Raw genomic sequence first — 55,084 nt, 5'->3', positions numbered from 1 at the left:
TGCGCCAGATCCTCGATGGAATAGATGTCGTGGTGCGGCGGCGGGCTGATCAGCGTCACGCCCGGCGTCGAGTGCCGCAGCTTGGCGATCTCCACCGTCACCTTGAAGCCGGGCAACTGGCCGCCTTCGCCGGGCTTGGCACCCTGGGCGACCTTGATCTCGATCTCGCGGCACTGGTTGAGGTACTCGGCGGTCACGCCGAAACGGCCCGAGGCCACCTGCTTGATGGCCGAGTTCATGTTGTCGCCGTTGGGGCGCGGCTTGTAGCGCACGGGGTCCTCACCGCCCTCGCCGCTGTCGGACTTGGCACCGATGCGGTTCATGGCGATGTTGAGCGTGCCGTGCGCCTCCGGCGACAGGGCGCCGAGCGACATGGCCGGGGTGACGAAGCGCCGGCGGATGGAGTTGATGCTCTCCACCTCATCCATATTGACCGGGCTGCTGACCTGCTTGAAGTCGAGCAGGTCGCGGATGTTGACCGGTGCCATCCGGTACAGGCCCTTGGTGTAGCGCCGATAGGTCTGGTAGCTGTCGGTGCCCACCGCCTCCTGCAGCATGTGGATCAGGCGGCCGTCGTACTGGTGCGCCTCGCCGCCGCGCCGGTAGCGGTAGAACCCGCCCACCGGCAGTGTCACCACGGCCGGATCAAACGCCCGGGCGTGCTGCTCCAGCACCTTCTTCTGGATGCCCGGCAGGCCGATGCCGGAGATGCGCGACGTCATGCTGGTGAAGAACTCGGCCACCAGCGAACGCGACAGGCCGATGGCCTCGAAGCAGTGACCGCCCCGATAGCTGCTGAGCACCGAGATGCCCATCTTGGACATGATCTTCAGCAGGCCGTCGTTGACCGCCTTCTTGTAGCGGGCCATGGCCTGATCCAGCGTCAAGTCGCCCAGCAGGCCGCGCCGGTGCCGGTCGGCGATGCTTTCCTGCGCCAGCCACGGGTTGACGGTGGTGGCACCAACGCCGATCAGCACGGCGAAGTAATGGGTGTCCAGACACTCGGCCGAACGCACGTTGACCGACGTGAACGTGCGCAGACGCTGGCGCACCAAGTGTGTGTGCACCGCGCCGGCGGCCAGAATCATCGGCAGCGCCGCCCGGTCCGGCCCCATGGCCTGGTCGGACAGGATCACGTGGGTGCGCCCACCGCGCACGGCGTCCTCGGCTTCCTGGCGGATGCGGTGCAGGGCCTGACGCAGGGCGTGCTCGCCGCCGCGCGGGTCGAACGTGCAGTCGATCTCCGCCGCCGTCTCACCCATGTAGCGGCGCATGGCCTCGAACTCGGCGGTGGTCAGCACCGGGCTCTCAAGTTGCAAGACCTCGCACTGCTCGGGCGACTCGTCGAGGATGTTGCCCAGGTTGCCCAGGCGCGTGCGCAGGCTCATCACCCGCGTCTCGCGCAGGGGGTCGATGGGCGGGTTGGTGACCTGGCTGAAATTCTGGCGGAAGAACTGGTGCAGGCCCCGGTAGTGATCCGACAGCACGGCCAGCGGCGTGTCGTCGCCCATGGAGCCGGTGGCTTCCTTGGCGTCCGTGACCATGGGCTGGAGCAGGAGTTCCATGTCCTCCATGCTCTGGCCGAAGGCGACCTGGGCACGGCGCAGGGCCTCCGGCGCCAAGCCCGAGGGTTCGTCCTGGTCGCCGGTGATCAGGCTGTCCAGCTTGGTGATGCGCTTGACCCAGTCCCCGAACGCCTGGCGGGCGGCCAGCCGGTCCTTGATCTCCCGATCCTCGTAGAAGACGCCCTCGCGTAGGTCGACGGCAATCATGCCACCGGGTCCGACCCGGCCCTTGCGCACGATGTCGGACTCGGGCACGCGCACCATGCCGGTTTCCGAGCCGACCACCAGCAGCCCATCACGGGTGACGCTGTAGCGCATCGGTCGCAGGCCATTACGGTCCATGCCGGCGACCACCCAGCGGCCGTCGGTGGCGCAGATGGCGGCCGGGCCGTCCCACGGTTCGATGACGCAGTTGCAATAGGAAACCAGATCGCCGTGCGGCTCCGGCAGCGTGCTGTCCTGGGTCAGGCTTTGCGGGATCATCATGGCCTTGACCATGGGGGCCTCGCGGCCGGCCCGGCACAGCAGCTCGAACACGGCGTCAAGCCCGGCGCTGTCGGAGCTGCCCACGCGCACCAGCGGCTTCAGGTCCTCGATGGCCGCGCCCAGCAGCGGCGATGACATGCGCGTTTCGTGCGCCTTCATCCAGTTGACGTTGCCGGTCAGGGTGTTGATCTCGCCGTTGTGGGCGAGCATCCGGAACGGCTGCGCCAGCCACCAGGTGGGGAAGGTGTTGGTGGAGTAGCGCTGGTGATAGATGGCGAAGCTGGACTCGAACCGGTCGTCCAGCAGGTCGGGATAGAAACTGGTGAGCTGTTCGGCCAGGAACAGGCCCTTGTAGATGATCGAGCGGCAGGACAGCGAGCAGATGTAGAAATCCTGGATGCCGGCCGCGTGGATCTTCTTCTCGATGCGCCGGCGCACCACGTACAGGTCGATCTCGAACCGCTCGTCGTCGACGCCCTTGGGGTTGCAGATCATGATCTGCTCGATCTCGGGCCGGGTGGCGTTGGCCTTCTCGCCGATGACCGAGACGTCAACGGGCACCTGACGCCAGCCATAGATCGTGTAGCCGGCGGCGAGGATTTCCGTCTCGACGATGCAGCGGCATTCCTCCTGCGCCACCAGGTCCGCCTTGGGCAGGAAGACCATGCCGACGGCGAGGCGGCCCTCGCTCGGGACGTGACCGGTGGCGGCGATGTGCTCCTTGAAGAACGCCTGCGGGATCTCGACGTGGATGCCGGCGCCGTCGCCGGTCTTGCCGTCGGCGTCCACGGCGCCCCGGTGGAACAGCACCTTCAGGGCCTCGATGCCGGCCACGACCACGTCGCGGCGCGGCGTGCCGTTGATGGAGGCGACCAAGCCGACGCCGCAGGCGTCATGCTCGTCGGCCGGGCTGTAGGCCCCGGCCTGTTCCAGGCGCGCAGCGTTGGCGCGCCAGTCGGCCACGAAGCGGGCACCGGAGTCGGCGCCAGGGGTGTTGAACGTCTCGGTCATGGCCGGACTCCTTCTGGGGTCGGGGCCGCGCGGTCTTCGGGCGGCCGTCATTGCGAGGCGCGACACGCCCCCAAAAACCCACTGGGACTGGGGCAATCCAGAGCAGAAAGACGTTTCATCCGCTCTGGATTGCGTCGCCGCCATCGTGTGATGGCGGCTCGCAATGACATGTGTCTTCCAATTCGTGGTGTTAGGTCCTGCGGCGCCGGCCTTACGAGGCCAGGGCCATGTCCTGCGGCGGCTCGCCACCGGCGGCCAGCTTCGCCTGGATGTAGTCGTGGATGCCGGCGGCGGCGTCGCGGCCATCGCGCACCGCCCACACCACCAGCGAGGCACCGCGCACGATGTCGCCGGCGGCGAACACGCCGTCCATCTCACTCATCAGGCTGTGCGGGTCCACCTTGACGGTGCCCCACTTGGTCACCGGCAACCCGGGCTCGCCGAACAGGGTCGGCAGGTCCTCCGGCTCGAAGCCAAGGGCGGAGATGACCATGTCGGCCGGCTCGTCGAACTGGCTGCCCTCGATCGGCACCGGGCTCTGGCGGCCGGTGGCGTCGGGCACACCCAGGTACATGCGCACCGTGCGCACGGCACTGACATGGCCGTCCTGGTCGAGGATGGCCTCGGGCGCGGTCAGCCAGACGAACTCCACGCCTTCCTCGATGGCGTTGGCCACCTCGCGCTGCGAGCCCGGCATGTTGGCGCGGTCGCGGCGGTAGAGGCACTTGACGGACTCGGCGCCCTGGCGGATGGCCGTGCGCACGCAATCCATGGCGGTGTCGCCGCCGCCGATGACCACCACCTTCTTGCCGGCGGCGTTCAGCAGGCCGCTGTCGTAGTCGGCCACGGCGTCGCCCAGGCTGCGCCGGTTGGACGCCGTCAGGTAGGTCAGAGCCGGCAGCACCTCCGGCAGGCCGGCGCCCGGCACGGTCAGCGCGCGGGCCTTGTAGACGCCCGTGGCGACCAGAACGGCGTCGTGGCGCTGGCGCAGATCGGCCAGCGTCATGTCGCGGCCGATCTCGACGTTCACCTTGATCTCGACGCCGGAGTCGATCAGCCACTGGCTGCGCCGCTCGACGATGTGCTTTTCCAGCTTGAAGCCGGGAATGCCGTAGATCAGCAGCCCGCCGGCGCGGTCGTGGCGGTCGTACAGCGTGACCTGATAGCCCAGTTTGCGCAGTTGCTCGGCCGCGCCCATGCCGGCCGGCCCGGCGCCGATGATGCCCACCGACTGCGCGCGTTCCTGCGTCGGCCGCACAGGCTGGACCCAGCCCTTGTCCCAGGCCGTATCGGTGATGTATTTTTCGACTGCGCCGATCGTCACGGTACCGTGACGCGACTGTTCCAGGACGCACGAGCCCTCGCACAGGCGGTCCTGCGGGCAGATGCGGCCGCAGATCTCGGGCAGCGTGTTGGTCGCCGAGGACACGGCGTACGCTTCCTCCAGGCGGCCCTGGGCAGTCAGCAACAGCCAGTCGGGAATATTGTTCTGAAGCGGGCAGTGCACCTGGCAGAACGGAATGCCGCACTGCTCGCAGCGTGAGGCTTGGTCAGACGCCCCGTCGGGCGCATAGCCGGTATAGATTTCCTCGAAGTCGCCACGCCGTGCCTCGGCGTCGCGCTTCACCGGCATCCGCCCCTCAAGGCGGGTGAACTGCATCATCTTCCGCGTCATCGCGGCCCTCCTGTACGGACGTCTTATCCCGGATGGCCCGTCCGTGTTCCGAGGCAAACCGGGGCTTTGAGATACGCCTGCCGGGACGGGATCACAAGAGAAAAACGTCATATATAGCAGCATTGTTGACCTATTATCGGGGCAACAAGCCATTCGCCAGCCGCGACCCTCTGAAAAATCCGGACATTTCCGGGAATTTTGGTCAGGACATAAGACCTATATGCCCTCGCGGTTGTGCCGGGGATCCACGTCGCCGCAACATTTTGTGTCTGGGCCAGGAATAGGGTGATCTGCTATAAGGGATCCACACCATCTTGTGGATCATCCCCTTGTGGATCAGGCCGTGGACCCTCTCCAGCTCGTCGTTCTGGCCCTGGTGCAGGGCCTCACGGAATTCCTGCCCGTCAGTTCCTCGGGGCATCTGGCGCTGGTGCCGCTGTTGTCGGACTGGCCGGACCAGGGCCTGAAGATCGACGTGGCCGTTCATGTCGGGACGCTGCTCGCCGTCCTGGTGTACTTCTGGCGCGATGTGGGCGTGATGTTGGCCGGCGCGGGGCGCCTGCTGACGGGGCGCGGCGGCCCCGGTGCCCGCATGGTGGTCCACCTGATCATCGCCACCATTCCCGTCGTGATCGCCGGCCTTCTGCTCAAGGACCTGATCGAGTCCGGACTGCGCAACCTGGAGGTCATCGCCTGGGCCACGCTGGGCTTCGGCCTGCTGCTGGGGCTGGCCGACCGCGTCGGCATGACCGTGCGCCGGGTCGAACACATGACCTGGGGCGATGCCCTGATCCTCGGCCTGGCGCAGGCCTTGGCGCTGATCCCCGGCACCAGCCGCTCCGGCATCACCATGACGGCGGCCCGGTTCCTTGGCTACGAGCGGCCGGAGGCGGCGCGGTTCTCGCTGCTGATGTCGATCCCCACCATCACCGCCGCCGGCCTGCTGGTGGGCCTGGACCTGTACGAGATGGGTGACTGGGCCATCACGCGCGAGGCCCTGATCGCCGCCGGTCTGGCCATGGTCTCGGCCTTGGCGGCCGTGGCCCTGATGATGGCCTGGCTGCGCCACGCCGGGTTCCTGCCGTTCGTGATCTATCGCGTGCTTCTCGGACTGGGGCTGCTGGCGATCGCGTATGGGGTGGTCGAGATTTGACGCCATCCTCGCTTGGGCGCGCCCCGCCAAGAACACGCTTAAAAAAACGGTTCTCAAAAAAAAACACTCGGCAAGATTGCGCATCCTTGTTGGCTCTGCCCTAATTTTCGTCAAATCCACCAAAAGGTGGAGCCCCCCATTTGGTGGATTGACAGCCGAGGCCCCGAACCGCACCGTCGAGCGGGATACAACTAATGTGATATTGCGAGACCAAGTGCAGCGGACCGCGCCTCAGAAGATGGGCAGCTTGCCAGAATGGACCGCGTCGTTGCCGCGCTACGCGCGACCATGCCCGCCGACCCTCGCCATGCCACGCATGACTGAGCAACCAATGCCCAAAGGAGAGACGTCATGAGCAAGCAGTTACAGCCCCCCCGTTTGGTCGCCGGCGCCGTCACGGCGGCGGCCATCGCTCTCTGGGCGACCACAGCGCCGGCCGCCGTTAGCTACACTGTGGCCGACGGCCCGTTCGAATGGAGCGGCCTGACCTGGGATTTTAACCTATCGAGCAGCAAAGCAACCGTCACGATTAACGATGACGGAAGCCTGACGATGACCGGAAAACAAGGCGAGATGTCTCGGACCCAGGGCAGCATCACAAACCCGGACGAGTGGGTGCTGAAGGCACGCCTGCCTGATTACATCCGGTCGTCTGACAGGCAAAACATCCAGTTCCGTTTTCTTGACAACACTGATAACTCGTATGTTCCGCGCGTCTTCGTCGACCGAAACGAGTCTGATGCTGAATTAATGGCTCAATCGGGGGGATATGCTGGATTTGCAAACTATTACTACGGCGGCTGGACATACGACAAATCCGACGCGAGTTGGGATGGCGACTTTACTGAGCTTGCTGCTAGAAGTACAGGCGAACACACCGCTGACTTCAAACTGGATCCGACTGGGTCTCTGTACTTCGCTTTTGACGGCGTAGAGCCAGACAGCTACTACGATGCCGGGTTTGCAGACTTCAAGGACCTCTTTATCGGCTTCAACGCGTACAGCGGCGGTGAGGACATTTCCGTTACGTTTACGGGCGTCTCCGCAACCACGCCCCTCCCCGCCGCCGCGTGGTTCCTGCTGACCGCCCTGGGCGGGCTGTTCGGCGCCCGGTGGGCAAAGAGGCGCGCGTCCGAAAAGGCGGCGTGATCGGACCACTCAACCGCGTGGCCCGGCATTGCCCCCGGGCGCGCGGTTGCGTCACATGGGGCGGAGTCGAACACTGACTTCGCCCCATGAGGTTTGGTTCAGGCCTCCCTCGCGCCCGCTATGCCGTCAGGCGTCCGCCTCCGCCGGATATCCGGCCATCCACTCCCTGCGGCGGCGCCAGACTTCTTGCCACTTGTCCCGCAACGGTCCGAAGCGGCGCGGCATCGCGGTGGCCAGGAGCGATGCCGCCACCACCCGATTCACGATCCACGCCCAGAGCATGGCGCGCCCCCAGGGGAGCCAGACCCTAGGCCAATGCGTGTAGACCAGGGACGCCCGCCCGGTATGCAGCATGATGGTGCGGCGCGCCGTGCTCTGGCTGCTGGCGCCGACAATGTGCATCAGGCGGGCCTCGGGCGTGATCATCGGCCGGCAACCCAAGCGCGCCGCCCGCAAGCAGAGATCCGCATCCTCGCCGTACATCCAAAATCGCGTGTCGAAGCCGCCGAGCCGGACCCACAGGTCCCGGCCGATGAGCAGAAAACACCCGGTGATGATGTCCACGTGGCGGACGCTGTCGCGTGGCCATCCGCCTAGTGTTTCGGGGTTGAAGAGCGAAGACTTGGGCATCAGGGCCGTCAGCCCGAACGCCGAACAGAACAGGCTCCAAGGCGTGATCCGACCCCAGCACGAGGCAATGTTGAGCGACCCATCCGGAAAGAACGTACGGCCGCCGTAGACACCGCCATCGGGGTTCGCCTCGGCGAACGACACGATCGCGTCCAAGGCGCCCGGATAGACCTCGGTATCGGGATTGAGCAACAACAGCCACCGTCCGGTCGCTTGCTCGGCGGCGACGTTGTTGCCCTTGGCGAAGCCCAGGTTCTCCTCGGAGCGAATCAGACGCACCTCTGGGAAGTGCTCGGCCACGGCATCGGCGGACCCGTCGTGCGAGGCATTGTCAAGCACGATTACCTCGTAAGGACGAGAACACCCGACGTCGCGCACGGCCTTCAGCGCGTTCAGCAGAAGGTCGCGCGTGTTGTAGCTGATGATCAGGATGCTGAGGTCGGTCATGATCGGATCGCGCTTCCCTTTCTGGATCGTGGCAGGCCGATAACCACGCACCGCACCGTCAGCCACCACCAGCGACTGGATCGTGGGCCCCAAGCACGGACTGCATGGCCGAACAATACGCGTCCCGGATCGCCGCCCGTGTCAGCCGGGTCAACGCACCGGATTCCTGCATGTCGCGCAGGGTCGCCTTGATCTCGTCCTGACGACGGACGCCATCGACCAGCGCGGCGGCCAGGGCGTTTGTGTCATCGGGGTCCACGGCCACCACGGCCTCGCTGCCCTCGAAGTAGCCGGCGATCCCGTTTCCCGCCGCGTGGATGACGGGCGCACCGGACAGCAGGGCCTCTGTATAGACCATGCCGAAACTCTCGCGGAACGGCACCATGGCGAACCCACACGCGGCGTTCATCTCGTCCTGGATCCGCTCGCGCGGAACCGGCCCGATCAGGCGGCAATGGTCCGGTGCGCGGCGCGCGATCAGGCCCCGCACCGCCGCGAACCCGGCCGGATCGCCGCCACCGAGAATGTCCAGCCGGATATCGGGGACGTCCCGCGCGGCCGTAGCCACGGCCTGGATCAGCCCGGCCACGTTTTTCCGGCGGTATTGGCTCAGGTGGAAACACGTCTTGAAGACCGGCGCGGTCCGGCGCGGAGAGATGATGCCGTCCCGATCGTTCGGGCATGGCAGGATTGTGACCGGCCCCTCGCGAGAGCCAAGCATATGATCGAGCGCCGTCTTCGTCCATGGCGCGAACGGAAACACCATCGCCGCGCCGCGCCAGATGTCCCGCCACACACGGCGCAGGTCGCGCCGGACCGTGAGGATCTTGACGTCGGAAATCCCCTGGGACGAGATGACAAGGGGGCGGCCAAGCGCCTTGGCAACAGCGGCGCCGGCAAGTCCGTCGGTGGACAGCTTGTGGGCGTGCACCACATCGACGGACAGGCCTCTCTCTCGCACGTCCCGCACGATCCACGCGGCCAGCCGGTCCAGGTAGGTTTTCAGGAACAGGCCACGCGGAGGCCCGGGATAGGCCACGGCGCGCCAGTCCGGGCCGAACGGCAGGGCGGCGAGGTCCAGGCGGTGGTCCACCCTGTTGATGGAATAGACGTGGTGGTCGAAGACGTCGCTGGTCAGGTCGATCAGATTGGCGATCGCCTTCGTCTTGCCCGGCTGCAACGGATCAGGAAAGTCCGCAGATATATGGAGAATACGCGCGCCGCCCGCCTGGGTCGTGGCCCCCGCGTCGCGGGTCTCGTTCGACGGGTGCACGACGAATCCCCCTCAAGCACGAACCAGGCAAACGTCCGGCGACGTCACACGCGGCCAGCCCCCCTCGCCCCAAGGGTCGCAGTGGCCCGGACCGGCCGCAGTATCCGGACTCGGCCGGTGCCACGCAAGCGGCATGACGATGACGTCGACCGGGACGGCGCCCCGCCACCGGATCACCCGCGCGCCAGCCACACGACCAGCACACCCAGGGCAATCGTGATCACGCCGCTGATGCGCAACTGGGTCTCGGGCATCTCCAACGCCGCGCGGATCATGGCCCGCATGGGTCCCGCCAGCACGGCGTACAACAAGCCCTCGATCACCAGCACAAGGCCAAGGGCCGTCACAATATCTTGCAGCATGGGGTCTCGCTCTCGGTGGTGTCGCCCGTCCGAGCCCCGCTTTGTATAGAGAACCGGCCCAAAAGGAAACACGAAGCGGCGCATGGTTTTGCCGGTCGTCTCAATTGGGTTGCCGGCCATGGTTGGGCCGCGCCCAGCCGCCGCTGATCGGCCACTCACGGTCCCGAGCGCTCCGCGTCGTCCACCGACACGCCAGGGCCGCCCGCCGGTGTCGGGCAATAGAGCGCGGCCAGCGTTTCGATCAGCGCCAGAACCTCGGTACTGGCCAAGCGGTAGTGGATGTGTTGCGCGGCCCGACGCGTCTCGACCAACCCGTCGTGTCGCAGGCGCGCCAAGTGCTGCGACAGGGCGGACTGGCCGAGCCCCACCGTGGCCTCCAACTCGCCCACCGTCTTCTCGCCCTCGATCAGGGAACACAGGATCAGCAGCCGCCGGTCATTGGCCAGCGCCTTCAGCAGCCTCGCGGCCCGCGCCGCGTGCTCGTGCAGATGGTCGACATTCATGTTGCAAGATTAGCAGTCTCTAATATATTTTCAATCCGAAAGGGAGGGTCTTGTGCCCTTCCCCCCCCCTGCCGCGTTCCGTGTTCCGGGAGATCCGACATGTCGTTGCCGCGCCGATCCGGTCTCGCCCTGATCGCCAGTCTGATCCTGCTCGCGCTGATCGTCCCGACGGACGCGCGGGCCGAGCCCCTGACCGTGCGGCCCCAGCGCATCGCCGATGACAAGGCCGTGTTCGCCACCGTCGAGAGCGTGGACGTGCTGGCCGCCCGCGCCCGCCTCGGCGGCACCGTGGACCAACTGACGGTGGACGAGGGCGACGCGGTGACCAACGGCCAAAAGGTCGCCGTGGTGGTGGACGACAAGCTGGCCCCGCGAATGCAGGCGCTGGAGTCCCAGCTTGAGGGCCAGCGCGCCACCATGGAACAAGCCCGCACCGATTTCGAACGCGCCCAGCAACTGCGCGCCCAGGGCGCGGCACCGCAAAGCCGCCTGGACGCCGCCCGCACAAGCCTGGAGGTGGCGGAACGCCAGCTCGACTCGCTGCAATCCGAAATGGAGGTGCTGCGCCAGCAGGTCTCGGAGGGCGACGTGCTGGCCCCGGCCGCCGGCCGGGTGCTCGACGTCATGGTGTCCGAGGGCAGCGTCGTCATGCCCGGCGAGCCGCTCGCCCGCGTGGCCACGGAACGCTATGTCCTGCGCCTGCGCCTGCCGGAGCGGCACGCCCGATTCATCGCGGTGGGTGACAGCGTGCGCGTCGGGCCGCGCGGCCTGGACCCGGACGCCGCCCATCCCACGAAGGGGGCCGGCGACGCGGACTGGCGCGAGGGGCGTGTGGCGAAGGTCTATCCGGAACTGGAGAACGGCCGCGTCATCGCCGACGTCGAGGTCGACGGCCTGGGCGGCTACTTCGTCGGCGAACGCGCGCTGATCGAGGTCGTCACCGGCCACCGCACCGCCTACGTGGTGCCGCCGGACTACCTCAGCACCCGCTTCGGCGTGACCAGTGCCTGCCTGGAGGGCGGCCGCGTGGTCATCGTGCAGACCGGCGCCCACGTCCCCGGCGGCGTTGAAGTGTTGTCCGGCCTGCGCCCCGGCGATGTCCTGATCCCGGTCCAGTGCGGCGCGATGGATACCGCCCGCCGCGACGGCGCGGAGGGCGGGCACTGATGAAACTCGGCGTTTCCGGCCATCTCACCAAGGCCTTCATCCGCTCTCCGCTGACACCCCTGCTGCTGCTGGCCGCCATCGTCGTGGGCGTGCTGGCGCTGGTCATGGTGCCGCGCGAGGAGGAGCCCCAGATCTCCGTGCCCATGGTCGACATCATGGTCCAGGCCGATGGTCTGAAGGCCGTGGACGCCGCCGAACTGGTGACCAAGCCACTGGAGGACATCGTCAAGGGCATCGACGCCGTCGACCATGTCTACAGTCAGACCGTGGATGACGGCGTGACCGTCACGGCGCGGTTCGAGGTCGGCACCGACGAGGACGTGGCCATGCTGCGCGTCCACGAGACCATCCGCGCCAACCTGAACCGCATTCCGCTGGGCATTCCGGAACCGCTGATCGTCGGCCGGGGCATCAACGACGTGCCCATCGTCGTCCTCACCCTCTCGCCCGCGCCCGAGGTCGCCGAGCGCTGGACCGACGCCGGGCTGCACGCGGTGGCCGAGGAACTGCTGATCGAGCTGATCAAGGTCGAGGACGTCGGCCTGACCTTCATCGTCGGCGGCCGGCCCGACCAGATCCGTGTGGAGCCCGACCCCGAGCGTCTGTCGATGTACGGCATCACGCTCAATCGTCTGGTGGAGAAGCTGGAGAACGCGAACCGGTCCTTCCGCCTCGGCCGCCTGCGTGAGGCCGGCGACAGCGTGCCGGTGGTGGCCGGCCAGACGCTGCAGGGCGTGGCCGACATCGGCGACGTGTTGCTGACCACCCACGACGGCCGCCCGGTCTACGTCAAGGACGTCGCCAGCATCGTCGTCGGCACCGAACCGCTGGACCACCGCGTCTGGCAGATCGAGCCCCGCCCCGACGCCGCGCCGGACCAGGACAGCATCACAGCCCGTCCGGCGGTGTCCATCGCCCTGGCCAAGCGCCAGGGGGCCAACGCGGTGGTCGTCTCCGAGACCATCCTGGAGCGGCTGGAGGGCCTGAAGGGTCGCCTGGTGCCGGAGGGGATCGAGGTCGCCGTGACCCGCAACTACGGCGAAACGGCGCTGGAAAAGTCGAACGAGTTGCTGTCCCACCTGGGCATGGCGACGGTGACCATCGTCCTGCTGATTACCGTGGCCATCGGCTGGCGCGCCGGCATGGTGGTGGCGGTGGTGATCCCCACCACCATCCTGCTCACGCTCTTTTCCGCCTGGATGATGGGCTACACCATCAACCGGGTGAGCCTGTTCGCGCTCATTTTCTCCATCGGCATCCTGGTCGACGACGCCATCGTCATCGTCGAGAACATGGCGCGGCACTGGGCCATGAAGGACGGCCGCTCGATCGTGCGCAAGGCGATCGAGGGCGTGGCCGAGGTCGGCAACCCGACCATCATCGCCACCCTGACCATCATCGCCGCCCTGCTGCCGATGATGTTCGTGTCCGGCCTGATGGGGCCATACATGAGCCCGATCCCGGCGAATGCGTCGGCGGCCATGGCGTTCTCGTTCTTTGTCGCCGTCATGCTGACGCCGTGGCTGCTGATCAAGATCGCCGGGCGCGGCGCCGCGCGGCGCATGGGCGTGCCCTACGCCGTTCCGGGCGATCCGGGCGAGGACGAAGCGCCCACCGGCGCCGAGGATGGCGGCGGAGCGGCGTCGCGGGACCCCACCGAGGGCGAGGCCGAAGGCCGGCTGGGCGGCCTGTACCGCCGTGTGGCCGCGCCGGTGCTGAAGAGCCGCTGGCGCGCCTGGGCCTTCCTGATCCTGGTGGGCATCGCCACCATCGTCGCCTGCCTGCCGTTCTACACCGCCGACGTCACCGTCAAGCTGCTGCCGTTCGACAACAAGTCGGAACTGCAGGTGGTGCTCACCCTGCCCGACGACGCGCCGCTGGAAGAGACCGAGCGCGTGCTGATGGACGCCGCGCGGCGGCTGGCCGACCTGCCGGAGCTGACCAGCATTCAGCTTCATGCCGGCACGGCCGCGCCGTTCAACTTCAACGGCCTGGTGCGGCACTCCTACCTGCGCGACGCGCCCAACATGGGCGACCTGCAGATCAACCTCACGGCCAAGCACCACCGCGAGCGCGCCAGCCACGCCATCGCCCTGGAGGTGCGCGAGCGCCTGCGCGACCTGCCGTTGCCCGAGGGCGCGGCGCTGTCGGTGGTCGAGGTGCCGCCGGGGCCGCCGGTGCTGGCCACCCTGCTGGCCGAGATCTACGGCCCCGATACCGAGACCCGGCGCGCCGTGGCACGCGAGGTCAAGGGCATATTCGAGGCGGTCGATTTCATCGTCGACGTACACGACTCCTGGGGCGACCCGGCCGAACGCCTGCGCCTGGCCATCGACCAGCAGGCGCTGGAATACCACGGCGTCGAGGAGGAGGCGGTTTACGACACCCTGGCCGCCCTGCTGGGCGGGGTCAGCGTCGGCTATTCGCACCGGGGCCACGGCGTCGATCCGGTGGAGATCGCCGTGCGCCTGCCCAAGGCCGACCTGACCCCGGGCGAGCGGCTGCTCAGCACGCCGGTGCCCGGCGCCGCCGGCATCGTCGAACTGGGCGACGTGGTCACCACCTCGCGTGAAATGGCCTCGCACACCCTGTTCCGCCGCGACGGCCATTTCGCCGAGATGGTGCAGGCGGAACTGGCCGGCCGGTTCGAGGCGCCGATCTACGGAATGCTGGAAGTCCAGGACCGCATCGACGCCCACGACTGGGACGCGCTCGGCCTGCCGAAGCCGGCCATCCGCCTGTACGGGCAGCCCGAGAGCAGCGCCGAGCCGACCCTGCTGTGGGACGGCGAGTGGGAAATCACCTACGTTACCTTCCGCGACATGGGGGCGGCGTTCGGTGTCGCCATCCTGGGCATCTATCTGCTGGTGGTGGCCCAGTTCGGCTCGTTCAAGGCGCCGCTGGTGATCCTGACACCGGTGCCGCTGACCCTGATCGGCATCGTGCTGGGGCACTGGCTGTTCAGCGCGCCGTTCACCGCCACGTCGATGATCGGGTTCATCGCCCTGGCCGGCATCATCGTGCGCAATTCCATTCTGCTGGTGGACTTCATCAAGCACCGCCAGCCGACCGCCTCGTGCCTGCGCGAGGCCCTGCTGGACGCCGGCGCCATCCGCTTCACGCCCATCCTGTTGACGGCGGTGTCGGCCATCATCGGCGCGGCGTTCATCCTGACGGACCCGATCTTTCAGGGGCTGGCGCTGTCGCTGTGCTTCGGCCTGGCGTCGTCGACGGCGCTCACCCTGCTGGTGATCCCGGCGATCTATGTGGCGCTACGGGATGACGGGGTGGCGTTTCCGATGCGGGGTTGAGGACGGCCGTTGGACACAACGGTCAGTCAGAGCACCCGGTTTCGGTTCGCTCTCGGGAAACAGCCCGGCGCAATGCGTCGTTCAGCCGGGTCTGCCAACCAGGACCGCCGCCCTTGAAGTGGTCGATCACGTCCTGGTCAAGGCGCAGGGAGACCTGCTTCTTCGGCCGCGCAACGGGCGGTCGGCCGGGACCGCGCCGGGCGCTTTCCGCAAGGTCCGGAAACGCTCGGTCGAACGGAACGGCACGGGCGAAATCGTCCTCCGTCCATTCTGGGTTCTCGGGATCATCGACCGGTTGCTTGGTCATAGAGTGTGCGCTCCGTCTTGCTGGCGGGCCGTAGCGAGATCACGGAAACACCTTCAGCGCCCCTGCGGGCAAAGACGACGGCGACGATGCCATCACCGAGGCGGCCCATTGCCTTGAACCGGTCCTCACGCGCGGGACCTACCAGGGCATCGAGGAAGAACTCAGATGTCAGCGCAGCGAAATCCAAGCCGTGCTTGGCGAGGTTCTGGCGCCGCTTCGGCTCGTCCCACACGATGATCATAGCATAAATGTAGCGAACTTAAGCCTGTGCGCCAGTATTTTATGTAGATGCGGAAAACCGGCTTCACGTCCCGCCTTAGTGGAGAGCGTTGGCAAGCTTTTGCGAAGCGGAGCACCCGTTCAAAGGACCCGCCGGGCACGCTCCCGCCCAACGACAAAGCGTTCCCGGCGCGATGACCCCACACCAAAACCCGGCCCGCGACGGAAACGGGGGCCGGGTCAAAACCGGGTCGGTGTGCAGCAAGCCGCCGCGTCAGGCGGCGGCCTTGGTCCACAGGGAATCGAACGGCAGCGGGTCGTATAGGCGGCCCAGCGCGTCGGCCAGGGCATCGCGGCGCACACCCAGGGCCATCGCCCAGCGGCCCATCTGCTCGGCGGGCAGGCGCACGTGGCCGGCCTCGACATCCGCGACGAAGGCTTCCGTCACGGTCAGCACCTGCTCGGCCAGTTCGGAGCGGGTGATCTCACGGCTTTCCCGGAGATGGCGGACGTGGCAGCCCCCCGCGCGCAGACGGCTGTGCGCCTCCGGTTTCAACAGCACCTCCTCATCGGTCATGCCCACGGCATCCTCCTCGAACGACAACGCGAATGTATGAAGACTTTTACAGTCAGGCACGGCAACACTACGGGCTCAGTCCGTCCGTTGCCACGCCCAGCGAGGGCATACCTGTCATGCAGCGGAAACATTCCTCGCGCCGTCCTCGCCCCGGGCGCCGTGTCACGGCGGCCCCACGCATAAAAACTTACAATAATATGACGGATTTGCAACCGGTTTCGGGTCTACGGCAGGGGCACCGGCTCATGTCGACGACGCGCCGTCCGGTTTTGTCAACGTCCGGTTCAAAGCCTCCTCAACAATGCCAGCACCCCAGACCCGTCAAAACCGCGAGTCTGGGGTGAGGAACGACACATGTGATCGGAATGCTTTTTTCCCCCGAAGACCCCGCTCGGCCGTTTGGCCGAGCGGGCCTGTCTTGATTTGGCGAGTCGAAACACCGCCGTGGGGGCATCGCTCGTAGAAAACGACTCGGCGGGATCACCGCACTACGATCTTAAGGTTCGGCTCAGGCCGCCGTCGCCCGCAGCATCCAGGCGGTTTTCTCATGCACGGTCAGGCGGTCGGTCAGCAGCCCGGCGGTCACCTCGTCGGAGACCTCGCCAGCCTCACCGATCAGCGGCCGCAGACGCCGCGCCAGGGCGTCGTGATCCTTGGCCAGGGCGACGACCATGGCCTCGGCGGCCGGCGGCGTGTCGGGGGCATCCTCCACCAGGCTAAGGTCGGCGTAGCGGCCCAGCCCGCCGGGCGCGATGCAGCCCAGCGCGCGCACGCGCTCGGCGATGTCGTCAACGGCGGCGTACATGTCGGTGTACTGTTCCTCGAACATGTTGTGCAGGCCCTGGAATCGTGGGCCGACCACGTTCCAGTGAAAATTGTGGGTCTTCAAAGCCAGGGCAAAAGTACTGGCCAGAACGGCATTCAAACCCTCGGCGATGCTCTTGCGGGCGTTTTCTTCCAGACCGGTGTCGACGGATTGCTCACCCATGGTCTTTCGTGCTCCTCTTTTGGGTTGTTGAGTAGTCGGCCGGAGAGTTTTGGCGCCCCCCGGCCCCGCGTTTCAATGCATATGTGGCGCAAAGCCGCCTTTAAATCCATCAAACAAATCAGGAAATTTTGAGTGAGAGACCCGATCGAAGGATGACGGTACCGCCGGACCGCGCCATCCAGACCGGGCGGGAGACGCCCGCCCACCCGGCCCAAAGCCCCCTGCGTCGTGGCGGTCATCAAGCGAGATCGGGGCTGGCCGCTTGCGGTCTGTTGGGCGTCCGCTCCAGCGACAGTCGCGGAAAGCCCGAGAACGCAGCAAGGGCACTTCGCGACTCGGCTATTCCGTCGGCACGCGAGGGCCTGCGCCAGACGAAGGACCTCGCCCACCGCCACACGGTTTTTTGGGGCGCACTGCCTTCGACTGTGTTTCGGGCAATATTCTAAGATAGCCTACACGAACGTTGAGTGAACTTAATCAATGCCATGGAACCATCTCCACCAAACGGTGGAGGAAGCGCCGATCGGCTGATCCACCAGATGGGGGAGACGGAAAAAAACGGTTCCCTTTACGAAAAAATTACGCAAACGTTTCTTCGAATTCCCCACCACTGAACTCGGGCTTCGGCCTGTTGGGGGGCTTCGCTCAGGAGGAGCACACAATCCCGAAACGCATGGGGGCACGGGCCGAACAGCACGTTTGGCCGACCCCTATAAGGTGCGAGGCGCTCCGAGCGTCGCCAGGGAGGTATTCACCGCACCGGCAGACCGCGAACAGGCGCACCGGTGCTGAGAGAAGGAGATGGGGACATGATTGTGAACAAGATAAAGGCAACGACCCTTGGGGCCATTGTGGGTGGCGCCGTGTGCGTCGGCGCGGTTGCACCGGCGGCAGCGGCGACATACGACCTCAAGATCAGCACGATTACAGCAGTTTTCCAGAACTCGGTCCCGACAAACGGGGTCACGCTCTCTGGGCCTGGATCGACGGCCACAGCCTACTGGGGAACGCCCGCTACAGGCAGCCCGGGACAGAGTGGGTACGAGTTCGAGGCCGAGGCCACGCCCATCGAAGTGAATGCTGATGGCTCGGAATTTGACCTAGGGATTTTCAGACACATCAACAACCCAATCTATGCTCCGTCGCTTGAAAGCATCGACCTGAAGCTGACGTTCAACACCGTTCAATTTGGTGACTTCGATACGGTGTACTCCTTCTCTCACAACGAAACGCCGAACCAAAAACCCTGCCCGGGAAACAATGTGTCGATTTGCGATGATATTGTTACCGTGACCACGAACCCGGCGTTCTCGGACCAAGTAACGATAGGCAACGAAACCTTCTACCTCGCGATCACCGGCTTCCAGGTGGGCAACAACACGTTCACCGACTGGCTGACACGGGAAGAGGCAACCAACGAGGCGACACTGCGAGCCACCCTGACCAGCGAGCTCAATACGGTGCCCCTGCCGGCCGCCGCCTGGTTCATGCTGACCGCCATCGGTGGCCTGTTCGGCAGCCGTTGGCTGAAGAAGGGCCAGAGCGCCTAAGGTCCGCACAAACCAGCGGTCGTGGACGAGGCCGCCCTTGGCAGCAGCCAGGGGCGGCTTCCGTTGTGGGCTCCAGGGGCGAACAGCGGCCTTCCGAATCAAGAACGCTCTTCGCCATGATGAAACAACCCGACAAGATCTCGCCCAGCGACATTGGCAGGCTCCCTGGCGTCTTCAGACCGGGCGGGAGGTTCACTCCCGCCCGGACCCGGCGTCTAGGCGATTCAGCGAGACATCGCCGGACCGCGCGGCCCGAACATCCGCGCCGCCGCCGCCTCTTGCGTCTCGACCGAGCCGTCGCCGTCGACATCCAGGCTGTCGAAGCGGGCCGCGTTGGCCGCCGAGAATTCGTCAGCGGTCACGACGCCGTCCGCGTTGGCGTCCCAGACATCGAACCGCTGGCCCAGCCGGTCGGCCCGGACCTCGGCCCGCCAGTCACTGTTGGGACCCTGCCTCATGCCGCCACGGCCGGCCATGGTCCCCTGACGGCCCTCGATGAAGTCGGCGCGGGCCACCTGGCCGTCGCCGTCCGCATCCATGGCCGCGAAGCCCAGCTCGTGGAAGCGGTCGAACTCTGCGCGGGTGACGGTGCCGTCCTCGTCGGCGTCCATCACCAGCAGCAGTCCACCCGGACCACCCGAGCCGCCCCGCATCCCGCCGGGGCCATGCATCATGCGACCGCCGCAGGGGCCGCCGCCCATGCCCTGTCCGTAGCCCGGGCCGTCGCCCCATCCCCGGGCCTGCGCCCCCGCGTTCAGGGTCGCGGCGCCCAGGCCGGCGACCACGGCAACGGCGGCGGTGGTCATCACAACGCGTTTCAGTGCGGTGTTCATCACATCTCTCCCATGTTTCTGGGACGCCCGACGGGGGGTGTCCCGAGCCTCGGATGGTGGCGGACCCGAAACCCCGTGGTCCGATCCGCCGATGAGCCCATTGAACACCCGGCCCTTGACCCGGGTTTGACGGGAGGACACACGCGCGGTGACAAAGTGTGACGATGTGTGTGGGATTGCGGCGGGACACGCGCTGGACGTTCGGGCGGAGTCACCCGTCGTTGAACACGTCGATCAGGGCGGCGATGTGCCCCGCGTCGGGTTGGCCCAGGATCCGGTGGGCGTGCTCCCGCGCGGTATGGGACGAAATGCGCCGCACTCGCTGCTTGACCGCCGGAATGGCGAACGCGGCCATGGACAGCTCGCGCACCCCGAGCCCGAACAGCAGCGCCGTCAGGCGCGGATCGCCGGCCATCTCGCCACACACCGAAACGGGAATCCCGGCCGCCTGCGCCGCCCCGGTGGCGAAATGGATCAGCCGCAGCACGGCCGGATGCAGCGGATCGTACAGGTGCGCCACCGCCTCGTCCGTGCGGTCGATGGCCAGCGCGTACTGAGTCAGGTCATTGGTGCCGATGGCGAAGAAGTCCGCCTCGCGCGCCAGAGCATCGGCCGACAGCGCGGCGGCCGGCACCTCGATCATCACCCCCAACGGCGGCAGCGGGTCCGGCAGCGGCTGTCCCGCCGCGCGGGCGCTTTCGACCACCTCCGCAAGGATGGCGCGGGCCGCCCGCACTTCGTCAGTCGTGCAGACCATCGGCAGCAGAATGCGCGCCGGTCCGTGGCAGGCGGCGCGCAGAATGGCTTCATACTGGATGCGCAACAGTTCGGTCCGGGTCAGCGACAGCCGCACCGCCCGCAACCCCAGCGCCGGGTTGGCGCCGGCCTTGAAGTCCAGGGCGTCGCCCAGCTTCTCGCCGCCCAGGTCAAGAGTGCGGATGGTGACGGGCCGCCCCTTCATGTGCTGGATCAGATCGGTGAACGCCGCCGCCTGCTCGTCGGCGGTGGGCAGGCAATCGCGGTTCATGTACAGGAACTCCGAGCGCACCAGGCCGATGCCCTCGGCGCCCGATTGCAGCACCGCCTCCACCTCCGCCGGCAGTTCCACGTTGGCCTGCAGGTGCACGGCGACGCCATCGCGTGTCACCGACGGCACGTCGCGCAGGCGCAGCAGGTTGCGCCGCGTGCGCAGGAAACTGGCACGCCGGTTGCGGTACCAGGCCAGCGTGTCGGGGTCGGGGTTGAGAATCACGCAGCCTTTGGCCCCGTCGACGACCACGGTATCGCCCGCGCGGGCATGGCGCATCAGGCCCGTCACCGCCACGACCGCCGGCAGCGCCAGCGAACGCGCCATGATCGCCGTGTGGCTCTCGCGCGCGCCGAGCGTCGTCGCCAGCCCACCGACAACGCGCGGGTTCAGCAACGCCGTGTCGGCCGGGCTCAGTTCCTCGGCCAGAACGATACTGCCGCGCGGCACGGTGGTCAGGCCCGGCTGGCGGGGCCGGCGGTTCAGGTTGCGGATGAGGCGCCGGCCGACTTCACGGATGTCCTCGATCCGGGCGGCCAGGTAGTCGTCATCCATGGCGGAGAAGGCCCCGATCAGTTCGGCCATTTCCACCCGCACGGCGGCCTCCGCATTGACGCGGAACTCGCCGATGCGCCGGTCCGCGCCCCGCAACAAGCGCGAGCCCCGCATCATCTGCTCGTAGGCTTCGAGAATACAGGCCAGTTCCTCGCCCGGACCGCCGGAGAGGGTGCGCACTTTTTGGCCCAGCGCGCGGAACTCGGCGATCGAGCGGTCGGCCGCCTTGGCCAACCGCAAGCGTTCGCGTTCCACGAGTCCGCTCGGGATGCGGTATTCGGGGATCGGCGCCAGCCCCGTGTCGTGGAGGTAGACCGTGCCGATGCCGACGCCAGGGCCGACCGCCACCCCGTCCAGACGCATCATGGGTGCCGGGCCGCCGGCCTCCTCGGCCGTGAGCAACGGATCGACGTCGTCATCGTCGATCGAACAGGGAGCCACCGGCTCGGTGGGCGGCCTGCCTCGTCTAGTCCTCATGGAACCGGCCCGCGATCAACGCTTGCAGGGCCTCCAGCACCTCTTGCGCCTCCCGGCCCTCACAGACCACCTGAATGACCGAACCGGGACCGGCCGCCAGCATCATCAGGCCCATGATGGAATGGCCCGACACCTCCTGGCCCCGGCTGAACACCGTCACCGCCGCGTCGAAGCGCTCGACGGTCTTGACGAAGCGGGCGGCGGCCCGCGCGTGCAGGCCGCGTTGGTTGACGATCGTGCACTCGGCTCGCACCCGCCCGGCCCCGGCGCGCGCGGCGGCCACGCCCGAACCGCCGCCGTCATCGGCGGACCGCACGACGCGGGGGCGGAACGGCGGCACGGGCGTGGAGGGCGGGGCGGACACCGGACTACTCCTGCGTCAAAAGGCGCGAGGCCACGTTGATATACTTGCGCCCGGCCAGCTGGGCGCTGGTCACCGCGTCGGTGAGCGGTTCGGTCGATCGCACGGACGCCAGCTTGATCAGCATCGGCAGGTTGACGCCGGCGATCACCTCGATGCTCGCCCGGTCCATGATCGAAATGGCGAGATTGGACGGCGTGCCGCCGAACATGTCGGTCAGCACGATCACCCCTTGCCCCTGCTCGACCCGCGCGGCGGCCTCGACGATGTCGGCCCGGCGCTGTTCCATGTCGTCGTCGGGACCAATACAGATGGTGGCGACGTTCGGCTGAGCGCCCACCACGTGCTCCAGCGCGGCCAGCATCTCCTCGGCAAGGCGGCCGTGCGTGACGAGAACCAGTCCGATCATCGGCCCGTGTCTCCACCCGTCGCGCTCGCGCTTGTGCTCGGCATCGTTTCCCTCTGTCCTCTCCCGTCTCCGCTTCGATCCAGATCACGGTGACGCACCGTGACCCGCTCTCCCCGGCCCTGCAACCACGCTCCCAGCCGTTCCGCCAGCAGCACCGATCGGTGCCTTCCGCCGGTGCAGCCGATGGCCAGCGTCAGATAGCTCTTCCCCTCGCCCTGTTGCCGGCGCAGGACCACCTCCAGCAACCCCGTCAGCGCCGACCAGAACCGGTCAAGGTCCGGATCGGTGTCGACGTAGGCCGCCACCGGCGCGTCACGCCCGCACAACGGTCTCAATTCCGTCACGTAGTGGGGATTACGCAGGAAACGGACGTCGAACACAAGATCCGCCTCGCGCGGCAGCCCGTGCCGAAAGCCGAACGACACCACCGCGATCAACGTGGTATCCGTGCCGGGCGCCAGGCCGAGCTGATCCTCCAGGCGGCGTTTCAGGTCGCCCAGGGTCCAGTGGGCGGTGTCGACCATCACGTCGGCGCGCGCGCGCAGCGGCTCCATGCGCGCCCGTTCCAGCGCCAGGCCATCACTCAACGGCCGGTCGAGGGCCAGCGGATGGCGTCGCCGAGTCTCGGTGAACCGCCGGCGCAACACGTCATCGTCGCAGTCCAGGAACAACAGGGTCACGTCCAGCGCCGGCCGCTCGCGCAAACGGTCGATGGTGTCCAGCAGGCGCTCGACGGTGAAATCGCGCGTGCGCACGTCGATCACCACCGCCAGCGGCCGGTCGAGCGTGCCGCCGGCGATCAATCCGTCGAGCAGGGCCAGCGGCAGGTTGTCCACCGCCTCGTACCCCAGGTCCTCCAGGGCCGCCAGCGCCGAGGACTTGCCCGCGCCCGACATGCCGGTCAGCACCACAAGGCGCTGGTGTTCAGGCGCGGCACCTTCCGAGTCGGCAGCGTCAGCCCGAACCGCCAGGGGCTGTTCGCTCATGACACATCCTGTTCCGTCAGGGGCACGATCGCCTCTGTCGCGATGGCCGCCGCCAGGCGCACCTTGGCCGGCGCCGAGACCTCGAACGGCCACAGCACGAAGCGGCGCACCCGGGTTCCCTTGTGCGGGCTGTACCGGTTGGCATCGGCCACCGGGTCGCAGGTCAGCGCCGACGGCGTGCGCGGCACCGCGCCGGGCAGCGGCGCCATGTCGATCACCGCGATCAACGGCGCGTTGGCCACCCAGCGCGAGGTGTCCAGGGAAATCACCCCGATTCCCCGCACTTCCAGAAGGCCGCGCAACGGCTCCGGCGTTGAGGCGTACACATGCTCGGTGTCCGGGTCGCGATCGAGAATCACGCGATCGTCGGCCACCAGCCGCGCGTCGCCGCTTTCCAACAGGCGCAACGCCAGATCGGACTTGCCGGATCCGGCGCCGCCCCGCAACAGCACGCCGCCCTCGGCCAGGGCAACGCAGGTGGCGTGGACGGTCGAGGGCGCGGTCTCCAGGTCCATCGGATGTCCTTCCCGTGTGCTGTCCCCGAGGCGTGCCGGACCCCGAATGGGCGGCGGCGGTGCGCCGGGGTTGAGAGGGCCCCTGGAACGGGACTGGCGCACAGTGTAGCGTCCCCGGCGGCCCAAGGCGAAGGGTCCCATGGCGAGTCCCACCACTTGAGATGCGTTCGCATTGACAGATCCCCTCCGGGGGGATAGGTTATATCTTGACGTGACGCGCGACAGACCAGGGACTCGATGACCATGACCACGGTGGAGACCGCCCCCACGCCTGACGATGCGACGACGCCCCAGGCGAAGCCCGTGCATACGACGCACGGCGACATCATCAAGCGCCTGCGCCGCGCCGAGGGCCATCTGCGCAAGATCAGCGCCATGATCGAGGAAGAGCGCCCGTGCGTGGACGTGGCCCAGCAGCTCGCGGCGGTCGAGGCGGCGGTGCGACAGGCCAAGCAGGTGTTCATCCGCGATCACATCGACCACTGCCTCGACGGCGTGGTGCGCGAGGGGCCGGAGACCAAGGCGGTGCTGGCCGAGTTCAAGGAAATCTCGCGCTATCTGTAGCCGGAAAGGACGGGACCATGGACCTGACCACGGCGATTTCCGACGGCGGCGGGCAGCCGGTATTGCTGGCCGCAACGGCGTTGGCTCTGGGCGCCCTGCACGGGCTGGAGCCCGGGCATTCCAAGACCATGATGGCGGCGTTCATCGTCGCCGTGCGCGGCACCGTGGCGCAGGCTGTGCTGCTGGGGCTGGCGGCCGCCGTCTCGCACACCCTGATCGTCTGGATCCTGGCCCTGCTGGCGCTACGCTTCGGCGAAGCGATGATCGGCGAGGACCTGGAGCCGTGGTTCATGATGGCTTCGGGCGCGATCATCCTGGTCATCGCCGGGTGGATGTGGATCAGCACCCGCCGCGCCGACGCGCCCGCCGCCAATCATGGGCATGGGCACGGGCACGATCACCACCATGACCATTCTCATCATCACGACCATTCGCATCCCCTCCCCGGGGAGGGGAGCAGCGACGCTCATGCGGCGGCGCACGCGCGCGAGATCGAGTCCCGGTTCAAAGGCGCGGCGGCGGCCGGTGGCGCCACCACGCCTCAGGTCGTTCTGTTCGGCCTGACCGGCGGGCTGATTCCCTGTTCGGCCGCCATCACGGTGCTGATCCTGTGCCTGCACCTGGACCGCTTCTGGCTGGGTGTGGGGCTGGTTGGCGCCTTCAGCGTCGGCCTTGCCGTCACACTGGTCGCCGCCGGCGTCATCGCGGCGGTGGGCTTGCGCGCCGTTTCCCGCCGGACGCGACGGTTTGACCGCTGGCTGGCCAAGGCGCCCTATGTCTCGGCGGCCATCATCGCCGTCATCGGCGTCGGCATGATCGCCTTTGGCTGGAGCCACCTGTCCGGTCCGACAGTCGCCTGAGGGTAATACGGTCGAAGATCCGATCACCCACGCACACGCTTGAGAAACGCATTGCGGGCGTCGGGATCGTCGATGTGCTCGGCCAGCAACTGGCCCAGGTGGGCGGGACTGTTGGCCCGCGCGGCCTCGCGCTTGACCAGGACGCCGGCGATCGGCCCCAGGTGCTCGGCCAGCGCCAAGCGCAGGCGGTCCTTGTCCTCGTCCACGATCGCCCCGTTCACCGGCGCCGCCTGACTGCCGCCGGTGGCGGACGTGCCCGTGCGAACACCCGTGCGCACGCCCGAACCGGCCCCCGTCGGCCGAGACCCGCCGGTCCCCGCTTGCGTCCCGCTGCCGCGCGTCACCCCCAACGCGCCGCGCACCGCCTTGCGCTGGAACGCAGTGCGTTCGGCGTCATCGGGAATATGCTCCGCCAGCACCTCATAGAGCTGCCGCACGCCGCTCACCCGGGTGACCGCGTCGCGCACGATGACCGAGGCGACCGGGCCGATATGGGTCGCCAGATGCTCTCTGGCCTGACGCACGGCCGCCTCGTCGAGTTCACCGGCCGGACCGGCCGGCGGCGCGGCGTCGGCCAGCTTCATGACTCGCGTGGCGTCCACCGCATCGGCCGGATCGTCTTCCCCCTCGGGGGCGACCGCCCCGGCCGGCGCCGCCGCCTTGAGCGCCCGCCGGAACGCGGCGGCATCGGGATAGCGATCGTCCGGGTCTCGCGCCAGCGCCGTCATCATGACCGCGATCAGCTCCTTGGACAGCGGCTCGGTCCGGCCCACGGGTGGCTCCGGCGCGCCGTTCAGGACCCGGTACATCACCTCGTGCATACTCTTGCCGGGGAACGGCTTGCGCCCGGTCAGAAGCTCGTAAAGGACCACGCCCACGGCGAACAGATCGGTGCGGGCATCCACGGTCCCGCCAGTGAACTGCTCCGGCGCCATGTAGCCCGGGGTGCCAACCATCGCGCCGTGCTGGGACAGGCTGACCGAGTCCGCCAGACGGGCGATGCCGAAATCGGTGACTTTGACGGCGCCCGACTCCAGGATAATCACATTGCTCGGCTTGATGTCGCGGTGAACGACGCCAAGCGCGTGCGCCGCGCCCAGGGCGGACAGCACCTGCGAGACGACACGGACGCTGATCTGAGTCCCGAACGGAGTGTCGCGGGCCAGGAATGCCTGCAGCGACCGACCACGCACGTATTCCATGGCGATGAAGGCGAGCCCGGCGTCCTCACCGTATTCGAACACGGTCACGATGTTGGGGTGCAGGCAGCGGGCGGCGGCGCGGGCTTCCTGCCGGAAGCGGGTCAGCCAGTTGTCGGCGTCCGGTCCGTCCAGCAGATCGGCGCGCACGGTCTTCAGCGCCACCGGCCGGTCGATGTCCTCGTCGTGGCCGCGATAGACCACGCCCATCGCCCCACGGCCCAACTCGCCGTCGATCCGATAGCGGCCAATCCGCTCGGGCGCGGTCCGGTCCCGGTCCATCGTCATAGTCCCGCCTTCCATTCGGTCCGCCCTACTCCTTGAGCATGTTCAGCGCGGTTTCCAGGCTGCGGCGCATCCGCGCGAAGGCGGCGGACAGCGCCCCGATCTCGTCGCGGCTGTCGTGCTTCACCTCCGGCAGGTCCATGTTGCCCATGCTCACCTCGACGGCCATGTTCGACAGCCGCACCACGGGCCGGATGACCAGCACCCGCAGAAAGATGTTGAGCAGCACGGCGACCACCAGAAACACGGCGGCCAGGGTGCCGATGACAATCAGGAACGTGGTCCACGCCCGCTGCAGCGGCACCGACATCGGCACACTGACGACCTGGGCGCCGATCACCTCGTTCAGTTCCCAACCGAACCCGTTGCTGGGACCGTAGACCGCCAGCATCGACCCGGGCGCGGCCTGCACCGTACTGTGGCAGGTCAGGCAGCTTTCGTCATTGACCACCAGAGGCCGCGCCAGCACCAGCGCCTGGCCCGTGGGCGTCTCCCGGATGGTCACCAGTTCCTCCTGGTCGCGGTCCTTGCGGAACAGGTTGATGATGTCGGCTTCCCAATCGGTGGCACGGTCGACCGGGTTGGTCGGGTTGAGCGCCGCCTCCTTGTAGGAGAAATCCGGGTAGTCCTCGACCACCCGGCGGAGGTTCTCCTGTGCGGCGAACGACGGCACGGTGTGCGGCAGGAACGTGTCGTCCATGCGGTCGGCCAGCAGGGGTCGAATCTCGGTTGCGGTATAGGAGCGCACGGCCTGGGCCGTATCCATCATCACCCGCGCCCGGCCAAGCACGGCCTCCCGCGCGAAGTCCTGGAGAAGGTGATAGGTCAGCATGGCCGCCACCGCCAGCCCGGCGGCGAACATGCCGAACAGCACCAGGTTGAACTTCGTTCCGAGCCCCATGGACCGCTCCCCCATCACCAAAAACTGTGGAAAAAGCCCGCAAAAGGCCGAATACCCGCACTCCTCATATTAGAATAATAATAACTGAACGCAGGGGCGCGGCAACCCTTTTCGCGCCCGTCCGGAAAACGTCTCACTCCACCGTCTGCACCAGGCGGTCGATGATCTCGCCCAGGGTCACGCCGTCGGCCCGCGCGGTTAAGGTCGGCGCCATGCGGTGGATCAGCACCGGGCGGGCGAGCGCGACCACGTCATCGACACTCGGCGCCAGCCTCCCCTGGAGAATGGCCCGCGCCCTGCAGGCCAGTGCCAGCGACTGGCTCGCGCGCGGCCCCGGTCCCCACGCCACGTGCAGTTTGACCTCGGGCAACGCGGTGGTCTCCGGTCGGCCGTTGCGCACCAGGGTGAGGATGGCCTCGACCACGCTCTCGCCCATGGGCACGCGCCGCACCAGCCGTTGCGCGGCCAGCAGGTCTTCCTGTGTCAGAGTCGCTTCGGGGGCGACGTCGTGGTCGGTGGTGGTGGCCGCCAGCATGGCCCGCTCGGCCGCCCGATCCGGGTAGCCGATGTCCACCTGCATCAGGAACCGGTCGAGCTGGGCCTCCGGCAGCGGATAGGTGCCCTCCTGCTCGATGGGATTCTGGGTGGCCAAGACGTGAAACGGCGCCGGCAGGTCGTGGTAGTGCCCGGCCACCGAGACCTTGTGCTCCTGCATGGCCTGCAACAGGGCCGACTGGGTGCGCGGGCTGGCGCGGTTGATCTCGTCAGCCATCAGCAACTGACAGAACACCGGCCCGGGAATGAACCGAAAGCCGCGCCGGCCGCTCTCGTCCTGCTCCAGCACCTCGGAGCCGAGGATGTCCGCCGGCATCAGGTCGGGGGTGAACTGCACGCGTTTGGCGTCCAGCCCCAGAACCACGCCCAGGGTCTGCACCAGCCGCGTCTTGGCCAGCCCCGGCACCCCGATCAAAAGGCAATGCCCGCCCGACAGCAGGGTGACCAGCGTGCCGTCGATCACCGCCTCCTGGCCGAAGATGATGCGACCGATGGCCACGCGCGCCGCCTTGATTCGGTGTCCCAGTCTTTCTACGTCTTCCAGCACTGCCTGATCGGGACCGGCTTCGGGCACGCCGACGAGGGTGTCGTTGGATTCGGTGACGGAACTCATCGCCTCTCCTCTCAAGCACGACCACAGGGACACCGCATGACTTTGAACGCCCCGGACACTGGACACGGCCAAGACCGCGGCCCCGCGCCGCCGCCTCTGACGGACAGTGACCCGGACCTGCCCCCCGCGGTGGCGAGACTCGCGGCCTTGCGAACCCCCGGACCCGGCGGCCGGCCCCGCCACTTCTGCGGCGACCTCGGACTCTTCATAGATCGTGACGGCACCTGGCATTACCAGGGGTCGCCGATCGGCCGGAAGGAGATCGTGTGCCTGTTCGCCTCGGTCCTGAACCGGGCCGACGACGGTTCGTACTGGATGGTCACGCCGACCGAGGTCGGCCGGGTCGAGGTGGCCGACGTGCCCTTTGTGGCGGTCGAGATGTTCGTCATGTGCTGCGAGACGGGGCCGTGCATCAGCTTTCGCACCAACTGCGATGAAATGGTGACGCTGGACGAGGAGCATGACCTGCGGATCGAGCATGAGGCCGAGACCGGATCCCCGGCCCCGTACGTGACCGTGCGCGACGGTCTTGATGCCCGCCTGAGCCGCTCGGTGTATTATGAGTTGGTGGAACGCGGCGTCGAGGACGTCAGCGACGGAGAGAGACACTTCGGGGTATGGAGCAGGAACCGCTTCTTCAGCCTGGGAACGCTGGACGACGGCGAGACCGGGAGCTAGACCGGGCCGCCCTCGCCCGCCGCCTGCGCGAGGGCGTTGGCCGGGGCCAGGGATCGGACATGGCCATCGCCCGGTTGCTGAGCGGCGACGAGGCGCGGGCCTTCCTGGCCGACCGGCCGCCCGCCCCGCACCGCCCGGCCGCCGTGCTGGTGCCGATCGTCGACCATGCCACCGGCCCCACCGTCCTTTTGACCCGCCGCGCTGGCCATCTGGCGCACCATCCGGGCCAGGTCTCGTTCCCCGGTGGGCGGTGCGAGCCGGAGGACGCCGGCCCGGCCGACACGGCGTTGCGCGAGGCCCGCGAGGAAACCGGCCTGACGGCGGACCGCGTGGATCTGATCGGACGACTGGACGACTACATCACCGTCACCGGCTTTCGCGTCACGCCGTTCGTTGGCGTGGTGGCGCCGCCCTTGAGCCTGCGGCCCGACCCGACCGAAGTGGAGTCCATCTTCGAGGTGCCGCTCGCCTTCCTGATGGACCCGGTCAACCACCAGCACGGCGTGCGCGAGAAAGACGGCAAGCACCGGGCGTATTTTGCCATCCCCTACGAGAACCACTACATATGGGGCGCGACAGCCGGCATTCTGATTAACCTGTACACCGTGTTGCAGGACGCCGCGCCGACCGCCGATCCGCTGCCCTCCTGAGCACGCCCCCGCACCACACAAGGCCCGTGACCCATGCGCGTGTTTCTGACCATCGTTCTGCCGCTGCTGGCGCCCAGCCTGCTCTACATCGCTTGGCTGTTCCTCCGCTCCCGTACCGCCTCGGCCCAGGGGGACGGCGGCGAGGCGTCCTTCGTCTCCCGGCTTGGGGACAACGTGCCGTGGCTGACGCTGGTGCTGTCCGGCGCGGTGCTCGCCATCGGCGTCACGACAACCCTGTATGTCATCCAACCCACCGGCGACCCCGACAGCGTGTATACGCCGCCCCGGATGGAAAACGGCCGCATTCTGCCGGGCGAGATGCGGCCGCGCGAGGAGGCGAGCGACGCCGCGCCGGCGGTGCCGGAGTGAGAGCCGGGGGGACACTGGCGCGACACGATCACCGGACCACGGCCATGGCACGGGACTGGAGTCACCTCAAAACCCGGGCACCGGTGGGACAACTCTCCCCCGACCCGTGGATGAAATCGCCGGAGGTCGCGCGCCTGCTGACGGCCCTGCGCGCCGACGGCGCCCAGGTCCGCTTCGTCGGCGGCTGCGTGCGCGATGGCCTGTTGCGCCGCCCGGTCAAGGACGTCGACATCGCCACACCGGACCGGCCCGACGTGGTGCAAGACCTGCTTGAGCGCGCCGGCATCCAGACCGTGCCCTGGGCGCGCGGGATCGCGCACGGCACCGTGCTGGCGGTGGTGAACGAGACCCCGTTCGAGGTCACCACCCTGCGCCGTGACATCCAATGCGACGGCCGCCACGCCGAGGTGGTGTTCACCGACGACTGGATGGCCGACGCGGCCCGGCGCGACTTCACCATCAATGCTTTGTCGGCCACCCCGGACGGCGCGGTCTACGACTATTTCGACGGCATCGCCGACCTGTCGGCCGGGCGCGTGCGGTTCGTCGGCCGCGCCACCGAGCGAATCCGCGAGGATGCCCTGCGCATCCTGCGCTTCTTCCGCTTCCACGCCCACTATGCCCAGACGCCGCCGGATGCCGACGCCTTCACCGCCTGCCAGGCGCTGGCGCACACGGTGGACGACCTGTCGGGCGAACGCGTCCGCGCCGAGCTGCTGAAGATTCTGCTCGCACCCGATCCGGCCGGGGCGTTGCTGCTGGTGCGCGGCGCCCATGTGCTGGAGCGCCTGCTGCCCGAGGCCGGCCGCATTGACGTGCTGCGGATGCTGGCGTTTCTGGAGACGCGCGGCATCGTCCTGCCGGGCGTTGGCGCCGACGATCTGCGCCGCCTGGCGGCCGTGCTGAAGACCGACGAGCCAGGCGCGCAGGCGGTGGCCGAGCGGCTGCGCCTGTCGCGCTTGGAAAGCCGGCGGCTGACCGCCATCGCCGCCCTCCCGCCGGAGCGGCGCCCGCACCCCGGTCTGGACGGTGGCGACCGCCACCGCCTGCTCGACCGGCTGGGACCGGACCTCGTGCGCGACCTGATCCTGGTGGACTGGGCGGCGGAGCGGGCGCGCAGCGGCCACACCGACTCGCGACGCTCCCGCGCCTGGATGACGGCGCTGGAGGAGACCGCCACGTTCGCGCCGCCGCCGTTCCCGCTCAGCGGGCATGACCTGATCGCCGCCGGCGTCCCGCGCGGCCCCAAGGTTGGCGAGGCCATGGCGGCCCTGCGCGACTGGTGGCTGCGCGACGCCTGCCGGCCCGACCGCGCCGCGCTGTTGGCGCGGTTGGACGACCTCGGTATCGTCGTCAAGGCGCCCGTCCCCTGGCAGGACTAACCTCCGACGCCACCGCCGCCGGCCACCCCCCGGTCTGGCGCAAGGCCTCGCCGGCCACCATGGCGGCCGCCGTCACCACATTGAACGACCGCACCCCGGGCGCCATGGGCACCGTCACCCGGGCGTCCGCGGCCGCGTGGATCGCCTCCGGCACGCCGGAGCCCTCGCGCCCGAGCAGCAGCACGTCGTCCGGCCGGAAGGCGAAGTCCACATGCGCCACGGCCCCCGCCGTCGTCAGCAGAATCACACGCGCCCCCCGCTCCCCGACCGCGTCGCGAAAACACGACCAGTTCACGTGCCGCTCGGTTTTGACCTTGCTTGGATAGTCCATCGCCACCCGCCGTAACCGCCTGTCGTCCCACAGGAAACCGCACGGATCGATGATGTCGACCGGCAGCCCGAGCCCGGCGGCCAGACGCAGCACGGCGGCGGCGTTCTGTGGAATGTCGGGCTGATACAACGCGAGACGCATTCAAAAAAACCAGGATACGGAAGAGGTTAAGCCCCAAAGGCGACCAAAATTTGCCCTTTTCATGGCTAAGGAATTCGATTATACACCCCGAAAACCACCGTCGCCCATGGGTCGCGTGGGGCTCGAGTCGTCGGGCCAATCGCGGGGCATGAACGGGGGATCCGATCCGTCCCGGGTTTGGTTTCTGGCCGGCTCACGTCTTGCGATGAGCCGGCGGGGGCGGATTACCACGACCGAGGACCATAGACGCACGCCGATCCGAGGGGGAGGGAGCGTGAGTCGTCTTTTTTTGCGCTCCGTCAACGCAGTGAAGAGGTTGCTTCATCATGTCTCAAGCGGCTAACCCGGCCGGAAACGACGGCGGCACGACCCGCCGTGATTTCCTGCTGTACGCCTCGGCCGGCCTCGGCGCGGTGGGTACCGCGCTCGCCGTCTGGCCGTTTCTCGACAGCATGAACCCCGCCAAGGATGTCATGGCGCTGGCCGTCATCGAGGTTGACCTGTCGCCCATCGCGGTCGGCCAGGCCATCACGGTCACGTGGCGCGGCAAGCCCGTCTTCGTCCGTCACCGCACCCAGGACGAGATCGATCAGGCCCGCTCCGTCAGCATGTCGGCGCTGAAGGATCCGCAGCCCGACGAAGAGCGGGCGCCGCGCCCCGAATGGTTGGTGCAGATCGGAATCTGCACGCACCTTGGCTGCATCCCCAAGGGCCAGAAACCGAGCGATCCGAAGGGCGATTACAACGGGTGGTTCTGTGTGTGCCACGGGTCGCACTACGATACGTCCGGCCGCATTCGCAAGGGTCCGGCGCCGACGAACATGGTCGTGCCGCAGTACGCCTTCCTGGATGACACGACCATCCAGATCGGTGAGGAGTAATTCGTTCATGAGCAGCACACCCAACCCCGTCTGGAGCAATCGAGCCATCAAATGGGTCGATCGCCGGATGCCGATCTTCACATTGATGTACAATGAGCTGGTCGTCTATCCCGCGCCACGCAACCTGAATTACTGGTGGAACTTCGGCTCCCTCGCCGGTATTGCCCTGGTGATTCTGATCTTCAGCGGCATTTTCCTGGCCATGTACTACGTGCCGCACGAAGACATGGCGTTCGCGTCCATTGAGCGCATTATGCGCGATGTCAATTACGGCTGGCTCATCCGGTTCATCCACATGAACACGGTCAGTCTGTTCTTCTTGTGTGTATACATCCATATTTTCCGCGGCATGTACTACGGCTCCTATAAGGCGCCGCGAGAATTGCTGTGGGGCATCGGCGTGATCATCTACCTTGTCATGGTCGGGACGGCCTTTTTGGGCTACGTGCTGCCGTGGGGGCAGATGTCCTTCTGGGCCGCCACCGTGATCACCAGTCTTGTGACCCCCATTCCCTGGGTCGGCGAGGACTTGGCCATTTGGCTGTGGGGCGGCTTCGGGGTGAACAACGCCACGCTGCAACGCTTCTTCTCGCTGCACTACCTGTTCCCGATGGTCATCTTCGCGCTGGTGTTCCTGCACCTGTGGGCGCTGCACACGACCAAGTCGAACAACCCGCTGGGCGTGGAAGTGAAGAAGAAGGCCGATACACTGCCGTTCCATCCGTACTACACGATGAAGGATGCGTTTGGGCTGGGTGTCGCCCTGATCGCGCTGGCGTTCTTTGTCTTCTTCGCTCCCAACTACTTCAACCACGCCATCAACTACGTGCAGGCCGACCCGATGGTCACGCCCGAGCACATCGTGCCGGAGTGGTACTTCCTGCCGTTCTACGCCATCCTGCGCGCGGTGCCGGACAAGCTGGGCGGTGTCGTCCTGATGTTCCTGTCCATCGCGATCTGGCTGGCGTTGCCGTGGCTGGATACCTCCAAGGTGCGCAGCGGCCGCTTCCGCCCGCTGTTCAAGTGGTTCTTCTGGCTGCTGGTGATTGACTTCTGCATCCTCACCTGGCTGGGCGCCATGCCCGCCGAGGGCGCCTACGTCACCATGGGTCAGTGGGCCACCGCCTACTACTTCGCCCACTTCATCCTCATCCTGCCGCTGCTGGGGTGGTTCGAGAAAACCAAACCCGTGCCAGAGAGCATCAGTGCGGCCGTGACCGCCGGTCATGACAAGGAGGCCGCAGCATGAAGACCCTGATCCGTATCAGTACAGCCGCCGCCCTGGCCGCCGGGCTGTCGCTGGGCGGCACCGCCGCCCAGGCGGCGGGAGGACATGGCGGCCCCGAGTTGATGCATCCGTCGTGGAGCTTCGAGGGGATCTACGGCCGCTACAATGAGGACCAGCTCAAGCGCGGCTGGGAGGTCTACGCGCAGGTCTGCGCCTCCTGCCACCCGCTGGACTACATGCACTACCGCAACCTTGAGGGCCTCGGGTATACCGAGGACGAGGTGAAGGAGATCGCCGCGCAGTTCGAGGTCCGGGACGGTCCGGACGAGTGGGGTGAAATGTTCACCCGGCCGGCCACGCCGCCGGACGCGTTCGCGGAACCGTACGAGAACGACGCGCTCGCCAAGCTGGCCAACGGGGGCGTGGTGCCGCCCAACCTGTCGGTCATGACGCGGGCCCGTGACGGCGGCGCCGACTACGTCTACAGCCTGATGCTCGGCTACGAAGGCGGCGTGCCGGAGTGGGTTCACGAGGAGGACCCCGACTTCGCGCTGCCGCCGGGCAAGTCCTTCAACGCCTACTTCCCCGGTTACGCCATCTCCATGCCGGAACAGTTGTTCGAAGGCGCCGTGACGTACTCTGACGGCACCGAGGCAACGCCGGAACAGATGGCCAAGGACGTGACCGCGTTCCTGCAGTGGGCCGCCGAGCCGGAGCTGGAGGACCGCAAGGAACTGGGCCGCTACACGCTTCTGTTCCTGATCGTGTTCACCGGCGTGCTGTATGCCTACAAGCGCGAAATCTGGAAGGATGCCCATTGATCCGGTCCCGTCCGGTCGGGCACCCTTTTGAACACCTGATCAAACTGGGCCACCCGCTGCGGCGGGTGGCCCTTCTTTTTGGTTCAACGGGACATGCCGGGCGCGGCGAGCCCGGCTCGGTGAGTCGCCCAGCCCCTCGCCTGGGAGAGCTGCGCTATCCTTAATTCCGCAATTGGGCGCCAAGGCTCTATGCGACTTGGGAATTGGCTGTAGGGCAGGCCGTGGTGGCGCGTGCGAGTCGTCCGAATGGCCTCGACGCGCTGCGGCCCGATCAGGCACTTACCTGCGGTATCGGGGATGGGACAGGCGGACCGTTCATCAAACATTGGGCGGAGCGCGAACTCACCCTACGCATCTCTACGGGGCCTTACCCCCTACCCCGGCACCACGCGGATCGAGGTGATGCGGTTGCGCACCCGCTTCAGCACCTCGAAGCGGAAGCCGTGGAAGCGGTAGCTCTGCCCCGCCTCGGGAATGCGCCGCGCCTCGTGCAGGATCAGGCCGGCCAGGGTGTTGGCTACGTCGTCGGGCAGGTTCCACTCGAACTCGCGGTTCAGGTCGCGGATGGTGACGTCGCCGGCGATGACGTAGGACCCGTCCGGCTGCGTCCGCACGCCAGCCACCTGGATATCGTGCTCGTCGCTGATGTCGCCGACGATCTCCTCCAGGATGTCTTCCAGCGTCACCACACCCATGATGGTGCCGTACTCGTCCACCACCATGGCGAAGTGCTCGCGGCGTTCGCGGAAGGCCTGCAACTGGTGCAGCAGCGTGGTGGTGTCGGGAATGAACCACGGCGGCGCCGCCAGCCCGACCACGTCCATCTCGTCGAGGTTCCCCGTATAGGCCTGCACCGCCCGCAGCAGCGCCTTGACGTGCAGCACGCCGACGATGTTGTCCATGCGGTCGCGCCACAGGGGAATGCGGGTATAGGGGCTGTTGAGCACCTGCTCGACGATCTCCGAGGCCGGCAGGTCGGCGTCGATCATCACCAGGTTGGAGCGGTGCACCATGATCTCGCCGACCTCGACGTCGGCCAGGTCCAGCACGCTTTTCAGCATGGCCCGCTCGCGCCGCACGGTGCGGCCGCTGGGGCCATCGCCGTCGGCCTCGGCGGTGTGCAGTTCGATGGCCCCGCGCAACTCGGCCAGCGCGTGGGCGGCGGTCTTCTCCTGCCCGGCGTCGGCCTTGAAGACCTTCAGCATGACCTGAACCAGCCCCTGGATCACCCGTGTCACCGGCCAGAACAGCCACGTCAGCGCGCGCATGATGGGAGCCACCGCCAGCGCCATGGTGTTGGTGTGGGTCAGGGCATAGGTCTTGGGCAGGATCTCGGCGAAGATCAGCACCAGCACCGTCATGCCGGCGGTGGCGTAGACCACCCCGGTCTCGCCGAAGGCGGCGATCAGCACGCTGGTGGCCAGCGACGAGGCCAGGATATTGACCAAGTTGTTGCCCAGCAGGATGGTGCCGATGAGCTGTTCGCGCGTCTTCAGCAGGCGGTTGACAGTGCGCGCGCGTTTGTGGCCGCCCTTTTCCAGCTCCATCATGAGCGGGCGCGAGGCGGCGGTCAGCGCGGTCTCCGAGCCGGAAAACAGGCCCGAGAGGACCAGCAGCAAGACGATGGCGATGAGTGATTCGATCATGCTCGTGAGGCCGTGAGGGAGAGATCCCCGTCATTGCGAGGCGCGAAGCGGCGAAGCAATCCAGGGCAACGGGTGTCGTCGTCCGCTCTGGATTGCGTCGCCCCCTTCTCGCGAAGGGGGCTCGCAATGACGGCGTGTGTCAAGCGCGGGTCCTCGTGCCGTCGAAACGGGACGATGCCGGCGGACGGTCGCGACCCATCAGCCCAAGCTGGCCGCCAGGATCGCCCGCACCGCCTCGGCGGGGACGTCGCGTTCAAGGTAGGCGTGCCCGATGCCCTTCGCCAGGACGAAGGTGATGCGGCCGTCCGCCACTTTCTTGTCCTTGGCCATGTGTCCGATCAGCCGGTCGATGTCCCAGGCGCGGCCGGGGTCGGGCCGCACCGGCAGCCCGACCGCCGCGAAATGCGCCCGGACCCGCGCCACATCCTGGCCCGGGCACACGCCCAGCCGGTGCGACAGGTCGAGGGCCATGATCATGCCGATGGCCACCGCCTCGCCGTGCAGCAGGGTCTCGCCGTAGCCGGTCTCGGCCTCCAGCGCATGGCCGAAGGTGTGGCCCAGGTTGAGCAGGGCGCGCTGCCCGGCCTCGCGCTCGTCGGCGGCCACCACGGCGGCCTTGGCGCGGCAACTGACGGCGATGGCCTCGGCCCGCCGCGCCGCGTCGCCCTCCAACAGGGCCGGGCCGTTGGCCTCCAGCCAGTCCCAGAACGCGGCGTCGCCGATCAGGCCGTACTTGGCGGTCTCGGCGTAGCCCGCCAGCAACTCGCGCCGGGGCAGCGTCTCCAGCGTGTCGGTGTCGGCCAGCACCAGGACCGGCTGGTGGAAGGCGCCGATCAGATTCTTGCCGTGACGGCTGTTGACGGCGGTCTTGCCGCCGACGCTGCTGTCGACCTGGGCCAGCAGGGTGGTGGGGATCTGCACCAGGGGCACCCCGCGCAACGCCACGGCGGCGGCGAATCCGGCCAGGTCGCCGACCACGCCGCCGCCCAGGGCGATCACCGGCGTGCCGCGTTCGACACCGTAGCCCAGCATGGCCTCCAGCAGCGCATCGAGACGCCCCAGGCTCTTGCTGGCCTCGCCAGCCGGCACGACGTGGGAGATCCAATCGATGCCGGCCGCCGTCAGGGCATCGCCAAGCGCCTCCAGGTACAGCGGCGCCACGGTGGCATCGCTGACCACCATGGCGCGGCGGGCGCGCGGCAGGGCCTCGCGGATCAGCGACCCGGCGCGGGCCAGCAGGCCGGGGCCGATGTGGATGGGATAGGCGCGCGCGCCCAACGCCACGGTGACGGTGGTCGGGGTCATGCCGGGGTCCCGTCCCCGGGCGGCGCGGCCCCGGCGGCCAGCGCCGCCAGCACCCGCGCCGTGGTGTGGTCGGCGGAATCGGCGCCGGTGTCCACCACTAGGTCGGCCTCGCCGTACACGGGGTAGCGTTCCTCCATCAGGCGTTTCAGAGTGTCGCGCGGGTTGCCCGTGTTCAGCAGCGGCCGGTGCGTGCGCCCCGCCGTGCGCGCGACCAGAATCTCCAGGTCGGCCCGCAGCCACACCGACACGGCGCGGTCGCGGATCAGGGCGCGCGTCTCGGCGTCCATGAAGGCGCCACCGCCGGTGGCCAGCACGCAGGGTGGCCCCGTCAGCACGCGGGCCATGACCTTGCGCTCGACGTCGCGGAACGCGGCCTCGCCGTAAAGACTGAAGATGTCGGAGACGCTCAGCCCGGCCGCCTTGACGATCTCGTCGTCGGCGTCGATGAACGACCGCCCAAGGGCCGCCGCCAGCCGCCGCCCGACACAGCTCTTGCCAGCCCCCATCAACCCGACCAGCGCCACCGGCCGGGGATCGTCGATGCGTTGCGTCGGAACCGGCCGCTCTCTACACTGCCTCGCGGTCGCCATCGTCCTTGCTTAGCCCTCATCGCCGTGGCGCGCTCTGGGAGGGGCGCCACGAATGATATCCGGGCTGTGTAGACCGCCCCGGCGGCCCTTGTCCAGCATCGTGCCGCCGTCGGCGGGCGCCCCGACGCCGGACGCGGGACCGGACCTGGGGCGCTTCGAGGGCAGCCGACCGCCACACGTGCGCACGCACACGCCATCCACGACGAAGCAAGGGAACGGGATCGTGGCACGACGTCGCAGCCGCTCCACGGGGACCGAGTCCTCGGGAGTTCTGTTCAAGGTGTTGGGAAGCCTGGTGCTGATCCTGCTGGTGGCCGGCGGAGTCTTCCTGGCCACGTGGGACATCAAACCGCCCACGCGGACCATCGAAACGGTGATCCCCAATGACCGCTTCTAGGCGGGGCTGGCTCCGGCGCGTCGGTGTGGCGCTGGCGCTCGCCTGGGGGATGGCTCCGGCGGCCGGCGCGGCGCAGGACGACATGATGCCGCTGCCGCTGCTGCCGCCGGACCTGCGCGGAGACCCCCGGCCGGTGCCGGCCCCTGTTCGGCCCGAGGGTGGTGCCACGTGGGAGCGGGACGCGCCACGGCAGGACCCGCCGCCGCTGGCCGCGCCGCGCGAGGTGGCGCCGCCACCCGGCGGCCTGACCGAGGACGAGCGGCGCCTGCCATCGCCCGGAACGCCCTCACCCGAGGCCGCGCCCCGGCCCGCCGGTGGCCTGGAGGCGCCTGCGGCATCCTCCGGCCGCCTGACGCCGGACAGCGGCGGTTTCGCCCGCGACCTGTGGCGCGGCACGCCCGGCGACCGCGTGCGCGACCTGCTGGCCGCGCTGCCGACCGCCGTGCCCTCGCCGGTGGTCGCCGACCTGCGCCGGCGCCTGGTTTTGAGCCAGCAGACGCCGCCGGAGGGGCTGACCCCGCTCGCCCTGCTGAGGGCGCGGCTGGCGCTGCTCGACACCCTGGGCACGCCGGCGCGGGACCTGCCCGGGCCGGCCGGCGCGCGGGAGACGGGCGACGACACCGTCCACCGCGCGCGGCTGCGGGCCTTGCTGATGGACGCCCGCGACGACGAGGCCTGCGCCCTGGCCCGGGGCGTCGGCCTTGGCCACGCCGCCCCGGTCTGGCAACAGGCGCTGGTGTGGTGCGACCTGCACGAGGGACCCGATCCGCCGCATCAGGCCCTGCTGGGCCTGGCGCTGCTGCGCGAGATGGGGGCCGAGGCGGGCGGCGGCGAGGCGTTCTTCCTGCTGGCCGAGCGGCTGGCCGGCATCGACAGCCCGCCGCCGGACAGTCTGGCCGGGGCGTCCGCCGTCACCTACCGCCTGCTGCGCGCCCTGCCCGAGGTGGACGCGCCGGCCGACGCCCTGCGCCGCGACCAGCCCTGGACCGCGCGGGCGCTGGCCCTGGCCGAGAACGGCCCGCCGGCGGTGCGCGCCGAGGCCGCCGAGTTCGCCGCCGCCGTGGGAGCGGCGACGGTGGAGGACCTGGAAGCGGCGTGGGCCGGCCTGGACGTGGACCAGCGCGACCTGGAAACGCCGGTCTCGCGTGTGGTGCAGACCAACACGGCGCTGAACCGGGCGCTGGCGTACCTGATCCTGTCGCGCGAGAGCGATCCGGCGCGGCTGGCCGAGGGCCTGCTGCACCCGCTGGAGACCAGCCGCGCGCGCACCCCGGCGCTGTACCTGACCCACGCTCGCCTGTACGCGCCCCTGATCCGGAAGATCCCGGTCGAGCCGGCCGTGCCCGCCTTTCTGGGCGCGGCGGCCGGCCGGGCCCTGTTCGCCACCGGCTCGATCGAGGCCGGGCGGACGTGGCTGCGCCGGCTTGAGGTGCAGGGACGGGCCGGCGACGCCGACGCCGAGGACGCCGCCGCCCTGTTGTGGCCGCTGGCCCGCATGGCCGACGCGGCGCTGGGCGATCCGCTGCCGCCGGACAGGCTAATATTGTGGCGGCAGGCCCGCGCATTTCGCCTAGGGGACGACGCGGCGGCCCGCCGGGCGCTGGACCAGGACTATGTGCGCCTGCTGGGTCTGTTCGAAGCCTTGGGGGCACCGGTGGAGGACATCCACTGGCTGCCGATGCAGTCAAACCGGGTGTTCGTCGAGGCGGTGGGGCGCGACGGGGGCCATACCGACCACGACCGGCTGGAGTCGCTGGACCGCGCCGCCCAGGCCGGTCGCGTGGGCGAGACTGTGGCCCTGGCCATCCTGGCGCTGGGCCGCGAGGGACCGGCCGGCGCGTCGATGGAAACCCTGCGCGGGGTGATCGCCGCCCTGCGCGCGCTCGACCTGACCGCCGACGCGCGGCGCGTGGCGGTCGAGGCGTGGGTGGGGGGAGAACGGTAACGGTAGTGTGCGCGGCCGGACGCACGAGAGGATTTGGAGGCCGCGTGGCATGAGCACGTCTCCTGAGCGCGTCACGTTCGACGACGACACGATGTGGGTGGCCTTACGCGATGGCCGCACGATCGGCGTGCCGCTGGCCTGGTTTCCCCGGCTGCTGCACGCCTCGGCGGGCGAACGAGCGGCGTTCGAGCTGAGCCCACACGGCATTCACTGGGACGCGCTGGACGAGGACATCTCTGTCGACGGCCTGCTCGCCGGGCAGGGCGACCTGACCCGCTCCCGCGATACTGCGGCGTAATCCTTCAGACCGGACCGATCAACTCGACCGGCCCTGCATAGCGTAACACCGCTTCATCGGCCGTGATCAGGGTGGCACCCTCCACCATGGCCTGCGCCAGGAGGAGGCGATCAAACGGATCGCGGTGCAGGAGGGGCAGCGTGCCAACCATCAGCACATGGTCGGCAGTAACCATGAATTCCCGGTAGCCGGCGTCGCGAAGGCTTTCCAGCACCGCCATGGCATCGACCGTGAAATCCGCACGGCGCAAAACCGCTTTGATAACCACCTCCCAGATGGACACAACACTGAACGCCAGCGTGTTTGTGGGATCGTCGATCCGGTCTTGTATGGCATTTGGCAGGCGTTTGGGCGTGATCGTCGCCCACAGCAGAACATGCGTGTCCAACAACAGCAGGCTCACGTTGCCTTGCCCTCGAACAGATCGGCGATGAGGTCGGCCTCCATGGTGTCGAAGTCATCGGGTACGGTGAACTGGCCTTCAAGCGCCCCAAGACGCGGAACCTTGGGCTTGTTTGGGGGCTTAAGCGGCTGGGCGACAGGTTCCAGGCGCGCGATCGGGGTGCCGTCGCGTTGCAGAAGGATGGTGTCGCCGCGCGCCACATCGTCCAGCAAGCGCGCCAGGTCCGTTTCGGCGGCCTCGACCGTCACGGTGTGCATGGTCTCTTCCTCCCACAGGAGCGATCCGTTGAGTATTGGCCGCGCCCGAAGCGTCCGCAAGCCCTTCCCCCACCCCCCTTGCGGCCGGTAGACTCCCGCCCACCTGACAGGCACGCGCCCACGCGACCAGGGACCCCCCGCCCATGTTCCTCAATCTCTTCTACGAACTGCGCAAGGCCAAGGTGCCGGTCTCGCTCAATGAGTACCTGACGCTGCTGGAGGCCATGGTCGCCCGCGTGCCGCAGTACGACGTCGACGACTTCTATTTCCTGTCCCGCGCCGCGCTGGTGAAGGACGAGCGCAACCTGGACAAGTTCGACCGGGTGTTCGCCGAGGTCTTCAAGGGCCTGGAGAAGCCCGAGGGCCAGGAGGGCGTGACGGCCGAGATCCCCGAGGAGTGGCTGCGCGCGCTGGGCGAACGCTTCCTGACCGAGGAGGAGAAAAAGCAGGTCGAGGCCCTGGGCGGCTGGGAAAAGCTGATGGAAACCCTGCGCCAGCGCCTGGAGGAGCAGACCGAGCGCCACGAGGGCGGCAGCAAGTGGATCGGCACGCGCGGCACGTCGCCGTTCGGGGCCTACGGCTACAACCCCGAGGGCATCCGCATCGGCCAGGACCGCTCGCGCCACCGCCGCGCGGTCAAGGTCTGGGACAAGCGTGAGTTCAAGGACCTCGACGACTCGGTCGAGATCGGCACCCGCAACATCAAGGTCGCCCTGCGCCGCCTGCGCCGCTTCGCCCGCCAGGGCGCGGCCACGGAACTGGACCTGGACGACACCATCCGCTCGACCGCCCACAAGGGCGGGATGCTGGACCTGAAGATGGTGCCGGAGCGGCACAACACGGTGAAGGTGCTGTTGCTGCTGGACGTCGGCGGGTCGATGGACGACCACATCCGGGTGTGCGAGGAGCTGTTCTCGGCCGTGCGCTCCGAACTCAAGCATCTGGAGCACTACTACTTCCACAACTGCGTCTACGAGGGCCTGTGGCGCAACAACGCGCGGCGCTGGCAGGAGCAGATCCCGACCTGGGACGTCATCCACACCTACCCGCAGGACTACAAGCTGGTGTTCGTGGGCGATGCGTCCATGAGCCCGTACGAGGTCGTCTACCCCGGCGGCGCGGTCGAGCACTGGAACGAGGAGCCGGGCCAGGCGTGGGTGACCCGCCTGCTGGACCAGTTCCCGCACGCCGTGTGGCTGAACCCGGTGCCGGAGGCGCACTGGCGCTACACCCAGTCGATCCAGATGCTGAACGAGCTGATGGGCGGGCGCATGTTCCCGCTCACGCTGGACGGCCTGGATCGGGCCATGGGGGAGTTGAACCGGTAGGGGGCGTGCGGCGACAGCGGCGTTGGAATTGTGTGAGTCGGATCGCCCTTCACCCCCGCACGTCCTTCACCCGCACCGCCTTGCCCTCGGAGCGGGGCACGGACCCGGGCGGCACGATCGAGACCCCGCAGGTCACACCGATGATCGACTTGATGTGGTGACGGACCCGCGCGGCCGTCTCGACATAGGTCTCGGCGGCCAGGTCGGGCGCGGCTTCCACCTCGACGGCCAGGGTGTCCATCACCCCCTGACGGGCGACGATCAGTTGGTAGTGCGGCGCGGTGCCCGGAAAGCCCATCATCACCGCCTCGATCTGCGACGGATAGACGTTCACACCGCGGATGATCAGCATGTCGTCGTTGCGGCCCGTCACCCGCATGATCCGCACATGCGTCCGGCCGCAGGCGCAGGGCGTGTCATCCAGCCGTGTGATGTCGCGCGTGCGGTAGCGGATCATCGGCAGGGCCTCCTTGGTCAGCGTGGTGATGACCAGTTCGCCGGTCGCGCCCATGGGCAGCGGCTCCAGGGTCTCGGGGTCGATGACCTCGAACAGGAAGTGATCCTCCCACCCATGCAGGCCACAGCGCTCGGGGCATTCCATGGCCACGCCCGGGCCGATGATCTCCGACAGGCCATAGGAGTCGGTGGAACGGATGCCCAGGCGTTCGTCCAGTTCCTGACGCATCCCGTCGCTCCACGGCTCGGCGCCGAACAGGCCGATGCGCAGGGCGGAGGCGCGCAGGTCGACGCCCATGCCTTCCGCCACCTCGGCGAGGTTCAGCGCATAAGAGGGGGTGGCGCACAGAATGCTCGCCTCCAGATCCAGCATGGCGTTGATCTGGCGCTCGGTGTTGCCGCCCGACATGGGGACGACGGTGCAGCCCAGGCGCTCGGCGCCGTAGTGGAAGCCCATGCCGCCGGTGAACAGGCCGTAGCCGTAGGCATTGTGCACCACCTCGCCCGGGCGCACGCCGGCGGTGGCCATGGCGCGGGCCATCAGGTTGGCCCAGCGGTCGATGTCGCCAGCGGTGTAGCCGACCACTGTCGGCTTGCCGGTGGTGCCGGAGGAGGCGTGGACCCGCACCACCTGTTCGCGTGGCACGGCGAACAGACCGTAGGGGTAGTTGTCGCGCAGGTCGGCCTTGACGGTGAACGGAAAGCGGCGCAGGTCGGACAGGTCCCGCAGGTCGTCGGGGTGGACGCCCCGTTCGTCAAAGGCGCGGCGGGTGTGGGGCACGTTGGCATAGGCGTGCGCCAGCGTCTGGCGTAGGCGTTCGCGTTGCCGCTCGGCCAGGGCCGCACGGTCCAGGGTCTCGACGTCCGGATCGAGCATCCACGCCTGGGGCGCCATGACGTTCATTGCACTGTCCTCCCACCGTCGTCACGCAGCCCGCCGTTCTATCCCACTTTTTCTGATGGGGGTACTGCCCAGAGTCCGTCCGCCGCGAAGGTCATGACGCGTCACCGCGCGCGCCCTCGTGCCGCAGCAGCGTCCGCTTGCGCGCGAGACCCCAGCGGTAGCCCCCCAGGCCGCCGTCGGTGCGCACCACGCGATGACACGGCACCACCAGGGCCACCGGGTTGTCGCCGCAGGCGTTGGCGACGGCGCGGGTCGCCGTCGGACGGCCGATGGCGGCGGCCACCTCGCGGTAGGTGCGGGTCTCGCCGGGCGGAATGCGGCGCAGTTCCTCCCACACCCGCAACTGGAAGGCCGTGCCGCGCACATCCAGCGGCCCGTCAAACGGCGCGCCCGGCTCCGCCGCCAGCGCCACCACGGCCGGCAGCACGGTCCGCGCCGAGTCGCCGTCGGCCCGCAGACTGGCGTTTGGAAAGCGTGCCCGCAGGCTGTCCAGCAACGCCGCGTCGTCGTCGCCAAAGGCCACGCTGCACAGGCCGCGCGCCGTTGCCGCCACCAGAACCCGCCCCAGCACGCAATCCCCAGTCACGTAATCGATCACCGCCCCGGCGCCGCCCTTGCGGTAGGCGGACGGGCTCATGCCCAGTGCCGGGCCGACGTCGTTGTGTGCCCGCGCCGGACTGCCATACCCTGCGCCATAGATCGCCTCGGTCACCGTCGCGCCCTCCTCCAAGGCCGTCCGCAACCGGGCCGCCCGCACCGCGCGGGCGTAGGCTTTCGGGCTCACGCCGACCATCGCCTTGAACACCCGCTGGAAATGGCCCGGGCTCAGGCCGGCCTCGGCCGCCAGATCGGCCAGGGTCGGTTCGGTCTCGCAGGTCTCCAGATGCTGGCGCGCGGCGGTGACCGAAGCCTCCAGGGCGCCGTTGCTCGCCGACGCATCGGGGTGGCAGCGCCGGCAGGGGCGGAACCCGGCCGCGCGGGCCGGCTCCGGACTGTCGAAAAACACCACGTTGTCCCGGTTGGGCCGCCGCGACGGACAGCCGGGCCGGCAGTACACGCCGGTCGTGGTGACGGCATAGACGAAGGCCGACCCGGCGGAGGGCCGTCGTTCCACCACCGCCCGCCAGCGCGCCGTGTCGCCGTCGTCGTCTTGGCTTGGGGTCGCTCCGGTCATCGCCCTGTTCCTTCCGTCGCCCGCCCTCGACCCATATCAGGCGCCGACCTGCGCCGCATTCCGGTTCTTGCGATGGCATCCCGGCGCAACCATCCTGTATGCAGGCCCTTCCCAAAACCCCGCCTCTGGGTCAGAAAGGTGACACCGGATTGCGCACCGCGAGAGAACCGCGCACCCTTCAGGCAGGGACTCGGCCCCGATCATGACCACCACCGCCGCCAGCCCGATCCCCGACCGCACGGCCCGCGAATGGCGCGCCCTGGATGCCGCCCACCAGCTTCACCCCTTCACCAACTACAAGGCCCTGGCCGCCGAGGGCAGCCGAATCATCACCCGCGCGGACGGCGTGTGGCTGTGGGATTCCGAAGGCACCCGCATCCTCGACGGCATGGCCGGGCTGTGGTGCGTCAATGTCGGCTATGGCCGGCGCGAGATGGTGGACGCGGCGGCCCGGCAGATGACCGAGCTGCCGTACTATAACCAGTTCTTCAAGACCGCGACGCCGCCGGCCATCGAACTCGCGCGCACGCTGGCGGACCTGACGCCGCGCGGCCTGGACCACGTCTTTTTCACCAACAGCGGCTCCGAGGCCAATGATACCGCGATCCGCATGGTGCGCGAGTACTGGGCGCTGGAAGGCCAGCCGGAACGGCGCGTCATCATCGGCCGCCAGAACGGCTACCACGGCTCGACGGTGGCGGCGGCCTCGATGGGCGGCATGGACGCCATGCACAACCAGGGCGGCCTGCCGCTGCCCGACTTCGGACATATCCAGGAACCACACCAGTTCCGGTACGCGCCCAACGCCAGCGCGGAGGCGTTCGGCCGCGAGGCCGCCGGCTGGCTGGAAGAGGCGATCCAGGCCATCGGGCCGGGCCGCGTGGCCGCCTTCATCGGCGAGCCCATCCAGGGCGCCGGTGGGCTGATCGTGCCGCCGCCGGGCTACTGGAGTGAAATCCAGCGCATCTGTGCCAACCACGGCGTTCTGCTGATCGCCGACGAGGTCATCTGCGGGTTCGGCCGCACCGGCCACTGGTTCGGCAGCCAGACCTTCGACATCCGCCCCGATATCATGACCCTGGGCAAGGGCCTGTCGTCGGGCTACATGCCCATCGCCGGTGTCATGGTCGGCGAACGCGTGGTCCGCACGCTGTTCGAACTGGGCGCTGAGTTCGTGCACGGTTTCACGTCTTCGGGCCACCCGACGGCTTGCGCCGTGGCCCTGGAAAACATTAGCATCCTGCACCGCGAGGGGTTGGTCGATCGCGTGCGCGAGGATGTCGGTCCGTACTTCATGGAGCGCCTGGGCACCCTGCGCGACCATCGGCTGGTGGGCGAGGTGCGCGGGCGCGGCCTGATGGCGGGCGTCGAACTGGTGCGCGACAAGGCCGGTCCCACGTTTTTCACGCCGGTCGGGCGGGTCGGAACGCGCTGCCGGGATCACTGTTTCGCCAACAACGCCGTCATCCGCGCCGTGTACGACACCATGGTGATGGCCCCGCCCCTGATCATCACGCGCACTGAAATCGATACGCTCGTGGACACCCTGGCCCGCGCGCTGGACCAGACAGAACGCGACCTGCCCAAGCTGATCCCCTGACCCAACGTCACTCGCCCCCCTGTCTCCCCGGCCGGTCCGATGCGACACGGCCGCCGCCACACCCAGGATGGAGGGATACCCATGGCGCATCTTCGCACCACCCTGGTCGTCGGCCTTGTCGCCGTCGCCGTGTCCGCCGCCCACGCCCGGGCCGAGGAGCTGCATTTCTACAACTGGTCGGACTACATCGCCGAGGACACCATCCCGACCTTCGAGGAAAAGACGGGCATCGACGTGACCTACGATGTCTTCGATTCCAACGAGGTGCTGGAAGCCAAGCTGCTGGCCGGCAGCACCGGCTATGATCTCGTCGTGCCGACCGGCATCTTCATGGAACGCCAGGTCAAGGCCGGCGTGTTCCAGCCGCTCGACAAGTCCAAGATTCCCAACCTGGACAACCTGGACCCGCGACTGATGGGCTATCTGGCCCAGCTCGATCCCGGCAACGAGCACGCCGTCATCTATATGTGGGGCACGACCGGCCTGGGCTATAACGTGGACATGGTGACGGAGCGCCTGGGCGAGGACGCGCCCCTGAACAGCTATGATCTCCTGTTCAATCCGGAGTATCTGTCGAAGCTGGCCGACTGCGGCGTGCATATCCTGGACGCGCCGACGGAGCTCCTTCCCATCGCGCTGAACTACCTGGGCCTGGATCCGAACACCGACAAGCCCGAGGACTTCGAGGCGGTGCGCGAGCTGCTGATGCCGATCCGCCCGCACATCACCAAGTTCCACTCGTCCGAATACATCAACGCGCTGGCCAACGGCGACATCTGCCTGGCCCTGGGCTGGTCCGGCGACGTGCTGCAGGCCGCCGACCGCGCCGACGAGGCCGGCAACGACGTCACCGTGACCTACGTGATCCCCACGGAAGGCACGCTGATGTGGTTCGACACCCTGGCCATTCCGGCCGACGCGCCGCACCCGGACGCCGCCCACGCCATGATCAACTATCTGCTGGAGCCCGAGGTGGCGGCGTCGATCTCCAACTACGTGGCCTACGCCAACGCCAATGACGCCGCCGAGCCCTACATGGACGAAGAGATCCTCAATGATCCGCGCATCTATCCGCCGGAGGACGTGATGGCCCGGCTGTTCCCCGACCGCGCCTCGTCGCAGGCGGTGGACCGGATGCGCACGCGGCTGTGGAACCGCTTCAAGACGGGGATTTGAGGCGGGCCTCGGCGGGCCGTCTCTGGCCGAGGTCTGGCGTCGAAAAACCCCTCCCCAACCCTCCCCGTTTACGGCTATCATGTTCACACTACTTTCCGCCGAAGCGGCTGCTCTTCGCTCGAGCGACGACGTGACTCGTCATTGCGAACCCTCGTTGCAAGACGAGGGTGAAGCAATCCAGAGCGGAGGACACCAGTATTCGCCCTGTATTACTTCGTCGCTGCGCTCCTCGTAATGACGAAGTAGAGAAATTTTGTGTGAATATGATAGCCGTTTACGGGGAGGGTTGGGGTGGGGTCTTGTCCCGTTCCGTCGGCTCGCGCGAACACTGGCGGCGACGTGTGAATACGATAGGCCCGGCCGGAGGCACGACGAACCATCCTGTCCCCACCGCGACATTTTTCGCCATTCCATGTTGCTTTTGCAGGCGCGGTGCGCAATTTTGCTTGCCCCTGATGCGGCTTGGGGACCATTCGCGAGCGCGTGCCCAAGGCAGATCGAGACCCCGTCAGACCAGCGGAGAGCGCAGTTATGGCCAACGCCTACGATGAAGCCCACAGCCTGTCCTTGACCGATCCGGCCGCCTTCTGGGGCAAGGCCGCCGAGGACATCGACTGGGTGAAGCGATGGGACAAGGTGCTGGACGACTCCAACCCGCCCTTCTATCGCTGGTTCGTCGGCGGTGAGTTGAACACCTGCTACAACGCCGTCGACCGCCACGTCGAGGCCGGCCACGGCGACCGCACCGCCATCATCCACGACAGCCCGATCACCGGCACGCAACGCAAGATCAGCTACGCCGAACTGAAGCAGCTGACCGCCTCGTTCGCCGGCGCGCTGGCCGACCAGGGCGTGGGCAAGGGCGACCGTGTCATTCTTTACATGCCGATGGTGGCCGAGGCCCTTGTGGCCATGCTGGCCTGCGCCCGCCTGGGCGCCGTGCACTCGGTCGTGTTCGGCGGCTTCGCGGCCAACGAGTTGGCCACCCGCATCAACGACGCCAAGCCGAAGGTCGTGGTCGCCGCCTCCTGCGGCCTGGAGCCGGGCCGCGTCATCGCCTACAAGCCGCTGCTCGACGAGGCCATCCGCGTGGCCACCCACAAGCCGGACCGCTGCATCATCCTGCAGCGCGAGCAGAAGCAAGCCGACATGACCGCCGGGCGCGATGTCGATTGGGCCGAGGCCGTCTCCAACGCCCGCCCGCACGACTGTGTGCCCGTCAAGGCGACCGATCCCCTGTACATCCTCTACACCTCCGGCACCACCGGCCAGCCCAAGGGCGTGGTGCGCGACAACGGCGGCCATGCCGTGGCCCTGAAGTGGACCATGAAGGCGATCTACAACGTCGAACCGGGCGAGGTGTACTGGGCCGCCTCGGACGTTGGCTGGGTCGTCGGCCACTCGTACATCTGCTACGGCCCGCTGTTGCATGGCTGCACCACCGTCGTCTTCGAGGGCAAGCCCGTCGGCACGCCCGACGCCGGCACCTTCTGGCGCGTCATCAGCGAGCACAAGATCCCGGTGCTGTTCACGGCACCCACGGCTTTCCGCGCCATCAAGAAAGAGGACCCGAACGGGGAGTTCCTCAAGAAATACGACCTCAGCCACTTCCGCACCCTGTTCCTGGCCGGCGAGCGCGCCGACCCGAACACCATCACCTGGGCGCAGACTCAGTTGCAGGTGCCGGTGATCGACCACTGGTGGCAGACGGAAACCGGCTGGGCCATCGCCGCCAACTGCATGGGCTTGGAGGAGTTCCCGGTCAAGCTGGGCTCGCCGACCAAGGCCGTGCCGGGCTGGGACGTGCGCACTCTCGACGAGAACCGCCAGGAGGTGCCCCCGGGCCAGATCGGCGCCCTGGTGTGCAAGCTGCCGCTGCCTCCGGGCACGCTGCCGACGCTGTGGAACGCCGACGATCGGTTCCGGCAGGCCTACATGGACGAATACCCGGGGTACTATAAGACCGGGGATGCGGGCTTCGTGGACGAGGAGGGCTACGTCTACGTCATGACCCGCACCGACGACATCATCAATGTCGCCGGCCACCGTCTGTCCACCGGTGCCATGGAAGAGGTCTTGGCCAACCACCCGGATGTCGCCGAGTGCGCGGTCATCGGCGTGCATGACGACATGAAGGGGCAGATGCCGCTGGGCTTCCTGGTGCTCAAGGCCGGCGTGACGAAGCCGCACGCCGAGGTCGTCGCCGAGGCGGTCAAGATGGTGCGCGAGACCATCGGCCCCGTGGCCGCCTTCAAGAAGGCGCTGGTGGTGGGCCGCCTGCCCAAAACGCGCTCCGGCAAGATCCTGCGCGGCACCATGCAGAAGATCGCCGACCACCAGGAATACAAGATGCCGGCCACCATCGACGATCCGGACATCCTGCCAGAGATCGAGGAGGCCCTGCTGGAAGTCGGCTTGGCGCGGTAGGGCGCACCCAGCGCGGAGGGTCGCCAGATGAGCGTTCCCGAACAGACGGGGCCGATCCTGTCCCGGGCGGCCTTCTTGCGCTGGGCCGAGGAACGCGAGGGCCGCGTCGAGCGCGTGGAGGGTCGGGCCGTGGCCATGGCCCCGGAGCGGCGCGCTCATGTTCGCATGAAACAGCGCCTGTGGCGGGCGTTGAGCGATGCCCTGGCCGCGGCCGGGTCGCCGTGCGAGGCGTTGGTTGACGGCCTGACCGTGGAGATCGGCGAGGACGGAGATTTCGTCCCTGATGTGCTCGTGGATTGCGGTGCCGGCGATCCCGATGACATGGCGGCCGTTAACCCGGTCGTGGTGGTCGAGGGTCTATCTCCCGGATCCGTGCGCGTCGACACGGGATACAAACTGGCCGGGTATTTCTCGGTCGAGAGCATCCACCACTATCTGGTGGTCGACCCTCAAGGACGCCGGCTCGTCCATCATGCCCGCGCCGGGGACGGCACGCTCCGCACAACGATCCTGTCGCAGGGGCGGCTCCGTCTCGATCCGCCGGGATGTGACGTCAGCGTCGAAGACCTGTTTCGGGCGTGACCCCGGACCGGGCCGCGCCTCGGAACGGGACTCAAAACGGGGCGGAGTCGAAATCCGACTCCGCCCCGTCTCGGGATTCAGCCCCCCTCACGCCCCCCGCTCCTTGGCCACGGCGCGGGTGACGGCCCGCGCGCGGTCGCGCTCCTGGCGGCCCATCAGGGCGGCGGCGATAAGGATCGTGACTGTCGCCACCAGCACCAGCAGCGTCGCCAGCGCGTTGATCTCCGGCGTCACCCCCAGGCGCACCGACGAGAACACCACCATCGGCAGGGTGGTCGAGGCCGGGCCGGCGACGAAGCTGGCGATCACCAAGTCGTCCAATGACAGGGTGAAACTCAGCAGCCAGCCGGACACCAGAGCCGGCGCCAGCATGGGCAGAGTGATGACCATGAAGGCCTTGAAGGGGCGCGCACCCAGATCCAGGGCTGCTTCCTCGACGCTGCGGTCGAGCCCACCCAGCCGCGACTGCACCACCACCGCCACATAGGCCATGCAGAACGTCGTGTGGGCGATGGTGATGGTGTCGATGCCGCGCCCGGACGGCCAGCCCAGGGTGGTCTCCAGCGAGACGAACAGCAACAGCAGCGACAGGCCGGTGATCACCTCCGGCATGACCAGCGGCGCGGTGATCATGCCGGTGAACAGCAGCCGCCCCCGGAACCGCCCGAAGCGCACCAGCATCAAGGCCGCCATGGTGCCAAGCACGGTGGCCAGGGTGGCCGACGTGGTCGCCACCCGTAGCGAGACCAGGGCGGCGTCCAGCATCTGCTCGTTCTGGAACAGCTCGGCGTACCACTTCAGGGAAAAGCCGCCCCACACCGTCACCAGCCGGCTTTCGTTGAACGAGAACAGGATCAGCAACAGGATCGGCAGGTAGAGGAACGCGAACCCAAACGCCAGCGCCGACAGGAGGAGAAAGGAGCGGTTGCGCATGTCACGACTCCTCCGCCCGTTCGGCCTGCTTCTGCTGATAGTGCTGGAAGATGACGATGGGGATGACCAGGAACACCAGCATGGCGATGGCCACGGCTGACGCGACCGGCCAGTCCCGGTTGTTGAAGAACTCGCTCCACAGCACCTTGCCGATCATCAGGGTGCCGGCGCCGCCCAGCAGGTCGGGAATGACGAACTCGCCGACGGCGGGAATGAACACCAGCATCGACCCCGCCACGATGCCCGGCATGGACAGCGGCAGGGTGACCGTCAGGAACACCTTGAACGGCCGACAGCCCAGGTCGGCCGCCGCCTCCATCAGCGAAACGTCCATCTTCTCCAGGGTCGCATAGAGCGGCAGAACCATGAACGGCAGGTACGAATAGACGATCCCCACATACAGCGAAAACTCGGTGTTGAGCAGCGGCAGCGGCTCGTCGATCAGCCCCAACGCCATCAGCGCATTGTTGATGAGGCCGTTGTTCTTGAGGATGCCGATCCAGGCGTAAACGCGGATCAGGAACGAGGTCCAGAACGGCAGGATCACCAGCAGCAGGAACACCGACCGCCACGACGGCGACGCCCGGGCGATGGCATAGGCCATGGGGTAGCCGATCAGGAGCGCGATGCCTGTGGCGACGGCCGCCACCTTGAGCGAGTTCAGGTAGGCCAACGCGTACAGCGGATCGTCCAGCAGGAACAGGTAGTTGCCCAGGGCCAGCCGGATTTGCAGATAGCTGCCCTCGATCCATTCCAGCAGCGGCGTATAGGGCGGCAGGCCGAGGCGAAACTCGGCGAAGCTGATCTTCAGCACGATCAGGAACGGCAGCAGGAAGAACAGCAGCAGCCACACATAGGGCACGCCGATCACCGTGCCGCGCCCAAAGCGTTTCACGAGCCGCTGCAGGCGGGTGGCGTGATGGTCTTCGCCGCCCGGTTTCGCCCACGCCTGCTCCGCGTCGGCCCGGGTATCCGCCCCGGCCGTCATGACGTCACCACAACGACGTTGTCCGGCCGCCACGACAGGACCACCTCGTCGTCCCAGGTGATCTCGGGCTCGGCCATGCGTTCCTGGTTCTGGGTGGTCACCCGCGCCAGCGCGCCGCTGGCCAGGCGGACGTGAAAGGTCGAGATGCCGCCCAGGTAGACGATGTCCTCGACGATGCCCCGGTCCCAGTTGTGCGGCGTCTCGGGCGGCACGCGGGAGACGGCCAGCTTCTCCGGCCGCAGCGCCACCCACACGGTGGCGCCCTCGCGGGCGCTGATGCCGTGACCGACGAACACCGGGTTGGCCAGCGCTTCGGAGCGGATCAGAATGTGGTCCGGCTCGTCCTCGATCAGCACGCCCTCGAACAGGTTCACGGTGCCGAAGAACTCGGCGACGTATCGGGTGTTGGGGTACTCATAAAGCGCGTGCGGCGTGTCCACCTGGATGATCCGGCCGCTGTCCATGATGGCCACCCGGTCGGCCATGGTCATGGCCTCTTCCTGGTCGTGGGTGACGATGACGAAGGTGGTGCCGACGCGCTCCTGGATGGTGACCAGCTCAAGCTGGGTCTTCTCGCGCAGTTTCTTGTCCAGCGCCGCCAGCGGCTCGTCGAGCAGAAGGACCTTGGGCTGCTTGGCCAGCGAGCGGGCCAGGGCCACGCGCTGGCGCTGGCCGCCGGACAGGTGGTGCGGCTTGCGCTTGGCGAAGGGGGCGAGTTGCACCAGGTCGAGCATGTCGGCCACCCGCTCCCGGATCTCCGCCTTGGGCAGGCCGTCCTGGCGCAGGCCGAAGGCGACGTTGGCCTCGACCGTCATGTGCGGGAATAGCGCGTAGGACTGGAACATCATGTTGACCGGCCGGTCATACGGCGCCGTGTCGGTCATGTCCTGGCCGCCGATGAGGATGCGCCCGGCGGTCGGGCGCTCGAACCCGGCCAGCATTCGCAACAGGGTGGTCTTGCCGCAGCCCGACCCGCCCAGCAGGGCGAACAACTCGCCCTCGCGGATGGTCAGGGAGACGTGATCGACGGCGACGAAATCCCCGAAGGTCTTGACCACGTCGTCGACCTCAATGATTGGCCGCGCCTCCGCCCGGCGCAGCACCGCGCCGGGGCGGCTGCCCTCCGGACGGGCGGCGGCGGCCGTGCCGCTCCGCGCCATGGTGTCGGTCATGTCATCCGTTCCCCCCAAGGGCGCCGTGTTCCCGAATCCCTTCCCGGCCACCCCGCCGTGTCTATCGGATTCACACGTCTCCGCCAACGTCCGCGCGAACCGACAGGAGGGGACAAAACCCCACCCCACCCCTCGCCGTAAAAGGGGAGGGAGTTCCGCCTACACTCGTGTCGCGATCAGCTCTCCAGCCCGACGGAAGGTGTTGCCCTGACTCCTGTACCTTTCTCACGCGGTTCTGGGAATGGATGACGCCGCTGGTCACGCGCAGTGAAGCGGAGCGGAACGAAGCGTGACCAGCGGGCGACGGCCCGAAGCGGTGTGTATCCTTCCTGAACCGAGCCGATTCGCCGGGAGCAGCCCATAGACTCCTGTGGCTTGACCACCTGGGGAGGACGCGCGCCCTGGCGGATTGGCCGCGACCCAAGCCCCGTGGGGAGTCCGCGCCGGACCTGTGGCCAGGGGAATCGGGTGAACGGGTCATGCCGTGACGACGCTTGCGAGGTAGTCGT

At 68.0% G+C, this 55,084-nt stretch carries 52 protein-coding genes (1 of these 52 cut by a window edge); 22 read left to right on the top strand and 30 right to left on the bottom strand.

The features are described 5' to 3' along the window. Positions 1-3,062 carry the 5' portion of a glutamate synthase large subunit gene (gene gltB / locus Q0309_RS06075; RefSeq protein ID WP_299438517.1) on the bottom strand. Its footprint begins 1,516 nt before the window's first position, so only the first 3,062 of its 4,578 coding nucleotides appear in the window; the start codon lies at positions 3,060-3,062; the stop codon falls past the left edge of the window. Positions 3,063-3,273: 211 nt separating this feature from the next. Continuing rightward, positions 3,274-4,737, bottom strand: a complete 1,464-nt coding sequence (locus Q0309_RS06070) for an NAD(P)-dependent oxidoreductase (RefSeq protein WP_299438515.1) — start codon at positions 4,735-4,737, stop codon at positions 3,274-3,276. Positions 4,738-5,080: 343 nt separating this feature from the next. On the opposite strand from Q0309_RS06070, the gene Q0309_RS06065 reads away from it, so the two are divergent. Beyond that, positions 5,081-5,890 carry an undecaprenyl-diphosphate phosphatase gene (locus tag Q0309_RS06065; protein WP_299438575.1) on the top strand — a complete coding sequence of 270 codons (810 nt, stop codon included), beginning with the start codon at positions 5,081-5,083 and terminating at the stop codon, positions 5,888-5,890. Positions 5,891-6,241: 351 nt separating this feature from the next. After that, complete coding sequence (locus Q0309_RS06060) at positions 6,242-7,039, top strand: VPLPA-CTERM sorting domain-containing protein (protein WP_299438513.1); 798 nt, start codon at positions 6,242-6,244, stop codon at positions 7,037-7,039. Positions 7,040-7,165: 126 nt separating this feature from the next. Here the strand turns inward: Q0309_RS06060 and Q0309_RS06055 are convergent, their stop codons facing one another. From Q0309_RS06055 to Q0309_RS06040, 4 genes are all read right to left on the bottom strand, one after another. Beyond that, positions 7,166-8,182 carry a glycosyltransferase family 2 protein gene (locus Q0309_RS06055; protein ID WP_299438511.1) on the bottom strand — a complete coding sequence of 339 codons (1,017 nt, stop codon included), beginning with the start codon at positions 8,180-8,182 and terminating at the stop codon, positions 7,166-7,168. Further along, positions 8,175-9,389, bottom strand: a complete 1,215-nt coding sequence (locus tag Q0309_RS06050; RefSeq protein WP_299438509.1) for a glycosyltransferase — start codon at positions 9,387-9,389, stop codon at positions 8,175-8,177. Before Q0309_RS06050 ends, Q0309_RS06055 begins: the two co-directional genes overlap by 8 nt. A 173-nt stretch (positions 9,390-9,562) precedes the next feature. Continuing rightward, on the bottom strand, positions 9,563-9,751 hold the full coding sequence (locus Q0309_RS06045) for a DUF2065 domain-containing protein (RefSeq protein WP_299438506.1): 189 nt from the start codon (positions 9,749-9,751) through the stop codon (positions 9,563-9,565). A 155-nt stretch (positions 9,752-9,906) separates the two neighbouring features. Beyond that, the gene (locus Q0309_RS06040; protein WP_299438504.1) at positions 9,907-10,254 is read right to left on the bottom strand and encodes a metalloregulator ArsR/SmtB family transcription factor; all 348 of its coding nucleotides are present in this window, start codon (positions 10,252-10,254) and stop codon (positions 9,907-9,909) included. 99 nt (positions 10,255-10,353) lie between these two features. Between Q0309_RS06040 and Q0309_RS06035 the strand changes: the two genes are divergently transcribed. Together Q0309_RS06035 and Q0309_RS06030 are read left to right on the top strand one after the other, a co-directional pair. Beyond that, a complete protein-coding gene (locus Q0309_RS06035) occupies positions 10,354-11,421 on the top strand; it encodes an efflux RND transporter periplasmic adaptor subunit (protein ID WP_299438502.1) in 1,068 nt (355 codons plus the stop codon). Further along, the gene (locus tag Q0309_RS06030; RefSeq protein ID WP_299438500.1) at positions 11,421-14,732 is read left to right on the top strand and encodes an efflux RND transporter permease subunit; all 3,312 of its coding nucleotides are present in this window, start codon (positions 11,421-11,423) and stop codon (positions 14,730-14,732) included. The genes Q0309_RS06035 and Q0309_RS06030 overlap by 1 nt, the downstream gene beginning before the upstream one ends. A gap of 22 nt (positions 14,733-14,754) precedes the next feature. Here Q0309_RS06030 and Q0309_RS06025 read toward each other — a convergent pair whose 3' ends face one another. From Q0309_RS06025 to Q0309_RS06010, 4 genes are all read right to left on the bottom strand, one after another. Next, positions 14,755-15,039: a BrnA antitoxin family protein gene (locus Q0309_RS06025; RefSeq protein ID WP_299438498.1), complete on the bottom strand. Its 285-nt coding sequence runs from the start codon at positions 15,037-15,039 to the stop codon at positions 14,755-14,757. Further along, positions 15,017-15,280: a BrnT family toxin gene (locus tag Q0309_RS06020; RefSeq protein WP_299438496.1), complete on the bottom strand. Its 264-nt coding sequence runs from the start codon at positions 15,278-15,280 to the stop codon at positions 15,017-15,019. Before Q0309_RS06020 ends, Q0309_RS06025 begins: the two co-directional genes overlap by 23 nt. 252 nt (positions 15,281-15,532) lie before the next feature. Continuing rightward, complete coding sequence (locus Q0309_RS06015) at positions 15,533-15,835, bottom strand: helix-turn-helix transcriptional regulator (protein WP_299438493.1); 303 nt, start codon at positions 15,833-15,835, stop codon at positions 15,533-15,535. A 508-nt stretch (positions 15,836-16,343) separates the two neighbouring features. Then, entirely contained in the window at positions 16,344-16,823 is a 480-nt protein-coding gene (locus Q0309_RS06010) for a DNA starvation/stationary phase protection protein (protein WP_299438491.1), read from the bottom strand. Positions 16,824-17,632: 809 nt separating this feature from the next. On the opposite strand from Q0309_RS06010, the gene Q0309_RS06005 reads away from it, so the two are divergent. Then, positions 17,633-18,373, top strand: a complete 741-nt coding sequence (locus Q0309_RS06005; RefSeq protein WP_299438488.1) for a THxN family PEP-CTERM protein — start codon at positions 17,633-17,635, stop codon at positions 18,371-18,373. Between the two features lie 224 nt (positions 18,374-18,597). On the opposite strand, the gene Q0309_RS06000 is transcribed toward Q0309_RS06005, so the two are convergent. From Q0309_RS06000 to Q0309_RS05975, 6 genes are all read right to left on the bottom strand, one after another. Beyond that, positions 18,598-19,206 (bottom strand): hypothetical protein, encoded by a 609-nt coding sequence (locus Q0309_RS06000; protein WP_299438486.1) that lies wholly within the window; start codon positions 19,204-19,206, stop codon positions 18,598-18,600. A 211-nt stretch (positions 19,207-19,417) separates the two neighbouring features. Beyond that, the gene (gene ptsP, locus Q0309_RS05995) at positions 19,418-21,229 is read right to left on the bottom strand and encodes a phosphoenolpyruvate--protein phosphotransferase (protein ID WP_366940570.1); all 1,812 of its coding nucleotides are present in this window, start codon (positions 21,227-21,229) and stop codon (positions 19,418-19,420) included. A gap of 25 nt (positions 21,230-21,254) precedes the next feature. Continuing rightward, positions 21,255-21,548 carry an HPr family phosphocarrier protein gene (locus tag Q0309_RS05990; RefSeq protein WP_299438571.1) on the bottom strand — a complete coding sequence of 98 codons (294 nt, stop codon included), beginning with the start codon at positions 21,546-21,548 and terminating at the stop codon, positions 21,255-21,257. Between the two features lie 85 nt (positions 21,549-21,633). Further along, positions 21,634-22,035: a PTS sugar transporter subunit IIA gene (locus Q0309_RS05985; protein ID WP_299438484.1), complete on the bottom strand. Its 402-nt coding sequence runs from the start codon at positions 22,033-22,035 to the stop codon at positions 21,634-21,636. Then, positions 22,032-23,021 (bottom strand): RNase adapter RapZ, encoded by a 990-nt coding sequence (rapZ, locus tag Q0309_RS05980; protein WP_299438482.1) that lies wholly within the window; start codon positions 23,019-23,021, stop codon positions 22,032-22,034. Before rapZ ends, Q0309_RS05985 begins: the two co-directional genes overlap by 4 nt. Beyond that, entirely contained in the window at positions 23,018-23,536 is a 519-nt protein-coding gene (locus Q0309_RS05975; RefSeq protein WP_299438480.1) for an HPr kinase/phosphorylase, read from the bottom strand. Before Q0309_RS05975 ends, rapZ begins: the two co-directional genes overlap by 4 nt. A gap of 243 nt (positions 23,537-23,779) precedes the next feature. Between Q0309_RS05975 and Q0309_RS05970 the strand changes: the two genes are divergently transcribed. Beyond that, complete coding sequence (locus Q0309_RS05970; protein WP_299438478.1) at positions 23,780-24,100, top strand: metal-sensing transcriptional repressor; 321 nt, start codon at positions 23,780-23,782, stop codon at positions 24,098-24,100. A 17-nt stretch (positions 24,101-24,117) separates the two neighbouring features. Continuing rightward, complete coding sequence (locus Q0309_RS05965) at positions 24,118-24,960, top strand: nickel/cobalt efflux transporter (protein WP_299438476.1); 843 nt, start codon at positions 24,118-24,120, stop codon at positions 24,958-24,960. 23 nt (positions 24,961-24,983) lie between these two features. Here the strand turns inward: Q0309_RS05965 and Q0309_RS05960 are convergent, their stop codons facing one another. The 3 genes from Q0309_RS05960 to Q0309_RS05950 all read right to left on the bottom strand — a co-directional run bounded on the left by Q0309_RS05960 (position 24,984) and on the right by Q0309_RS05950 (position 28,513). Then, on the bottom strand, positions 24,984-26,447 hold the full coding sequence (locus tag Q0309_RS05960) for a serine/threonine-protein kinase (RefSeq protein ID WP_299438474.1): 1,464 nt from the start codon (positions 26,445-26,447) through the stop codon (positions 24,984-24,986). A 25-nt stretch (positions 26,448-26,472) separates the two neighbouring features. Continuing rightward, a complete protein-coding gene (locus tag Q0309_RS05955) occupies positions 26,473-27,345 on the bottom strand; it encodes a DUF3365 domain-containing protein (protein WP_299438472.1) in 873 nt (290 codons plus the stop codon). A gap of 133 nt (positions 27,346-27,478) precedes the next feature. Then, positions 27,479-28,513 (bottom strand): MoxR family ATPase, encoded by a 1,035-nt coding sequence (locus tag Q0309_RS05950; RefSeq protein WP_299438470.1) that lies wholly within the window; start codon positions 28,511-28,513, stop codon positions 27,479-27,481. Between the two features lie 36 nt (positions 28,514-28,549). Here Q0309_RS05950 and Q0309_RS18590 point away from each other — a divergent pair, with 36 nt between their 5' ends. The 4 genes from Q0309_RS18590 (at position 28,550) to Q0309_RS05930 (ending at position 31,592) form a co-directional block, all read left to right on the top strand. Continuing rightward, a complete protein-coding gene (locus Q0309_RS18590; RefSeq protein WP_366940569.1) occupies positions 28,550-29,191 on the top strand; it encodes a DUF1285 domain-containing protein in 642 nt (213 codons plus the stop codon). Positions 29,192-29,250: 59 nt separating this feature from the next. Continuing rightward, on the top strand, positions 29,251-29,841 hold the full coding sequence (locus Q0309_RS05940) for a CoA pyrophosphatase (protein WP_299438466.1): 591 nt from the start codon (positions 29,251-29,253) through the stop codon (positions 29,839-29,841). Positions 29,842-29,874: 33 nt separating this feature from the next. After that, positions 29,875-30,210 carry a hypothetical protein gene (locus Q0309_RS05935; protein WP_299438464.1) on the top strand — a complete coding sequence of 112 codons (336 nt, stop codon included), beginning with the start codon at positions 29,875-29,877 and terminating at the stop codon, positions 30,208-30,210. A 110-nt stretch (positions 30,211-30,320) separates the two neighbouring features. Continuing rightward, a complete protein-coding gene (locus Q0309_RS05930; protein WP_299438462.1) occupies positions 30,321-31,592 on the top strand; it encodes a CCA tRNA nucleotidyltransferase in 1,272 nt (423 codons plus the stop codon). On the opposite strand, the gene Q0309_RS05925 is transcribed toward Q0309_RS05930, so the two are convergent. Continuing rightward, positions 31,564-32,064, bottom strand: a complete 501-nt coding sequence (locus Q0309_RS05925) for a TrmH family RNA methyltransferase (RefSeq protein ID WP_299438460.1) — start codon at positions 32,062-32,064, stop codon at positions 31,564-31,566. The genes Q0309_RS05930 and Q0309_RS05925 overlap by 29 nt on opposite strands. A 326-nt stretch (positions 32,065-32,390) precedes the next feature. Here Q0309_RS05925 and petA point away from each other — a divergent pair, with 326 nt between their 5' ends. Genes petA through Q0309_RS05910 form a run of 3 tightly spaced genes read left to right on the top strand, consistent with a single transcriptional unit; the run spans position 32,391 to position 34,994 of the window. Beyond that, positions 32,391-32,945, top strand: a complete 555-nt coding sequence (gene petA / locus Q0309_RS05920; protein WP_299438458.1) for a ubiquinol-cytochrome c reductase iron-sulfur subunit — start codon at positions 32,391-32,393, stop codon at positions 32,943-32,945. A gap of 7 nt (positions 32,946-32,952) precedes the next feature. After that, positions 32,953-34,194: a cytochrome b N-terminal domain-containing protein gene (locus Q0309_RS05915; protein ID WP_299438455.1), complete on the top strand. Its 1,242-nt coding sequence runs from the start codon at positions 32,953-32,955 to the stop codon at positions 34,192-34,194. Then, a complete protein-coding gene (locus Q0309_RS05910; protein ID WP_299438453.1) occupies positions 34,191-34,994 on the top strand; it encodes a cytochrome c1 in 804 nt (267 codons plus the stop codon). Before Q0309_RS05915 ends, Q0309_RS05910 begins: the two co-directional genes overlap by 4 nt. Before the next feature lie 374 nt (positions 34,995-35,368). Here the strand turns inward: Q0309_RS05910 and Q0309_RS05905 are convergent, their stop codons facing one another. The 3 genes from Q0309_RS05905 to Q0309_RS05895 all read right to left on the bottom strand — a co-directional run bounded on the left by Q0309_RS05905 (position 35,369) and on the right by Q0309_RS05895 (position 38,535). After that, positions 35,369-36,640, bottom strand: coding sequence for an HlyC/CorC family transporter (locus Q0309_RS05905; RefSeq protein ID WP_299438451.1), 1,272 nt, complete (start codon positions 36,638-36,640; stop codon positions 35,369-35,371). 198 nt (positions 36,641-36,838) lie between these two features. After that, positions 36,839-37,945 (bottom strand): 3-dehydroquinate synthase, encoded by a 1,107-nt coding sequence (gene aroB, locus Q0309_RS05900; protein ID WP_299438448.1) that lies wholly within the window; start codon positions 37,943-37,945, stop codon positions 36,839-36,841. Next, positions 37,942-38,535 carry a shikimate kinase gene (locus Q0309_RS05895; RefSeq protein WP_299438446.1) on the bottom strand — a complete coding sequence of 198 codons (594 nt, stop codon included), beginning with the start codon at positions 38,533-38,535 and terminating at the stop codon, positions 37,942-37,944. The genes aroB and Q0309_RS05895 overlap by 4 nt, the downstream gene beginning before the upstream one ends. 223 nt (positions 38,536-38,758) lie before the next feature. On the opposite strand from Q0309_RS05895, the gene Q0309_RS05890 reads away from it, so the two are divergent. The 3 genes from Q0309_RS05890 to Q0309_RS05880 are packed head-to-tail and all read left to right on the top strand — an operon-like array spanning position 38,759 to position 41,175. Beyond that, entirely contained in the window at positions 38,759-38,932 is a 174-nt protein-coding gene (locus tag Q0309_RS05890; protein WP_299438444.1) for a hypothetical protein, read from the top strand. Further along, positions 38,919-40,877, top strand: a complete 1,959-nt coding sequence (locus Q0309_RS05885) for a hypothetical protein (RefSeq protein ID WP_299438442.1) — start codon at positions 38,919-38,921, stop codon at positions 40,875-40,877. Before Q0309_RS05890 ends, Q0309_RS05885 begins: the two co-directional genes overlap by 14 nt. A 49-nt stretch (positions 40,878-40,926) precedes the next feature. Then, the gene (locus tag Q0309_RS05880; protein WP_299438440.1) at positions 40,927-41,175 is read left to right on the top strand and encodes a DUF2442 domain-containing protein; all 249 of its coding nucleotides are present in this window, start codon (positions 40,927-40,929) and stop codon (positions 41,173-41,175) included. A 4-nt stretch (positions 41,176-41,179) separates the two neighbouring features. Here the strand turns inward: Q0309_RS05880 and Q0309_RS05875 are convergent, their stop codons facing one another. Together Q0309_RS05875 and Q0309_RS05870 are read right to left on the bottom strand one after the other, a co-directional pair. Further along, entirely contained in the window at positions 41,180-41,578 is a 399-nt protein-coding gene (locus Q0309_RS05875) for a type II toxin-antitoxin system VapC family toxin (RefSeq protein ID WP_299438438.1), read from the bottom strand. Further along, positions 41,575-41,835: a type II toxin-antitoxin system prevent-host-death family antitoxin gene (locus tag Q0309_RS05870; RefSeq protein WP_299438436.1), complete on the bottom strand. Its 261-nt coding sequence runs from the start codon at positions 41,833-41,835 to the stop codon at positions 41,575-41,577. Before Q0309_RS05870 ends, Q0309_RS05875 begins: the two co-directional genes overlap by 4 nt. Positions 41,836-41,978: 143 nt before the next feature. Between Q0309_RS05870 and Q0309_RS05865 the strand changes: the two genes are divergently transcribed. Next, complete coding sequence (locus tag Q0309_RS05865; RefSeq protein ID WP_299438434.1) at positions 41,979-43,163, top strand: VWA domain-containing protein; 1,185 nt, start codon at positions 41,979-41,981, stop codon at positions 43,161-43,163. 49 nt (positions 43,164-43,212) lie between these two features. On the opposite strand, the gene Q0309_RS05860 is transcribed toward Q0309_RS05865, so the two are convergent. Beyond that, positions 43,213-44,523, bottom strand: coding sequence for a phenylacetate--CoA ligase family protein (locus Q0309_RS05860; protein WP_299438432.1), 1,311 nt, complete (start codon positions 44,521-44,523; stop codon positions 43,213-43,215). A 91-nt stretch (positions 44,524-44,614) separates the two neighbouring features. Beyond that, positions 44,615-45,697 (bottom strand): bifunctional DNA-binding transcriptional regulator/O6-methylguanine-DNA methyltransferase Ada, encoded by a 1,083-nt coding sequence (ada, locus tag Q0309_RS05855; protein ID WP_299438430.1) that lies wholly within the window; start codon positions 45,695-45,697, stop codon positions 44,615-44,617. Positions 45,698-45,899: 202 nt separating this feature from the next. Here ada and Q0309_RS05850 point away from each other — a divergent pair, with 202 nt between their 5' ends. The 4 genes from Q0309_RS05850 to Q0309_RS05835 all read left to right on the top strand — a co-directional run bounded on the left by Q0309_RS05850 (position 45,900) and on the right by Q0309_RS05835 (position 51,482). After that, complete coding sequence (locus Q0309_RS05850) at positions 45,900-47,297, top strand: aspartate aminotransferase family protein (RefSeq protein WP_299438428.1); 1,398 nt, start codon at positions 45,900-45,902, stop codon at positions 47,295-47,297. An 81-nt stretch (positions 47,298-47,378) separates the two neighbouring features. Beyond that, a complete protein-coding gene (locus tag Q0309_RS05845; RefSeq protein WP_299438426.1) occupies positions 47,379-48,473 on the top strand; it encodes a polyamine ABC transporter substrate-binding protein in 1,095 nt (364 codons plus the stop codon). A 531-nt stretch (positions 48,474-49,004) separates the two neighbouring features. Next, positions 49,005-50,900 (top strand): propionyl-CoA synthetase, encoded by a 1,896-nt coding sequence (locus tag Q0309_RS05840; protein ID WP_299438424.1) that lies wholly within the window; start codon positions 49,005-49,007, stop codon positions 50,898-50,900. 27 nt (positions 50,901-50,927) lie between these two features. Further along, the gene (locus Q0309_RS05835) at positions 50,928-51,482 is read left to right on the top strand and encodes a Uma2 family endonuclease (RefSeq protein ID WP_299438422.1); all 555 of its coding nucleotides are present in this window, start codon (positions 50,928-50,930) and stop codon (positions 51,480-51,482) included. Between the two features lie 87 nt (positions 51,483-51,569). Here the strand turns inward: Q0309_RS05835 and Q0309_RS05830 are convergent, their stop codons facing one another. From Q0309_RS05830 to potA, 3 genes are read right to left on the bottom strand one after another with little or no spacing between them, the layout of a single operon-like run. Next, complete coding sequence (locus Q0309_RS05830) at positions 51,570-52,415, bottom strand: ABC transporter permease subunit (protein ID WP_299438420.1); 846 nt, start codon at positions 52,413-52,415, stop codon at positions 51,570-51,572. A 1-nt stretch (position 52,416) separates the two neighbouring features. After that, positions 52,417-53,403, bottom strand: a complete 987-nt coding sequence (locus Q0309_RS05825; protein ID WP_299438418.1) for an ABC transporter permease subunit — start codon at positions 53,401-53,403, stop codon at positions 52,417-52,419. Beyond that, positions 53,400-54,575 (bottom strand): polyamine ABC transporter ATP-binding protein, encoded by a 1,176-nt coding sequence (gene potA, locus Q0309_RS05820; RefSeq protein WP_299438416.1) that lies wholly within the window; start codon positions 54,573-54,575, stop codon positions 53,400-53,402. The genes Q0309_RS05825 and potA overlap by 4 nt, the downstream gene beginning before the upstream one ends. Positions 54,576-55,084 lie beyond the last annotated feature (509 nt).

Source organism: uncultured Rhodospira sp., assembly GCF_937138205.1.
GTDB lineage: Bacteria > Pseudomonadota > Alphaproteobacteria > Rhodospirillales > Rhodospirillaceae > Rhodospira.
Note: the sequence above shows the minus strand (reverse complement) of the source record. Positions and strands in the feature narration are given on the sequence as shown.

What these genes read in the sequence shown, in the direction of transcription:
- Q0309_RS06060 (WP_299438513.1), top strand. Translation starts at nt 6,242, where the DNA reads ATGAGCAAGCAGTTACAGCCCCCCCGTTTGGTCGCCGGCGCCGTCACG.
- Q0309_RS06045 (WP_299438506.1), bottom strand. Translation starts at nt 9,751, where the DNA reads ATGCTGCAAGATATTGTGACGGCCCTTGGCCTTGTGCTGGTGATCGAG.
- aroB (WP_299438448.1), bottom strand. Translation starts at nt 37,945, where the DNA reads ATGACCCCGACCACCGTCACCGTGGCGTTGGGCGCGCGCGCCTATCCC.
- Q0309_RS05870 (WP_299438436.1), bottom strand. Translation starts at nt 41,835, where the DNA reads ATGCACACCGTGACGGTCGAGGCCGCCGAAACGGACCTGGCGCGCTTG.
- Q0309_RS05865 (WP_299438434.1), top strand. Translation starts at nt 41,979, where the DNA reads ATGTTCCTCAATCTCTTCTACGAACTGCGCAAGGCCAAGGTGCCGGTC.
- Q0309_RS18590 (WP_366940569.1), top strand. Translation starts at nt 28,550, where the DNA reads ATGACTTTGAACGCCCCGGACACTGGACACGGCCAAGACCGCGGCCCC.
- Q0309_RS06000 (WP_299438486.1), bottom strand. Translation starts at nt 19,206, where the DNA reads ATGAACACCGCACTGAAACGCGTTGTGATGACCACCGCCGCCGTTGCC.
- petA (WP_299438458.1), top strand. Translation starts at nt 32,391, where the DNA reads ATGTCTCAAGCGGCTAACCCGGCCGGAAACGACGGCGGCACGACCCGC.
- Q0309_RS05895 (WP_299438446.1), bottom strand. Translation starts at nt 38,535, where the DNA reads ATGGCGACCGCGAGGCAGTGTAGAGAGCGGCCGGTTCCGACGCAACGC.
- Q0309_RS05885 (WP_299438442.1), top strand. Translation starts at nt 38,919, where the DNA reads ATGACCGCTTCTAGGCGGGGCTGGCTCCGGCGCGTCGGTGTGGCGCTG.
- Q0309_RS05930 (WP_299438462.1), top strand. Translation starts at nt 30,321, where the DNA reads ATGAAATCGCCGGAGGTCGCGCGCCTGCTGACGGCCCTGCGCGCCGAC.
- Q0309_RS05910 (WP_299438453.1), top strand. Translation starts at nt 34,191, where the DNA reads ATGAAGACCCTGATCCGTATCAGTACAGCCGCCGCCCTGGCCGCCGGG.
- Q0309_RS05915 (WP_299438455.1), top strand. Translation starts at nt 32,953, where the DNA reads ATGAGCAGCACACCCAACCCCGTCTGGAGCAATCGAGCCATCAAATGG.
- rapZ (WP_299438482.1), bottom strand. Translation starts at nt 23,021, where the DNA reads ATGAGCGAACAGCCCCTGGCGGTTCGGGCTGACGCTGCCGACTCGGAA.
- Q0309_RS06010 (WP_299438491.1), bottom strand. Translation starts at nt 16,823, where the DNA reads ATGGGTGAGCAATCCGTCGACACCGGTCTGGAAGAAAACGCCCGCAAG.
- Q0309_RS05940 (WP_299438466.1), top strand. Translation starts at nt 29,251, where the DNA reads ATGGCCATCGCCCGGTTGCTGAGCGGCGACGAGGCGCGGGCCTTCCTG.
- Q0309_RS05985 (WP_299438484.1), bottom strand. Translation starts at nt 22,035, where the DNA reads ATGATCGGACTGGTTCTCGTCACGCACGGCCGCCTTGCCGAGGAGATG.
- Q0309_RS06015 (WP_299438493.1), bottom strand. Translation starts at nt 15,835, where the DNA reads ATGACCGATGAGGAGGTGCTGTTGAAACCGGAGGCGCACAGCCGTCTG.
- Q0309_RS05840 (WP_299438424.1), top strand. Translation starts at nt 49,005, where the DNA reads ATGGCCAACGCCTACGATGAAGCCCACAGCCTGTCCTTGACCGATCCG.
- Q0309_RS05835 (WP_299438422.1), top strand. Translation starts at nt 50,928, where the DNA reads ATGAGCGTTCCCGAACAGACGGGGCCGATCCTGTCCCGGGCGGCCTTC.
- Q0309_RS05935 (WP_299438464.1), top strand. Translation starts at nt 29,875, where the DNA reads ATGCGCGTGTTTCTGACCATCGTTCTGCCGCTGCTGGCGCCCAGCCTG.
- Q0309_RS06035 (WP_299438502.1), top strand. Translation starts at nt 10,354, where the DNA reads ATGTCGTTGCCGCGCCGATCCGGTCTCGCCCTGATCGCCAGTCTGATC.
- Q0309_RS06030 (WP_299438500.1), top strand. Translation starts at nt 11,421, where the DNA reads ATGAAACTCGGCGTTTCCGGCCATCTCACCAAGGCCTTCATCCGCTCT.
- Q0309_RS05925 (WP_299438460.1), bottom strand. Translation starts at nt 32,064, where the DNA reads ATGCGTCTCGCGTTGTATCAGCCCGACATTCCACAGAACGCCGCCGCC.
- Q0309_RS05955 (WP_299438472.1), bottom strand. Translation starts at nt 27,345, where the DNA reads ATGGGGCTCGGAACGAAGTTCAACCTGGTGCTGTTCGGCATGTTCGCC.
- Q0309_RS05860 (WP_299438432.1), bottom strand. Translation starts at nt 44,523, where the DNA reads ATGAACGTCATGGCGCCCCAGGCGTGGATGCTCGATCCGGACGTCGAG.
- Q0309_RS06040 (WP_299438504.1), bottom strand. Translation starts at nt 10,254, where the DNA reads ATGAATGTCGACCATCTGCACGAGCACGCGGCGCGGGCCGCGAGGCTG.
- Q0309_RS05970 (WP_299438478.1), top strand. Translation starts at nt 23,780, where the DNA reads ATGACCACGGTGGAGACCGCCCCCACGCCTGACGATGCGACGACGCCC.
- Q0309_RS05850 (WP_299438428.1), top strand. Translation starts at nt 45,900, where the DNA reads ATGACCACCACCGCCGCCAGCCCGATCCCCGACCGCACGGCCCGCGAA.
- ada (WP_299438430.1), bottom strand. Translation starts at nt 45,697, where the DNA reads ATGACCGGAGCGACCCCAAGCCAAGACGACGACGGCGACACGGCGCGC.
- potA (WP_299438416.1), bottom strand. Translation starts at nt 54,575, where the DNA reads ATGACCGACACCATGGCGCGGAGCGGCACGGCCGCCGCCGCCCGTCCG.
- Q0309_RS05975 (WP_299438480.1), bottom strand. Translation starts at nt 23,536, where the DNA reads ATGGACCTGGAGACCGCGCCCTCGACCGTCCACGCCACCTGCGTTGCC.
- Q0309_RS05960 (WP_299438474.1), bottom strand. Translation starts at nt 26,447, where the DNA reads ATGACGATGGACCGGGACCGGACCGCGCCCGAGCGGATTGGCCGCTAT.
- Q0309_RS05950 (WP_299438470.1), bottom strand. Translation starts at nt 28,513, where the DNA reads ATGAGTTCCGTCACCGAATCCAACGACACCCTCGTCGGCGTGCCCGAA.
- Q0309_RS06025 (WP_299438498.1), bottom strand. Translation starts at nt 15,039, where the DNA reads ATGACCAAGCAACCGGTCGATGATCCCGAGAACCCAGAATGGACGGAG.
- Q0309_RS05965 (WP_299438476.1), top strand. Translation starts at nt 24,118, where the DNA reads ATGGACCTGACCACGGCGATTTCCGACGGCGGCGGGCAGCCGGTATTG.
- Q0309_RS05830 (WP_299438420.1), bottom strand. Translation starts at nt 52,415, where the DNA reads ATGCGCAACCGCTCCTTTCTCCTCCTGTCGGCGCTGGCGTTTGGGTTC.
- Q0309_RS05880 (WP_299438440.1), top strand. Translation starts at nt 40,927, where the DNA reads ATGAGCACGTCTCCTGAGCGCGTCACGTTCGACGACGACACGATGTGG.
- Q0309_RS06070 (WP_299438515.1), bottom strand. Translation starts at nt 4,737, where the DNA reads ATGACGCGGAAGATGATGCAGTTCACCCGCCTTGAGGGGCGGATGCCG.
- Q0309_RS05845 (WP_299438426.1), top strand. Translation starts at nt 47,379, where the DNA reads ATGGCGCATCTTCGCACCACCCTGGTCGTCGGCCTTGTCGCCGTCGCC.
- Q0309_RS05905 (WP_299438451.1), bottom strand. Translation starts at nt 36,640, where the DNA reads ATGATCGAATCACTCATCGCCATCGTCTTGCTGCTGGTCCTCTCGGGC.
- Q0309_RS06005 (WP_299438488.1), top strand. Translation starts at nt 17,633, where the DNA reads ATGATTGTGAACAAGATAAAGGCAACGACCCTTGGGGCCATTGTGGGT.
- Q0309_RS06020 (WP_299438496.1), bottom strand. Translation starts at nt 15,280, where the DNA reads ATGATCATCGTGTGGGACGAGCCGAAGCGGCGCCAGAACCTCGCCAAG.
- Q0309_RS05825 (WP_299438418.1), bottom strand. Translation starts at nt 53,403, where the DNA reads ATGACGGCCGGGGCGGATACCCGGGCCGACGCGGAGCAGGCGTGGGCG.